This is a genomic window from Amphritea sp. (assembly GCF_048266285.1).
In the GTDB taxonomy this organism is placed as follows: Bacteria; Pseudomonadota; Gammaproteobacteria; order Pseudomonadales; family Balneatricaceae; genus Amphritea.
Window position 1 is genome coordinate 549,896 of record NZ_JBLWZV010000001.1, and the last position, 57,671, is coordinate 607,566.

General features: G+C 48.8%; 54 protein-coding genes and 1 pseudogene (2 of these 55 running past the window's edge). 40 read left to right on the forward strand and 15 right to left on the reverse strand.

The genetic code is table 11. The features are described from left to right. Positions 1-192: the 5' end (the start) of a phosphoribosylaminoimidazolesuccinocarboxamide synthase gene (locus tag ACN0T0_RS02620; protein WP_417222931.1), read on the reverse strand. The gene continues 912 nt to the left of window position 1, outside the view; only the first 192 of its 1,104 coding nucleotides appear in the window; the start codon lies at positions 190-192; its stop codon lies off the left edge, out of view. A gap of 632 nt (positions 193-824) precedes the next feature. Between ACN0T0_RS02620 and ACN0T0_RS02625 the strand changes: the two genes are divergently transcribed. Next, a complete protein-coding gene (locus tag ACN0T0_RS02625) occupies positions 825-2,255 on the forward strand; it encodes an MFS transporter (RefSeq protein ID WP_417222933.1) in 1,431 nt (476 codons plus the stop codon). Positions 2,256-2,307: 52 nt separating this feature from the next. Here ACN0T0_RS02625 and ACN0T0_RS02630 read toward each other — a convergent pair whose 3' ends face one another. Further along, positions 2,308-3,126, reverse strand: coding sequence for a pyruvate, water dikinase regulatory protein (locus ACN0T0_RS02630; protein WP_417222936.1), 819 nt, complete (start codon positions 3,124-3,126; stop codon positions 2,308-2,310). Positions 3,127-3,303: 177 nt separating this feature from the next. On the opposite strand from ACN0T0_RS02630, the gene ppsA reads away from it, so the two are divergent. Together ppsA and ACN0T0_RS02640 are read left to right on the forward strand one after the other, a co-directional pair. After that, complete coding sequence (gene ppsA / locus ACN0T0_RS02635; protein ID WP_417222939.1) at positions 3,304-5,679, forward strand: phosphoenolpyruvate synthase; 2,376 nt, start codon at positions 3,304-3,306, stop codon at positions 5,677-5,679. A 67-nt stretch (positions 5,680-5,746) separates the two neighbouring features. Next, positions 5,747-6,436 carry a pseudouridine synthase gene (locus ACN0T0_RS02640; protein ID WP_417222941.1) on the forward strand — a complete coding sequence of 230 codons (690 nt, stop codon included), beginning with the start codon at positions 5,747-5,749 and terminating at the stop codon, positions 6,434-6,436. 79 nt (positions 6,437-6,515) lie between these two features. Here the strand turns inward: ACN0T0_RS02640 and rrtA are convergent, their stop codons facing one another. The 3 genes from rrtA to ACN0T0_RS02655 form a co-directional block, all read right to left on the reverse strand. Beyond that, entirely contained in the window at positions 6,516-7,154 is a 639-nt protein-coding gene (rrtA, locus tag ACN0T0_RS02645) for a rhombosortase (protein WP_417222943.1), read from the reverse strand. A 7-nt stretch (positions 7,155-7,161) separates the two neighbouring features. Further along, complete coding sequence (locus ACN0T0_RS02650; RefSeq protein WP_417222946.1) at positions 7,162-9,303, reverse strand: VIT and vWA domain-containing protein; 2,142 nt, start codon at positions 9,301-9,303, stop codon at positions 7,162-7,164. Between the two features lie 172 nt (positions 9,304-9,475). Then, on the reverse strand, positions 9,476-10,210 hold the full coding sequence (locus ACN0T0_RS02655) for an XRE family transcriptional regulator (protein WP_417222949.1): 735 nt from the start codon (positions 10,208-10,210) through the stop codon (positions 9,476-9,478). Positions 10,211-10,420: 210 nt separating this feature from the next. Here ACN0T0_RS02655 and ACN0T0_RS02660 point away from each other — a divergent pair, with 210 nt between their 5' ends. Beyond that, complete coding sequence (locus tag ACN0T0_RS02660; protein WP_417222951.1) at positions 10,421-10,975, forward strand: GNAT family N-acetyltransferase; 555 nt, start codon at positions 10,421-10,423, stop codon at positions 10,973-10,975. On the opposite strand, the gene ACN0T0_RS02665 is transcribed toward ACN0T0_RS02660, so the two are convergent. Continuing rightward, positions 10,928-11,812: a DMT family transporter gene (locus ACN0T0_RS02665; RefSeq protein WP_417222954.1), complete on the reverse strand. Its 885-nt coding sequence runs from the start codon at positions 11,810-11,812 to the stop codon at positions 10,928-10,930. The two genes, ACN0T0_RS02660 and ACN0T0_RS02665, sit on opposite strands and share 48 nt — an antisense overlap. 221 nt (positions 11,813-12,033) lie before the next feature. Here ACN0T0_RS02665 and ACN0T0_RS02670 point away from each other — a divergent pair, with 221 nt between their 5' ends. From ACN0T0_RS02670 to ACN0T0_RS02690, 5 genes are all read left to right on the forward strand, one after another. Beyond that, positions 12,034-12,492 (forward strand): DUF1499 domain-containing protein, encoded by a 459-nt coding sequence (locus ACN0T0_RS02670; RefSeq protein ID WP_417222956.1) that lies wholly within the window; start codon positions 12,034-12,036, stop codon positions 12,490-12,492. After that, entirely contained in the window at positions 12,489-13,001 is a 513-nt protein-coding gene (locus tag ACN0T0_RS02675; protein WP_417222958.1) for a M48 family metallopeptidase, read from the forward strand. The genes ACN0T0_RS02670 and ACN0T0_RS02675 overlap by 4 nt, the downstream gene beginning before the upstream one ends. Positions 13,002-13,043: 42 nt before the next feature. Further along, on the forward strand, positions 13,044-13,829 hold the full coding sequence (locus tag ACN0T0_RS02680) for a TSUP family transporter (RefSeq protein WP_417222960.1): 786 nt from the start codon (positions 13,044-13,046) through the stop codon (positions 13,827-13,829). A gap of 106 nt (positions 13,830-13,935) precedes the next feature. Next, entirely contained in the window at positions 13,936-14,355 is a 420-nt protein-coding gene (locus tag ACN0T0_RS02685) for a hotdog fold thioesterase (protein WP_417222962.1), read from the forward strand. Positions 14,356-14,516: 161 nt separating this feature from the next. Further along, positions 14,517-17,033: an MFS transporter gene (locus tag ACN0T0_RS02690; RefSeq protein WP_417222965.1), complete on the forward strand. Its 2,517-nt coding sequence runs from the start codon at positions 14,517-14,519 to the stop codon at positions 17,031-17,033. 154 nt (positions 17,034-17,187) lie between these two features. On the opposite strand, the gene ACN0T0_RS02695 is transcribed toward ACN0T0_RS02690, so the two are convergent. Continuing rightward, the gene (locus tag ACN0T0_RS02695; protein ID WP_417222968.1) at positions 17,188-18,345 is read right to left on the reverse strand and encodes a PLP-dependent aminotransferase family protein; all 1,158 of its coding nucleotides are present in this window, start codon (positions 18,343-18,345) and stop codon (positions 17,188-17,190) included. Between the two features lie 553 nt (positions 18,346-18,898). Between ACN0T0_RS02695 and ACN0T0_RS02700 the strand changes: the two genes are divergently transcribed. From ACN0T0_RS02700 to ACN0T0_RS02730, 7 genes are all read left to right on the forward strand, one after another. Beyond that, positions 18,899-19,840 carry a DnaJ C-terminal domain-containing protein gene (locus tag ACN0T0_RS02700; protein WP_417222971.1) on the forward strand — a complete coding sequence of 314 codons (942 nt, stop codon included), beginning with the start codon at positions 18,899-18,901 and terminating at the stop codon, positions 19,838-19,840. Next, on the forward strand, positions 19,833-20,144 hold the full coding sequence (locus tag ACN0T0_RS02705; RefSeq protein ID WP_417222974.1) for a chaperone modulator CbpM: 312 nt from the start codon (positions 19,833-19,835) through the stop codon (positions 20,142-20,144). Before ACN0T0_RS02700 ends, ACN0T0_RS02705 begins: the two co-directional genes overlap by 8 nt. 257 nt (positions 20,145-20,401) lie before the next feature. Continuing rightward, positions 20,402-21,271, forward strand: coding sequence for an AraC family transcriptional regulator (locus tag ACN0T0_RS02710; RefSeq protein WP_417222976.1), 870 nt, complete (start codon positions 20,402-20,404; stop codon positions 21,269-21,271). A gap of 22 nt (positions 21,272-21,293) precedes the next feature. Further along, the gene (locus tag ACN0T0_RS02715) at positions 21,294-21,701 is read left to right on the forward strand and encodes a GNAT family N-acetyltransferase (RefSeq protein WP_417222978.1); all 408 of its coding nucleotides are present in this window, start codon (positions 21,294-21,296) and stop codon (positions 21,699-21,701) included. A gap of 84 nt (positions 21,702-21,785) precedes the next feature. After that, on the forward strand, positions 21,786-22,682 hold the full coding sequence (locus ACN0T0_RS02720) for a DMT family transporter (protein ID WP_417222980.1): 897 nt from the start codon (positions 21,786-21,788) through the stop codon (positions 22,680-22,682). Positions 22,683-22,781: 99 nt separating this feature from the next. Next, entirely contained in the window at positions 22,782-24,596 is a 1,815-nt protein-coding gene (locus tag ACN0T0_RS02725) for an SLC13 family permease (RefSeq protein WP_417222983.1), read from the forward strand. 69 nt (positions 24,597-24,665) lie between these two features. Continuing rightward, entirely contained in the window at positions 24,666-25,226 is a 561-nt protein-coding gene (locus ACN0T0_RS02730) for an acyl-CoA thioesterase (RefSeq protein ID WP_417222986.1), read from the forward strand. 25 nt (positions 25,227-25,251) lie between these two features. Here the strand turns inward: ACN0T0_RS02730 and ACN0T0_RS02735 are convergent, their stop codons facing one another. Continuing rightward, positions 25,252-26,202 (reverse strand): LysR family transcriptional regulator, encoded by a 951-nt coding sequence (locus ACN0T0_RS02735; RefSeq protein ID WP_417222988.1) that lies wholly within the window; start codon positions 26,200-26,202, stop codon positions 25,252-25,254. A 105-nt stretch (positions 26,203-26,307) separates the two neighbouring features. On the opposite strand from ACN0T0_RS02735, the gene ACN0T0_RS02740 reads away from it, so the two are divergent. Next, positions 26,308-29,367 carry an FAD-binding and (Fe-S)-binding domain-containing protein gene (locus tag ACN0T0_RS02740; protein ID WP_417222990.1) on the forward strand — a complete coding sequence of 1,020 codons (3,060 nt, stop codon included), beginning with the start codon at positions 26,308-26,310 and terminating at the stop codon, positions 29,365-29,367. A gap of 42 nt (positions 29,368-29,409) precedes the next feature. Here the strand turns inward: ACN0T0_RS02740 and ACN0T0_RS02745 are convergent, their stop codons facing one another. After that, entirely contained in the window at positions 29,410-29,643 is a 234-nt protein-coding gene (locus tag ACN0T0_RS02745) for a hypothetical protein (RefSeq protein WP_417222993.1), read from the reverse strand. Positions 29,644-29,775: 132 nt separating this feature from the next. On the opposite strand from ACN0T0_RS02745, the gene ACN0T0_RS02750 reads away from it, so the two are divergent. From ACN0T0_RS02750 to ACN0T0_RS02765, 4 genes are all read left to right on the forward strand, one after another. Next, a complete protein-coding gene (locus ACN0T0_RS02750; protein ID WP_417222995.1) occupies positions 29,776-30,354 on the forward strand; it encodes a methyltransferase domain-containing protein in 579 nt (192 codons plus the stop codon). An 89-nt stretch (positions 30,355-30,443) separates the two neighbouring features. Further along, positions 30,444-30,941: a ribonuclease E activity regulator RraA gene (gene rraA / locus ACN0T0_RS02755; protein ID WP_417222998.1), complete on the forward strand. Its 498-nt coding sequence runs from the start codon at positions 30,444-30,446 to the stop codon at positions 30,939-30,941. Between the two features lie 318 nt (positions 30,942-31,259). After that, positions 31,260-32,330, forward strand: coding sequence for a TRAP transporter substrate-binding protein DctP (gene dctP, locus ACN0T0_RS02760; RefSeq protein ID WP_417223001.1), 1,071 nt, complete (start codon positions 31,260-31,262; stop codon positions 32,328-32,330). A gap of 38 nt (positions 32,331-32,368) precedes the next feature. After that, on the forward strand, positions 32,369-34,639 hold the full coding sequence (locus tag ACN0T0_RS02765) for a putative bifunctional diguanylate cyclase/phosphodiesterase (RefSeq protein WP_417223003.1): 2,271 nt from the start codon (positions 32,369-32,371) through the stop codon (positions 34,637-34,639). Positions 34,640-34,671: 32 nt separating this feature from the next. Here ACN0T0_RS02765 and paaI read toward each other — a convergent pair whose 3' ends face one another. The 4 genes from paaI to paaF all read right to left on the reverse strand — a co-directional run bounded on the left by paaI (position 34,672) and on the right by paaF (position 38,306). Continuing rightward, on the reverse strand, positions 34,672-35,115 hold the full coding sequence (gene paaI, locus ACN0T0_RS02770) for a hydroxyphenylacetyl-CoA thioesterase PaaI (RefSeq protein ID WP_417223006.1): 444 nt from the start codon (positions 35,113-35,115) through the stop codon (positions 34,672-34,674). After that, positions 35,115-36,629, reverse strand: a complete 1,515-nt coding sequence (gene paaH, locus ACN0T0_RS02775; protein ID WP_417223008.1) for a 3-hydroxyacyl-CoA dehydrogenase PaaH — start codon at positions 36,627-36,629, stop codon at positions 35,115-35,117. Before paaH ends, paaI begins: the two co-directional genes overlap by 1 nt. Positions 36,630-36,730: 101 nt before the next feature. Beyond that, positions 36,731-37,522 (reverse strand): 2-(1,2-epoxy-1,2-dihydrophenyl)acetyl-CoA isomerase PaaG, encoded by a 792-nt coding sequence (paaG, locus tag ACN0T0_RS02780; protein WP_417223011.1) that lies wholly within the window; start codon positions 37,520-37,522, stop codon positions 36,731-36,733. 4 nt (positions 37,523-37,526) lie between these two features. Further along, the gene (paaF, locus tag ACN0T0_RS02785) at positions 37,527-38,306 is read right to left on the reverse strand and encodes a 2,3-dehydroadipyl-CoA hydratase PaaF (RefSeq protein WP_417223014.1); all 780 of its coding nucleotides are present in this window, start codon (positions 38,304-38,306) and stop codon (positions 37,527-37,529) included. A 568-nt stretch (positions 38,307-38,874) separates the two neighbouring features. Here paaF and paaN point away from each other — a divergent pair. The 11 genes from paaN (at position 38,875) to ACN0T0_RS02840 (ending at position 50,055) form a co-directional block, all read left to right on the forward strand. Further along, positions 38,875-40,554, forward strand: a complete 1,680-nt coding sequence (paaN, locus tag ACN0T0_RS02790) for a phenylacetic acid degradation protein PaaN (protein WP_417223016.1) — start codon at positions 38,875-38,877, stop codon at positions 40,552-40,554. Positions 40,555-40,671: 117 nt separating this feature from the next. Continuing rightward, a complete protein-coding gene (locus tag ACN0T0_RS02795) occupies positions 40,672-41,457 on the forward strand; it encodes an enoyl-CoA hydratase-related protein (protein ID WP_417223019.1) in 786 nt (261 codons plus the stop codon). Between the two features lie 119 nt (positions 41,458-41,576). After that, positions 41,577-42,320: an SDR family oxidoreductase gene (locus ACN0T0_RS02800; RefSeq protein WP_417223022.1), complete on the forward strand. Its 744-nt coding sequence runs from the start codon at positions 41,577-41,579 to the stop codon at positions 42,318-42,320. A 141-nt stretch (positions 42,321-42,461) separates the two neighbouring features. After that, a complete protein-coding gene (locus ACN0T0_RS02805; RefSeq protein WP_417223025.1) occupies positions 42,462-43,124 on the forward strand; it encodes an HAD-IIIA family hydrolase in 663 nt (220 codons plus the stop codon). A gap of 40 nt (positions 43,125-43,164) precedes the next feature. Continuing rightward, positions 43,165-44,211, forward strand: coding sequence for a signal peptide peptidase SppA (gene sppA / locus ACN0T0_RS02810; protein ID WP_417223027.1), 1,047 nt, complete (start codon positions 43,165-43,167; stop codon positions 44,209-44,211). A 498-nt stretch (positions 44,212-44,709) separates the two neighbouring features. Further along, on the forward strand, positions 44,710-45,543 hold the full coding sequence (locus ACN0T0_RS02815) for a hypothetical protein (protein WP_417223030.1): 834 nt from the start codon (positions 44,710-44,712) through the stop codon (positions 45,541-45,543). A 103-nt stretch (positions 45,544-45,646) separates the two neighbouring features. Beyond that, positions 45,647-46,735 (forward strand): hypothetical protein, encoded by a 1,089-nt coding sequence (locus ACN0T0_RS02820; protein ID WP_417223032.1) that lies wholly within the window; start codon positions 45,647-45,649, stop codon positions 46,733-46,735. An 84-nt stretch (positions 46,736-46,819) separates the two neighbouring features. Next, entirely contained in the window at positions 46,820-47,188 is a 369-nt protein-coding gene (locus ACN0T0_RS02825) for a DUF3703 domain-containing protein (protein WP_417223035.1), read from the forward strand. 88 nt (positions 47,189-47,276) lie between these two features. Beyond that, positions 47,277-47,963: a hypothetical protein gene (locus ACN0T0_RS02830; RefSeq protein ID WP_417223036.1), complete on the forward strand. Its 687-nt coding sequence runs from the start codon at positions 47,277-47,279 to the stop codon at positions 47,961-47,963. A gap of 482 nt (positions 47,964-48,445) precedes the next feature. Continuing rightward, a complete protein-coding gene (locus ACN0T0_RS02835; RefSeq protein WP_417223039.1) occupies positions 48,446-48,781 on the forward strand; it encodes a helix-turn-helix domain-containing protein in 336 nt (111 codons plus the stop codon). Next, positions 48,778-50,055 carry a type II toxin-antitoxin system HipA family toxin gene (locus ACN0T0_RS02840; protein WP_417223041.1) on the forward strand — a complete coding sequence of 426 codons (1,278 nt, stop codon included), beginning with the start codon at positions 48,778-48,780 and terminating at the stop codon, positions 50,053-50,055. Before ACN0T0_RS02835 ends, ACN0T0_RS02840 begins: the two co-directional genes overlap by 4 nt. A gap of 162 nt (positions 50,056-50,217) precedes the next feature. Here the strand turns inward: ACN0T0_RS02840 and ACN0T0_RS02845 are convergent. Then, positions 50,218-51,205 (reverse strand): annotated as a pseudogene (locus ACN0T0_RS02845) (IS5 family transposase). Positions 51,206-51,319: 114 nt separating this feature from the next. Then, the gene (locus ACN0T0_RS02850; protein WP_417223044.1) at positions 51,320-52,063 is read right to left on the reverse strand and encodes an SDR family oxidoreductase; all 744 of its coding nucleotides are present in this window, start codon (positions 52,061-52,063) and stop codon (positions 51,320-51,322) included. 103 nt (positions 52,064-52,166) lie between these two features. Between ACN0T0_RS02850 and ACN0T0_RS02855 the strand changes: the two genes are divergently transcribed. From ACN0T0_RS02855 to ACN0T0_RS02890, 8 genes are all read left to right on the forward strand, one after another. After that, a complete protein-coding gene (locus ACN0T0_RS02855; RefSeq protein WP_417223047.1) occupies positions 52,167-53,072 on the forward strand; it encodes a LysR family transcriptional regulator in 906 nt (301 codons plus the stop codon). Positions 53,073-53,339: 267 nt separating this feature from the next. Further along, on the forward strand, positions 53,340-53,891 hold the full coding sequence (locus ACN0T0_RS02860; protein ID WP_417223049.1) for a carboxymuconolactone decarboxylase family protein: 552 nt from the start codon (positions 53,340-53,342) through the stop codon (positions 53,889-53,891). A gap of 164 nt (positions 53,892-54,055) precedes the next feature. Next, positions 54,056-54,187, forward strand: a complete 132-nt coding sequence (locus tag ACN0T0_RS02865; RefSeq protein WP_417223051.1) for a hypothetical protein — start codon at positions 54,056-54,058, stop codon at positions 54,185-54,187. A 6-nt stretch (positions 54,188-54,193) separates the two neighbouring features. Next, positions 54,194-54,514: a hypothetical protein gene (locus tag ACN0T0_RS02870; RefSeq protein WP_417223054.1), complete on the forward strand. Its 321-nt coding sequence runs from the start codon at positions 54,194-54,196 to the stop codon at positions 54,512-54,514. A gap of 104 nt (positions 54,515-54,618) precedes the next feature. Next, positions 54,619-55,293, forward strand: coding sequence for a haloacid dehalogenase type II (locus tag ACN0T0_RS02875; protein ID WP_417223056.1), 675 nt, complete (start codon positions 54,619-54,621; stop codon positions 55,291-55,293). A 353-nt stretch (positions 55,294-55,646) separates the two neighbouring features. Further along, positions 55,647-56,327 carry a glutathione S-transferase family protein gene (locus ACN0T0_RS02880; protein WP_417223058.1) on the forward strand — a complete coding sequence of 227 codons (681 nt, stop codon included), beginning with the start codon at positions 55,647-55,649 and terminating at the stop codon, positions 56,325-56,327. Positions 56,328-56,347: 20 nt separating this feature from the next. Beyond that, entirely contained in the window at positions 56,348-57,208 is an 861-nt protein-coding gene (gene yghU / locus ACN0T0_RS02885) for a glutathione-dependent disulfide-bond oxidoreductase (RefSeq protein WP_417223061.1), read from the forward strand. A 149-nt stretch (positions 57,209-57,357) separates the two neighbouring features. After that, a protein-coding gene (locus ACN0T0_RS02890) for a DsbA family oxidoreductase (RefSeq protein WP_417223064.1) crosses the window boundary here: on the forward strand, positions 57,358-57,671 show its start. 331 nt of this gene lie beyond the right edge of the window; the window shows 314 of its 645 coding nt (coding positions 1-314); it begins with the start codon at positions 57,358-57,360; its stop codon lies off the right edge, out of view.

Here is a 57,671-nt window from a genome sequence, read left to right on the forward strand (position 1 = left end):
GATACGATCGCTGATAACCATAATGGCCAACGGCGCATCGGCGGCCACATCATAGCCTTTCTCTTGAATCAGACGGCGACTATCGGCTTCGGTCAACCAGTAAACGGAACGTACTTTTCCACTGTGTACCGGTAGGTCGGTACGAATCGGCAGATCATTGTTTACTGCCAAAACCTTATCAGCAAGACTCATTGCACTTTGTCCTGTATCTCAAAAATAGATTAATAATAACGTTCCAGAACCACAGCATTGACCTGAAAGGGTGGCAGTGCAGAGCTGGCATCATAACAGCGCTGAACGCTTATTTTTTCTGCCAGATTCTGGAACAGGGATATTACACAGATTTGTAATAACCCGCTACATTTTGACCTCTGGATTTGCCTATCGTCGCGGGTCGGTGGCTTTATTAGGGTGCTGCAGTGAAGCAGCGTTTCTGGTTATTAGCTTAGTACGCATGGGTATACTCCTTTGATCGCCTAAAACTCATAGGCGGTTGTCATTGGATAGTTAAACACGGTGCTTTCATCACGGTAACCGGATGCCGCGGTTGCTTAAACTCCTTGAGCATAATAGGCATCAGCAAGCTGAGGTGTACGGGTTATTGGCGGGGATGGATCATGATGCTAGGCGAAAACCAGTATGGGACGATAAGACTGGCCCTTTGATGCCGAAATTAACTGCGTCGAGGTCAAATAACCCTAACCTTTGTCGTTATTGATGCATGAGCGAATGTGATTATCCGGGTAAGTGGCACGCGACTAAAGTAGTGAATGTATGAAGTTTCTCCTGCTATACTCGTTCGCCTTAATTGAAAAGGTATCGCCGTGACTGACTCTTCTACATCTGCCGCTCTTGCCTCCACGGAAGCGACATTCTATCAAGTGAACCCACGGGCACGCTGGTTTGTGCTGGTGAGTATCTGTATCACGTTATTCATTGTACCGATGTCAATGTCCGGCGTGAACATGGCCTTGCCCGCCATTGCCGATGCGCTGCAGGCGGATGCGGTATGGCTGAGTTGGATTCCAACCGCGACCCTCTGGGGCAGTATCGTGCTATTACTGCCGGCGGGCCGGGTGGCGGATACTGTTGGTCGTAAGCCGATCTTCCTATTAGGGGTTATAGGGTTCTCGCTGGCTTCTTTGCTGGTGTTTGTGGTGCAATCGGTTGAAGTATTGCTGTTAGTGCGGGTGTTACAGGGACTGTTCAGTAGTCTGGTGTTTGCCACCGCAATGGCGATTATCGCCACGGTGTTTAGCGATAGTAATCGTGGTTCGGCATTGGGCTTTACCGCGACCTCGGTCTACCTTGGGCTGACCTGTGGGCCTCTGATCGGTGGTTGGTTAACTGAGCACTTGGGTTGGCAAAGCGTGTTTTGGGGGCCAGTGCTGTTAGCGTTGATTGCCATTGTGTTGGCGGTTATCTATATCCGTAATGATGGTCAGTCAGGTCAACCGGCTCAGCCCCTCGATTGGATCGGTTCGTTGATCTTTGTGGCTATCGCGACGCTGCTGCTGTTTGGTCTTTCAGGCTTACCTAATCTTTATAATATCTTGATGCTGTTGGCAGGCATCGCGCTGGTATTTGTGTTTGTCCGTTACCAGAACCGCTGTGCCTATCCTTTAGTGCGCTTTAGTTTGCTGGCGTCTAACCGGGTCATGAGTCGCTCATTGATGGCCAGCTTCTTGATGTATGCGGCCCATTATCCGGTGCTGTTCCTGCTGAGCCTCTATCTGCAATATTTACAGGGCTTGTCGCCGAGTGAGGCAGGGCAGATGATTTTGTTGCAGGCTTTTATTATGGCGATTCTTGCGCCGATTGCTGGTCGTCTCTCTGATCGCTATGAACCGCGCTTGATCGCCACCATTGGCTGTCTATTTTTCAGCTCGGGATTTGCCGTGTTGGTGTTCTTGGAATCCGATAGCCCACTGAATCTTGTGATTATCGCGCTGTCGCTACTCGGGGTTGGCTTTGGCTTATTCTCTACGCCAAACAACAATGCGGCACTTGGCTCCGTGCCTAAAGACCGCTTGAGTATTGCCTCGGCTCTGCTCAATCTCTCACGCACGAGCGGCAATATGTTTAGCATGGCGGTGATTATGTTGCTGATGAGCCAGTTGTTACACAGCGAACAGATTCGCCCGGAACGTTATCCCGATCTGTTGTTAGTGGTGAAACTAGGCTTTGCCAGCGCCTGTGCGTATAGCTTCGTCGCGGCATGGTTCTCATATAGTCGGGGTAAGGTGACCCGTTAAGGGCTGTAGTTAGGGCTATCGGGGATCATTCGGCTTTGCTATCGAGGCCGGTTTATTTGATCCGCCGTTGCAGGCCTTTTTGAGCAATGATACGAGTGGCAATCTCTTCGATGGAAAAGTGGGTAGTGTTGATGAAGGGCAGTTGCTGTTGGCGGAACATTCGCTCGACCGATTGAACTTCATCTTCACACTGATCCAGTGAGGCATAACGACTGTTAGCGCGACGTTCATGGCGGATAGAGGCTAACTGAAACGGGTCGATGGTTAGGCCAAACAGTTTATCCCGATAGGCTTCCAGTGCGTCCGGCAGATGGGTGCGATTAAGATCATCATCGGTGAGCGGATAGTTTGCGGCACGAATACCAAACTGCAGTGCCATATAGAGGCAGGTAGGGGTTTTACCGCACCGGGATACGCCGGTCAGAATAATATCGGCTTTATCGTAATGCTGCGTTTTTCCACCATCATCATTTGCAATGGCAAAGTTGACCGATTCAATACGATCCATATAGGTGTTTACTTCATTGATCGAGTGGGATTTGCCGACGCTATACGATGAATGACTGCCCAGCTCTAATTCCAGCGGTTTGAGAAATGCCGAGAAAACATCGATTTTATAAGCGCTACTGGTGCTGATGACTTCACGAATGGCTTCATCCACCACGGTGTCGAATACGATAGGGCGATAACCGTCTTCTTTGCCGGCTTGATCAATGGTGTCGACCGCCTCTACGGCTTTCTCAATGGTGTCGATATAGGGCAGCGTGATTTTATTGAATTGAATCGAACCGAACTGTGCCAACAAGCTATTACCCAGTGCTTCAGCGGTAATGCCGGTGCCATCGGATATAAAAAAAGCTGTTCGTTTCATAAGATTAGGCTGTCCTGCGTCATCGAAGTGTATTAGAAGGTGGTTATTATTACGATATTGGGGCGTACTGTATAGGAAACTATCGTATAAAATAGGAAGTTGGTTAAGCCACTGAACTTACGTGCAGAATTGCAGTATGATTAGCGCCATCACACATTATTTAAGGAGTGTACGGTTTTGCAGGAATATATCGTTCGTCTGGATCAGGTGGGTATGGATGACATTGAGCAAGTGGGCGGCAAAAACGCTTCACTCGGCGAGATGATCACAGAGCTGTCGGATGCAGGTGTTAAGGTGCCCGGCGGATTTGCCACCACCGCCACTGCATTCCGAGACTTCTTAAAACATAATCAACTGGATCAAAAGATCAGCGATATTCTGGCTCAGCTTGATCCTGAAGATGTTAATGCGTTGACGGCTACGGGAACTCAAGTACGTCAGTGGATCCTCGATACGCCTTTTCCTGAAGCGCTCGATACTGCTATTGAGCAGGCGTTTGCTGATATGGGCGGCGATGAAGAGCAGGCGGTTGCGATTCGCTCCTCTGCCACCGCTGAGGATCTTCCGGATGCATCCTTTGCCGGTCAGCAAGAAACCTTTTTGAATATTCGTGGTTTGGCTAATATTAAGGCTGCTATCCATAAAGTGTTTGCGTCACTCTATAACGACCGGGCGATCTCTTACCTGGTACATCACGGCTTTGAACACCATGAGGTTGCACTGTCTGCGGGTATTCAACGCATGGTGCGCAGTGAAACCGGTGCCAGTGGTGTGATGTTTACCCTCGATACGGAATCTGGTTTTAAGCATGTGGTGTTTATTACCGCCGCGTATGGCTTGGGCGAAACGGTGGTGCAGGGTGCCGTTAACCCCGATGAATTCTATGTGTATAAACCCACCTTGCGTCAGGGCGCACCGGCGATTCTACGCCGTAGTTTAGGCACTAAAGCGATCAAGATGGTCTATGGCGTCGATGGCACCACTGCGGGTGCTGTTGAAACCGTTAAGGTGCCGCTGGAGCAGCGGTTACAGTTCTCGATCAATGACGATGATGTGCAGAAGTTGGCAGAGATCGCTATGACGATTGAGCAACACTACGGTCGGCCTATGGATATAGAGTGGGCTAAAGATGGTGATGATGGCGAACTGTATATCGTTCAGGCCCGTCCTGAAACGGTCAAAAGCCGGGATAAGACGGCGGTTATTGAACGCTATCTACTGACTGAAACCGGTAAGGTGTTATTGGAAGGGCGTTCGATTGGCCACCGTATTGGCAGTGGCCCGGTGCGTATTGTTGATAGCCTCAGTGATATGGATAAGATTCAGCCGGGTGACGTGTTGGTGACGGATATGACCGACCCCGACTGGGAGCCGGTGATGAAACGTTCTTCGGCGATTATTACCAACCGCGGTGGCCGGACCTGCCACGCGGCGATTATTGCCCGTGAGTTGGGTATTCCCGCGATTGTTGGCTGTGGTGATGCGACCGAGCGGTTACATGATGGTCAGGAAGTCACTGTTTCCTGTGCAGAAGGAGATACCGGGCGAGCCTATGAGGGCCACCTGGACTTCGAACATCAAACGAATAAAGTCGATTCGATGCCACCGCTGCCGCTCGATATTATGATGAACGTGGGTAACCCCGACCGAGCCTTTGATTTTCAAGCGCTGCCGAATGCCGGTGTCGGTCTGGCGCGGCTCGAATTTATTATTAACCGTATGATCGGTATTCACCCGAAAGCGTTGATTGAGTTCGATCAGCAAGACGGCGCTATTCAAAACACCATCGCGCGACGTATCGCTGGCTATGATAGCCCCATTGAGTTTTATGTGGCTAAGCTGGTGGAAGGTATCTCAACGCTAGCCGCCGCTTTCTATCCCAAGAAGGTGATTGTGCGGATGTCGGATTTCAAATCCAACGAGTATGGCCATCTCATTGGCGGTGATGCCTATGAAGCTCATGAAGAAAACCCGATGTTGGGTTTCCGTGGAGCGAGTCGTTATATATCTGAATCCTTTCGTCAGTGCTTTGATTTAGAGTGCCGGGCGCTGAAATATGTGCGCGATGTGATGAAACTCACCAATATTGAAGTGATGATTCCCTTTGTACGCACCGTCGGTGAGGCTCGGCAGGTCGTTGAGTTACTGGCTGAAAATGGCTTAGTGCGCGGCGAGAATGGTTTGCGGGTGATTATGATGTGTGAGATCCCGTCCAATGCATTGTTGGCTGATCAATTCCTCGAGTACTTTGATGGTTTCTCTATTGGCTCAAACGACCTAACCCAACTGACCTTGGGGCTAGATCGAGATTCCGGCGTTATCGCCCATCTGTTTGATGAGCGTAATGAAGCGGTACGCAAGTTACTGGAGATGGCCATTCAAGCGTGCCGGGCGCAGGGCAAATATGTTGGTATCTGTGGCCAGGGGCCTTCGGATCACCCAGACTTCGCCAATTGGCTGATGGAGCAGGGTATTAACTCGGTTTCGCTAAACCCCGATACGGTGTTGGAAACCTGGTTCTTCCTCGCTAACGAAGATAATAAATCACTTTGATTTTATACCGTTATCTATGTGGCAGCCTTCTGTTTTATGATCGCACGGCTGAGTGCACTGTTCGCTAATGCAACTGGATCGATTTATTCAGCTCAACACCCCCTATAGTCGGAGCCGGGTTAAGCGGCTGCTGGCTGAAGGGCGGGTGAGGGTGGCCGGTGACACGGTCACCGATGGCCGCTTATCGGTGGATCGCTTTGTGCGGATTGAATTAGATGATCAGTTGCTACAAGAGTGCCAAGGTTACTATCTGATGTTGCACAAGCCCGCAGGGGTCGTGAGTGCGACAACTCATCCTGAACATCAAACCGTTATCGATCTGTTACCGCCGGCGTTACGTCCAGGGTTGCACCTTGCCGGTCGGTTGGATTTGAAAACAACCGGGCTAATGTTGCTAACCAATGATGGCAACTGGTCGCGCCGTATCACTCAGCCGACCTCGAAGATTACCAAAGTTTATCGGGTGACGACTCAGGACGCAGTGGCGGCTAATACCGCCGAGGTGTTTCGTCAGGGGATCTACTTTGGTTATGAAGACATTACCACTCAGCCAGCCGAATTCGAACGCCTCGATAGCCATCACTCCCGCTTGACGCTTTATGAAGGGCGCTATCATCAGGTCAAACGAATGTTTGGTTATTTCGATAATGAGGTGACTGAGCTTCACCGGGAAAAAGTGGGTGATCTTAACCTCGACCCTAGCTTGCTTCCGGGTGAGTTTCGAGCGTTAACGGCAGCTGAGATTGCGCTGTTTTGAATTATCGTTAACCTTACACATCACCCTAATGGCACTGACCTCAATGGCTGCACTTAACAGTTACCTTGAACGGCGCCTATCAAAACCGGTCTTGGTGATCTCCTCTTTGGGCGGGATAAAGTAAAACCGCTATCAACACCATAAGCCCCGCCAGTGCGCCTAATAGATGGGCAATCGGATAGGCTGGCCAAGCGCTTTGGCTTAACAGGGCTTGCTGACTAAATTGTTCCCAGATCAACTTACCCAAACAGATTAACAACGGTAACCAGCCGTTAATTGCCGACTGTTTACGGGCAAAAATCACCAAGCTGATCAGCAGTGGGGCAAACAATAGCCCTGACAGACCGGCATACTGACTGATGCCTGCCGCTGGTGAGAGCAGGTGAGTGTCTAGCATGATTAAACCGGTTAATAGCGTGGCTAGCAGTAACCGACGTGAGTGCAATTCCAAATAACCTGCAGCGATCGCAAAGGCGAGCAGATCCCATTGGAGGTGGCTGAGGGAGGTATGGCTGAGATGGCCGGTAAGTAAGCGCCACAGCTGCCCCTGTTGAATCAATTGTTGATCAAAATAGCCCAGCTCAAAAAATGAAGGCACTAAGCTAAGGGGGAGGCTCAGTAGGATGATGATTAAAGTAATCCAGGGCCCGTTAAATGCACCTCCCGCGTTAACGGGAGGCTCTTGTGGCTTCAGTATCTGTGTTAATCGCTGAATCATAACGACCTCAGGCAGATTGACGTTTACGTTGGTTGCCAACATGTACCAGCAGTAACGCACCGATTAATAGCAACACCCAGTGACCGATGGCGCCTGACCCACTACCTAACGATGCTCTGTTTTGTGACGGGTTAAACATTGGCTTCTGCTTGTCTGCACGATGGCTGTTGGCCCGGGGGGGTGCTGCTGTTTGCGCTGAGGGCTGCAGACGTTGTTGTCTCGCCTGTTGCTCGGTTGCGATCCGTTGCTGGTTATTACGCTCAATATTCAATTGCTTAAACACTTCGTCTCTAACAACCAGCATCGAGGTGTATTCGGTGACAAGGTCATACTGAATTGCGAGATCGGTAATCGCTTGAATACTATCGGCATTGGCCGCTTCGCTTTCGCCAAGATAATCCATCGCTGCCTGTATGTTTTCGATACGGGCGAAAGCCCAGATCCGTTCCAGTTCGGGATGTAACAGGCTTTGTTGTGGCAGGGTTATTTCGGTGTTGTAGTGACGGCTTTGCCCGCCGACTTTAGCGGTGAGGGTCAGTTTCACCGGCTCAGGGGTGCGGTAGTGGCCTAAAACAGTTAGCTGCTCGCCGCGATAGAGTGAGCCGATCTGATCCGGGGTGAGGTCGGTGACGTTTCCTCCGTCTATCTTCAGTTGCACATCGCGCAGTGCTTGGTGGGTCATCTTGCTGGTGGCCAGCATTAATTGGCCAACAATATCATCGGCATTAGAGACACTGATGGCAAAACCATTGGATGCTTCGGTCATGCTGTTCAGTAGGGGGCGGTTGGCGCTGTTACCCATAACAAAGGTAAATAAGCGGATATCGGCGGCTTCCATGAGATCAAGAAAGCGTTTCTTCTCGGTGACACCGACATTGGCGACGCCGTCGGTTACTAAAATCATGGCGGTACTGCGATCTGCATCGATATTCTTTAACCCCAGTGACAGACCCGAATACAGGTCGGTGCCGCTACTCGGTTGATATTGCTGTAATTGGTTGAGCAGCGGGTTGATTACCTCCGGTGTCGCGGGTTGAAAGCCCTGAGAAAAATCGCTGGCGCGGTTATTAAAGAGGACGATCTTAAAGCGGTCTTCGGGGCTGAGTTTAGCTAACCCCTGACGTACACCCTCGATCAAGGTGCTGTATTTCCCCTGCATTGAGCCGGACACATCGAGCACAAAGACCCAATCGCGGCCGCCCTGCAAAATGCCTAAATCATCCCCCGGGGTGAGTGTCATCATAAAGGTGCCGGGGGCGTTATCGGCGGCTTTATAACTTAACAAATCGACACTGCCGGGTAGGTTTTCACTGTGGCGCCAGTAGACCACAATATCTTTATCCAGATGAGCCGCGGGAAGACCGGTATTAGGCTGGTGCTGCGGGTTGGATTGTTGCTCATCCGGCAGGTCACTGTTTGGCTTTAGGGCGAGACTATCAGTTGGATGCGCTGCTTGATTGCCTAGGCTAACGCGCCATTGCTGAGGGTTAAGTTGTTGGATCGCTGCTTCAGGGTGCTGTGGCAGCCGGATAGAGTCGACCGGGTAGCCCGTAGTGAGCCTCATGTTAAAACTAAACTGCTTATCAACCTGTTCAGTTCGGCTCCAAAAGGCATTTTTTTGATCATCCACACCGCCATCTTCTAATGGATAGACATAGCGACCGACACCCGAGTCCACATGGGCAGGCTGGATATAAACCAGTTTAATACGGACATCACTGTTAGGTTGCACTGGAGTAATATTGATATCGAAGCTTTTGTACTGGTCTTGCTCGACTAATGCGGCCTCACGACCTGCTTGTTTTTCCTGTTCGTAGATCTGGTGCGCCTGCTGCTTTTTAATCACTTCACCAGTGACCGGTTTGCCATCAATCCAATAGGTGAACTCGCCGACCGCCGCATGATCCGGCAGCGGGAAACTGTAAATCGCTTCCAGTGCTTGCGCGTTAGGGTTGTGAAATACCTGCTCAATACTGGTGACCGCATAGCTGTGTTCGAGTATGACATTAACATGGTGTTCTTTAATGGTTAGGTCGGGCAGGTTGGACTGAATGGGCTTGAGTAGTCCGGCGGCATCGACGGATGGGGTGACACCGAAGGTGAGTGCTGCACTCAAGGCTAGGGCGCTGGAAAATAGTTTGCTGTTCATATCGATCCTCTTAATCCTGTTGACTGAATCTAAACGGCGGATGTCAGTGCGTTGAAGTCAGAGCGATCATGGCGTGTGCGGTGCTTGGGGAATAGCAAAGCGCTTGAGGTATCACATAATGATACCTCAGGTTGAGTTAACCGAGATAAATAGGCCAGAAATACGGTGAGGTTTATTCTTTGCGGTAGTGCTTAAACAAGCTGTATTGCCACTGTCGTATCGCGAGCACCATTGTATTACCATGCTTTTGATCCATGGGTAGGGGGTAGTCATCTCGAATCAGACTATTAAACTCTTCGGCGATCCGTTCCATTTTTTTCTGCATGGCTAGGTTGGCCTCTGGGGTGAGAACGCCGTTGAGCACGATCAACTTTTCATGTTTTTTATCAAACCGAGACTGAAAGAAGTCTTGTTCGACCTTTTGCTGGAAAAACTGTTGAATCGGGCCATTGGGTAGCCAGGTGAAATTAGGGTCGATTAACAGTTTAATACGGTTGTTGGGCTGTAGCTCGATAAACCGTAGGCGATCCAGTTGTGCGAGTTTGCGGATACAGTCGTGTTCACTGATGGCGTAATGGTCAACAATATCCTTAAAGCCAAATCCATTGATCACACTGACGGCAATCAGCAGCAGCTCAAGGTCGGAGGCGATCTCTTGCTCCTGTTCTCGGGTGAGCTGTGTCAGTCGCTGCTGTTCCTGTGCCATCAACTTAAATAAGCCGGTCAATTCTAACCCGGCAAGGTCGGCAATAATCTCGAGTCGTTGCAGGGTAAAGTTCTGTTCCGAAAACAGCCGTTTCACTGAGGCCTCACTGAGTTGCAAGGCCTCGGCAACATCGATATATGTCTTTCCCTGAGCCTTTAGCTGTTTCTTCAGGGTTTGAACCAGTGCTGCTGCCTGCGCCATAAGATTTTTTGCATCCACTCAATGATGATATTCAAAACCTGTTTTTAGCATAAACCCCGGTGGATATCTGCCCGCAATTTAATAAAGAGGAATTCCTTCATATTTATACCGTTATCTATGTGGTCTGTCTTTTCCTTGCAAAATGGTTTAATTTTATCAATGTTAAACAGCGAAAGGGCTGTTATCGCCTAAGAATAATAAGGAACAGATGTGACCTATAAAATCCCCGCATCCTTGAGCACTGAACGCTTAGTGCTGGAAAAAACCACTATCGATGATTGGTCTGCATTGCACCAGTTTTACAAAGATGAAGAATCGACCCGCTATACCACCGGTCGCCCTTTAAGCGAGGGGGAGAGCTGGCGTATCGTGGCCGCATTGATTGGCCATTGGGAAATACACGGCTATGGCCCTTATACGGTAAAGCTTAAAGACAGCGGAACAATTATTGGGCTGGTGGGTCTGTGGTATCCCGGTGACTGGCCTGAGCCGGAAATTATGTGGTCGTTAATTCCCGGCTATAGTGGTCAGGGGTATGCTGCAGAAGCGGCCTTAGCCGTGCGCGCTTTGGCGGCGACTTATCTACCCGAACTGCATCTGATCAGCCTGATCTTTGAGCAAAACCAAGCGTCACGTAAACTGGCATTAGCGGTGGGCGCAACCCTCGAACGTAAGTTTATCTTTCGCGACAAAGAGGCGTTGATCTATCGACATCCTTCACCGCTGAATACGGGTCAACACGATACCGGTCAAAATGCCGATTAAGGCAAATAGGCTACTCGGTGGTACGTCATCACCGAGAATCAGAGTGCCGGCGAAATAGGCCACCACGGGGATCAAGAAATTACAGTTGGATAAAAAGCTTGGGCCTGCGCGGTTAACCACGATGAAGTAGACGATCGAGGCAACACCGGCAGGCATTAAGCCGAGCCACATCACCGAAAAGACCGCGCTGGGAGTCGCCAGCAATGAAATCTCATGAATAATATTTTGGCCATTGAAGATCACAAAGGGCAGCACCAGTACCGATGCACAGATCATCATCCCCGCACCGCCGATTAACGGATTAAAGGTAGGCAGTAATCTGATCAGTACGGTATTGATGGCATAACTACTAGCAGCGGAAAGAATCGCCAGCGCGCCTAATAAGTCGATACTGCCAGCGCCAAAGGGGTTGAGCAGCACCGTCACGCAGCTAAAGGCGACCGCAAAGCCTAAGAGTTTATAGCGGTTTAATTGTTCACCGGTGACGAAGTAGTGAGCGATCAGCATGGTGACGAAGGGCATCACCGACATCAACACTCCGGTGCTAGCCGAGGTAACTGAACGCTGTCCCCAAGTAATCAGGATAAAGGGCAGGGCGCTGCCAAATAAGCCAAGCAGCATAAAGCTACCCCAACTCTTTACATCCCGCGGCAGTCGTAGGCCTCGAGAATAGGCAAATAGAACGATGACGATTGCGCCTAGACCGATCCGCGAGATGGTGATGGTCAGTGCGGACAGCCCACCTTGTAGAGCGATGGAGGTCACCATAAAGGAGGAGCCCCAGGTGATGACGAGGAAGCCAAGTAGAAGCCAGTTGATCAGTTGTGGAGTAAGCACGATGTCGGTCTGCAGTTAATAACGGGAAAGCGCGCTAGTTTATACTAGTCTTAGGGCTAAAGCTGTAATCTAGCCAACCGGTTAGCGATGATTTCTAGCCTGATTGGTCCTATGTTTGAGGCGTAAAAAATAGGATTTTGTTCGCTCGGTACGGGTTAACTTTGTTAAGCTCAAGCACGTGTCGCTTTTTATCGGTTAAGCGCTAAGGCGTAAGGATATTTATGAAGCAGTATATGATGATCGGCGGCGTAATTGTGCTGTTAGCGATGGCCATTGTAGCGGGATACTTTGCCCTGCAAGGGATGAAATCTCGTGGGCAAACGCCACCGGGCTTGGTGAATGGTGTACTAACGGCTTGCCCGATGAAGCCCAATGCGGTGTGTAGTGCAGCACAAACGGATAAGGCGCATTATATTGCGCCGCTTAACGCGGCGGATTTAGCGTCTATCGCAACCATTATTGAGCACCTAGGCGGGCGGATTATTAGCCAAGATAGCGATTATCTGGCGGCAGAATTTAGCTCGTCACTGTTTGGTTTTGTCGATGATCTCGAACTGTTGTTAGATCGCCCCGCAGCGGTGATTCATGTGCGTGCAGCCTCTCGGGTTGGCTACTCCGATATGGGTGTGAATCGGCAGCGGGTTGAAGTAATACGGCAACGCTTGGAGCAGCAGGAATGAGCCGTAGCAACAAAACTGATTACCTCACGGGCTATTCACCTGAGCTGCAACAGCAAGCGGGGCAATTGATCGATACCGGTAAGTTGCCGGACTATCTACGTAAGCGTTATCAGGGCAAGCATTCGGTGGCATCCTCTAAAGCGTTGTATCAATATACGCTTGCGTTAAAAAACACCCATCTAAAAAAATCAGCCCCTATCAGTAAAGTAGAGTATGACGACCGTATTGATGTGATTCACAATGCACTCGGGCTGCATACCCATATCTCACGGGTTCAGGGTAATAAGCTGCGGGCTAAAAAAGAGATACGTATCGCCTCGTTATTTAAGCAGACCCCCGAGCCTTTTTTACGCATGATCGTGGTGCACGAGTTGGCGCATATTCGGGAGAAGGAACATAACCGTGCTTTTTATAACCTCTGTCAGTATATGGAGCCGGATTATCATCAACTGGAGTTAGATCTGCGACTCTACCTAACCTGTCTCGAGCTGTTTGGGCCGCTCGACTGAAGCAACGTGCAAAATATTCATTATCGTTTTCTAAGGTGACCGATGGCTGATCTCCAGCTCTACCAATATATTCTGATTGGCTTGCTGTTTATTTGGAGCGGCTTTATTCGTTCTGGACTGGGCTTTGGTGGGGCGGTTTTGACCCTGCCGTTTTTGCTCCTGATTATTGATGACCCGTTGGTTTTTTTGCCCATTATTGGTGTGCATCTGATGGTGTTTTCACTGCTGATCACTTGGCAAAGTCGCCAACGGGTGCAGCAGGCTGCCATTAAGGACCAAGCGGCAGAATCGACCATCGATTGGCGTTATCTACGTTACGCGCTGTTGATTATGATTGTACCGAAAATGATCGGCATCTTCGGGCTGCTAACCCTGTCGGGTTCGCTGATGAGCGCCATTATCTATGTCATTGTGATCGCCTATGCTATTAGCTATGTGCTTAACCGGCCTTTCAAAAGCAATCATCGTGGCTTGGATATCTTCTTTTTGGTACTCGGTGGCTATGTCAGCGGCACCTCGTTAATTGGCGCGCCTTTGATAGCGGCGGTATTTGCAGCCCACGTGAGCCGTGAAAAATTACGCGATACGCTGTTTGTGCTTTGGTTTATTTTGGTGGTGATCAAACTGAGCTCCTTTGTTGTCGCCGGCGTTGATCTGCAACTGATGCATCATCTTTGGTTGTTGCCCTGTGCCTATATTGGCCATCTGTTTGGTCAGCAGGTGCATAGCAAACTGATGAGTGCGGACACGCAAGTATTTTATCGGGTGCTGGGCACGGTGCTGATCTTGGTGAGTAGTTTGGGGCTTATGAAAACCCTGATGACATAAATCTCGGCGGGTGATGGGCTGGGCGTTGTTGTCATTAAATTGCGGGGATATGTTATTTTCTCCAGTAGGGTAAGTGGTTAGAGTAATTGATTTATAGGGGAAAATGATGTCGATTTGGAAAACAGAGATGAGCGTTGAGGCGTTACAGACCTTTAGCAAAAACACCTTGGTTGAGCATCTTGGCATTCAAATCACCGAAGTGGGGGATGACTACATCTGTGCCTCTATGCCGGTCGATAGCCGTACCCATCAGCCGATGGGTTTATTACACGGTGGGGCTTCGGTTGTGTTAGCTGAAACGCTGGGTAGTGTGGCGGCTCAGTTAGCCGCCGAACCGGGGCATCGCTGCGTCGGGCTTGAAATCAATGCCAATCATTTGTCGGGCATTCGTACCGGCCATGTGTATGGTAAAGCCACGCCTGTGCATATCGGTCGTTCGACCCAAGTGTGGGATATTCGCATCGTGGATGAGAACGATAAAGGTATCTGTGCATCCCGCATAACCATGGCGGTTTTAGAAAAATAGAGTAATTATTTTTTTCATCTAAAATTGGCTTCAAAAGGGTATATATGGCCGATTTTGGGTGTTAGACTGACAGCTTAACAAGCCGGCCAATTTGCCGGCTTTTTTTATTTTTCTAACCTGAGTTTCAACTGTCAAATAATACAGTTGAAGAGAGATGCTTCGTGCGTAAAACCCTGTTGTCATTAATCGCTCTACTGAGCAGCTGTATTATCCTTTATCTGGGTATCGGCCTGATGAATATTCTGGTGCCATCGCGGATGGGACTGGAAGGTATGTCCACGGACACCATCGGTTTGGTGTTGTCCATGTATTTTGTGGGTATGTTCGCCGGTGCGATTTACAGTAAACAGTTGGTTAAACGGGTTGGCCATATACGGGTATTTGCCGGTAGTTTGGCGATTGAAGCGATCTGTATTTTGGCGTTTACCTTAGATGCGAACGCACTGCTTTGGGGTGTGTTAAGGGTTTTGCTTGGTTTTAGCCATGCCAGTCTGTTGACGGCGATGGAAAGCTGGCTCAGTGACACGGCAACCGAAGAGACCCGTGGCAAAATGTTGGCTGTGTATAACGCCTGTATTATGACCGGCTTGTTTTGTGGCCAATTCTTGATGGGCATTGCCGATCCATCCGATAACACGTTGTTTGTGTTGGTGGGGATTCTTTTCTGTCTAGCTACACTGCCGGTGTTGTTTAGCAGTGAGAAGGGGCCGATTATTGAAACTGTGGCGCCGATGTCGATCATCTCATTATTCAGGGTATCGCCGCTGGGTGTCGTTACCTGTCTAACGGCGGGTGCGGTGTATTCGGCATTATTTAACCTGTTGCCGGTGTTTGCCGCCGAATACCATATCAGTGGTTTTCAGCTATCCCTGTTTATGGGGTGCGCGATCCTTGGGGCATTCCTATTGCAGTTTCCGGTGGGTATGTTGTCCGACCGGTTTGACCGACGAACCGTATTGCTAGGGTTGTTGTTGGTATCATCGGTGCTGGCAATTGCGATTGTGCCATTAGCGGCGATGGAGATGATCGTGGCACTGTTTGTGTTGTGTGGTATCACCTCGGGGATTGTTGCCTGTTACTACCCGTTAAGTGTGGCGGAAGCATTCGATAAGCTGAAAAAAACCGAAATGGTATCGGCGATGGGCAGCATGCTGTTGGCCTTTGGTCTCGGCGGGGCGATTGGTCCCTATACCGCATCCTTACTGATGGCGGCGTATGGCAGTGCTAGCTTGTTCTACTGCATTGCGGCGGCGCAAATGTGTTTGGCACTGTTTACCATCTACCGGATGACGGTCAGAAAGGCCTTGCCGGTGGCGGATCAGGAAGGCTTCGTTATGCAGAGTGAAGCATTATCGACCTCAGTACACCTTGATCCACGGATGGAATATAGCGAACCGGAAGCACAACTGAGTTCTGAAGCTGAGTTGGCTATCAGTATTGCTGAGTCGGATCCTGCGGCAGCGGTTAGATTAGCCCGTGCCTTGACCCTTAAAAATCCAGAGAAGGGTACTGAAGTCGCCGCGGCCGTAGCGAAAGTGCCCGGTATTGATGTGATGCGTCTGTATGAAGTGATGAAGGAAGCGGCCCCCTATCAGATCCTGGAAATTACCCAAGCGATTGTAAAGGCTAAGCCTGAGCTGGCAGCAGATCTGGTGTCGCGTTTGGCCGAGTGGTATCCCCAGCAGGTGGTTCCTGTGGCGATTGAAGTGGGCCGGGTGTTCCCTGATATGCGTATTGAGATGGCTCGGATTGCGGTTGACTCTGCGCCGGAATCGGCGACTCAGGTAGCGGAATATTATGCCCGCCTGATTGCCGAAGAGCGTGAAGCTATACGTCCGGCGGATAGGGAAGATGATACCAGTGAGTCGGATGCTCTGAATATGGCGACGGAACTGTGGGAAGCTAACCCTGATCAGGCATTGGATATCGCGGTGACGATGGCCGAATCTGTTCCTGAAACTGCGGTTGCGATGACCGAAGAATATATGGCCGGGTATGACGCGGAGTCAGCTACGGATACGGCGGTAACCTCAGCTCAATCATCAAGTAGTGATGCAAATGATGATGAGGGTGACTATCAAGATGCGATCGAATGGGTGTCCAGAATCTCAGAAGCCGCGCCCGAGCAGGCGATGGATGTTGCTGCCACCGTTGTTGAAGCGGTGCCCGAGGCGATGTTTGAGGTCACCGAAGAGTATCTGTCTGCGGTCGAGGAGTCTGACGTTGAGGCCGAACCGGAGACTAATGGCGAGCCTGTGGATGAGGCTGTTGCGTCAGTCGATACTGACGAAGATGAGCATCAGAAAGCGATTGAGTGGTTGACACGAATGTCAGAGCTATCGCCGGAAATGTCCTTGAATCTCGCGGTGAAGATTGTTGAAGCGGTGCCGGAGAGTGCGCAGTATGTGGCCGCCGAAGTGGCACGACAGTTACACGAAAGTTATCAGACAGAAGATAATAGTGTTAGCGATGATTCAAATACCGAGGTCGATGATGCGGTCGAGTTAGTCAACCGCTTGAGTGAAGTGGCCCCTGAAAATGCTGAAGATGTTGCCGTAGCGGTGGTTGAAACCATCCCTGAGGCAGCATCAGAAGTGGTTGATGCCATCAGTTCGGGTGATGAATCCCGTGAAGGAGAGTGGGTTAACTCAATTGATAAAAACAGCGATAAACCCTAACGGTTAATGGGTGTTTAGTTAGCGCATAGTCAATGGGTTGAGTTAAGGAGTGAGTTAATCTAGCCCCGTTAATATGAATTTAGCGTTGAAATTAAAAGAGGATCAATTCTGCGGAGTGCGCCGCAGAATTGATCCTCTTTTTTTGTCGTGCCGGTTAGGCCGTTAACGCCATAGGCTGAAGTGCTTGAGCTAGGCGGTTGACCGCTTCCGGGAATAGCGCCGGCTCGGTGTTGCTGAAATTCAGTCTTAGCGCGCTGTTTTCAAGCGCCATATCGGCGGGATAAAACGCTGCTCCCGGTACTACCGCCAGTTTATGCTGTAACGCGCGGGCGGCTACGTCACTGCTGTTGCCCTGTGTCAGTGTTAACCAAACAAACATGCCACCCTCTACGGTATCAAACTGTACCAAATCCCCCAATTGTTGCTGTAATGCATCGCTAAGGTGCTGATAACGGCTTTGATATCCTTGCCGCAGTCGCGTTAGATGCTCGCTAAATTCAGGGTGGTTTAACAGCGCCTCAATCATCGCCTGTTGAGGTATGCCGGTGTGTAGATCGGTTGCTTGTTTAATCCGTTCAGCTACAGCGATAAAGTCTGCTGGACCACTCATGGCGCCGACTCTAAGACCCGGAAAGCCAATTTTGGAAAATGACTTCAAGCTGATGCTGAGTTCTGGGCAGTGTTCACTGACAGTGTCGAGTTGTTCACCGGCAAACCTTAATTCACGGTAGGGGGCGTCTTCAACTAAGGTGACGCCATAATGACGACAGAGTTTAGCGACCGCTATACGGGTCTCGGTCGACCATACCCGTCCGGTGGGATTATGAAAATCCGGTACGCTATAAAATAGCTTAATGTTGCCGCCTTTAAGATAGCTTTCCAACTGATCCAAGTCTGGTCCGCTAGTACTGCTCATTAACGGACAAACCTTAATGCCCGATAACTGGAATACCTGCAGGGCACCCAAGTAAGCCGGCATTTCGGCGATCACCTGATCGCCGGGTTCGAGTAACGCCCGGGCAATAAGATCGAGCGCTTGCTGGCTACCATTGCAGATAAGCCAAGGATTCTGTGTCTTTGAGCTGCGCTGTAAGGTATCTAACAGCGGGCCAAAACCTTGGCTATTGCCATACTGAAATAGGTGGCTATTGTCCGCCAAGGATTCACATGTTGCCCTGACCAGTTCAACCGGTAGTAAAGAGGAGGCGGGTAACCCTCCGGCCATTGATATCATCTCGGGTTGATTGGCGGCGCTGAGAATCTCTCTGATATAGGAAGCATCTAGCGACTGGGCGTTACGTGCAAACTTCATGATCCGTTCCTGGTGCGGTAGTGGTATGGGAAAAGGTTGAGTGGTCGTCGTGAGCGTTAATTCGATCTGATGGGCTGAGCCATTATCGAGATTGTGCTGTAGGGCGTTATCAGAGTGTATGCCTGAGGTTATCGCAATAGTTATCTATTTATGATCTGCTTATTGTCCATTTATGCTTATTTTTAATCTGCTTTTGGCTTCGATGGTGAATCGTTGTGGCGCGAAATAAGGGCTAGACCGGAACTCTACAGAGCTAAGTCGTTAAATTGTTAAGCGCTCTTTTTTGCGGCATGTCATCCAGGCTGTCATTAACCTAACTGAGGGCTATGCAACGGCAGGTTGATGGTCTTAGAATAATAAACATACAAAGTCGATGGCCATTGTGTCGGATGAAATGACCACCACAGTCGTTTGTTAAGTGCACTAAAAAGAGGTTTATATAGCGTCTTTGCTATGAGCGCCGACTTAAAGATGCAAACTAGGGTTATAGTGGTGTTAACAATGCGGCTAGACATGGGTTTTGTCTCAGCCAATGGCATACATGGAAGGTGTTATGGAATTTAAAGATTATTACGCATTGCTTGGTGTCGAGCCGGATGCCGATGCGAAAACCATTAAAACGGCTTATCGTAAGTTGGCCCGTCAATATCACCCCGATGTGAACCCAGAGCCGGGAGCCGAAGATAAATTTAAAGAAGTTGCCGAGGCCTATGAGGTATTGAAAAATGCTGAACGCCGAGCTGAGTATGATGAATTACGACGTTATGGTGGCCAGCGGGAACAAGGCTATGAGCCGCCAAGAGGGCAGCGGGGACCATCATCCAGTGATTTTGAAGGCGATTTTGCGGACTTTTTCAGTTCAGCCTTTGGTAATCGTGGCGGTGGTTTTCAGGGTTATAGTGACTTTCAACAAACGGCAGCACGGGGTCAGGATGTTGAAGTTGAAATGCCGGTATTTTTGGAAGACATCATTGCCGATGTGAAGAAGCCAATTGAATATCGCATGCCAGCCTTTGTTGATGGCCGAGTCACTGAAGTTAAAAAATCACTTAAAGTGAAAATCCCGAAAGGAGTTGCCGATGGTGCACGGATTCGCTTAAAAGGACAGGGTGCCCCCGGACAGGGTGATGCGCCAAGCGGTGATCTTTATATACATATTCGTATAGTCCCTCATCCTATCTTCGATGTTGAAGGACATAACTTATTGATCACGGTGCCGATTGCCCCTTGGGAGGCGGCGTTAGGTGCAAAAGTCAATTTACCCACGCTAACCGGTAAGATCAGTTTAACGGTGCCGCCGAATAGCCAAGCGGGTAAAAAAATGCGTATTAAAGGGAAGGGCCTGCCAATGAAAAATGGCGTTGGCGATCTCTATGTGATTTTCAAGATTGTGATACCTGAGCATACCAACGAAGAATCAAAAGCATTGTGGCAAAAATTGTCCGGCCTATCAGCTTTTGATCCCAGAGCCGAGTGGGAGAAAAACAATGTCTGATATCGTCTTAAGAGTTTCATTGCAAGAACTATGCGTCCAGGAAGGTATCACTGAAACCATGGTTATCGAGGTGGTTGAACATGGTATTGCCGCGCCCTCGGCGGGACAGGACACCAATGACTGGATGTTTGAGTTAAACAGCGTGCATTGGATGAAAAAAGCGATTCGCCTGTACCATGACCTTGATATTGATTGGGTATCCATTGCTATTGTGATTGATTTGTTGAAGCAAAAAGATGCCTTGCTTCGTGAGAATCAATGTTTGAAAATGCAGCTTGATCGCTTTGTGAACGATGTAACCTAACGGCGTTAATGTGATACTGATTCAGTCGTCTATCGGTAAAGAATAGGGCGGCGCGGTGTTGGCTCATCATAGATACTCGAGCCGTTAACCTAAATATCGCCCTGTTAAATAACCATCCTCGGCCCCATTGATGCTAGCGTGCTGTCATCAATGGGGCATTTTGTTTTCAGCGTCGCTGAATACGCCGTGACTCAATGCTTAATATCAATACTCAGTATCCAGCCTTAAACTCTAAGCCTTTGAATAGATAATTGCCCATGCCCAGTGTCCAACAGAAAGCTCGTATTAATGATGTGTTGCACCAAATTCATCGTGACCTGAGTGCGCCGTTGACGGGTGCCGGATTAGCTCAGGTCGCAGCCTATTCCGAGCAGCACTTTCACCGTTTATTTAAGGCAGTTACTGGCGAATCACTGCATCGTTATGTTCGCCGCGTTCGGCTTGAACATGCGGCAAATCTATTGATGTTTGAACCACTCACATCGGTGCGCGATATCGCGTTGAAGTGCGGCTATAACTCATTAGCCTCATTTACTCGGGTGTTCAGTGAGCAGTTTGGTGTGACGCCGGGACGCTGGCGCAAACAAGAGCGCCTGCGCCGCGAGCCCTACTTGAGTGACCCGGAGATCGCAGCCGGCGCACAAAAAGTGGCGTTGTTACCGCTGCCGCAACCGGATCTGATCGAGCTTGAGGATCAACCGGTCGCCTATGTTCGGCATCTGGGCTATGACCGCTCGATTCGCACGGCTTGGCAGGTGTTGCAGGCGTGGGCAGCGGCGGAGCAGCGTCCCTTTACTCATCAAATTGGCCTGCATCATTCGAACCCTGCTTGGACCCCTTTAGACCGGTGTCGCTATGTGGCTTGTTTAGGGGTTGATAGCCCGATTCCTCGACGGGGCATGATTAACGCCATGGTGATTCCGGGTGGATTACATGCCCGGTTTAAATTTACCGGCCAATATGGCGAGCTGTTACCCTGGATCAATCGTCTGCAGGATGAATGGTTAGCGAGTTCAGGTCTCAAGACCGGCGCCTCACCCGCCTTTACAGAATATCAGCGAAATCAGTTTATTGATCCCCAAGAACGATTCGAATTGTATTATTATCAGCCGGTATCTTTTTATTAATCAGACCGCTTAAGGGGGCATTGTGAATATAGCCATAAGCTCGACGGATAGACCCGAACAAGAAGAGGTGCTGCGGTTGTACCGAGCTAATGGTTGGTCTGCCGCCGATAAGCCGGTGCAACTGATGGCTGCATTAGCCGCGTCCCATACCTTGGTGACCGCCAGAGTCGATGGACAGTTGGTTGGTTTGGGCAATGCGCTCTCAGATGGTCATTTGGTGGTTTATTATCCGCACCTGTTAGTGATGCCGGAATATCAGCGCCAAGGGGTTGCTAAACAAATGATGCAGGTGTTACAACAGCCTTATCAGGGCTTTCATCAGCAGATGCTGGTTGCCGATAGTGCTGCTGTCGGTTTCTATGCCGCGCTGGGTTTTAGTCGTGCCGGTGAAACTGAACCGATGTGGATCTACAGTGGAACGGATCATTAGGTCCTAATTATCACCCCGAGATGCGGTAAGGTTTTACCGGCCGGTAGCGTCTGGGGTTTCTTACCGTTTCGGTTAAACTGACAGGTGAATTGTTTGAGCTATCCCCGACTGACACGCTTAGTGCCTTTGTTGTTTGTTTTACTCTGGAGTACGGGGTTTATAGGCGCGAAGTATGCGTTGCCCTATATCGAACCCTTTTATCTGCTCTTTGTCCGTATGCTGATGACCTTAGTGGTGTTTCTTGCGTTGGCATTTGTCTACCGCTCTCGCTGGCCGAGCCTAAAGCAGGGAGGGCATCAGGCGGTGACCGGTTTGCTCGTGCATGGTTGTTATCTGGGGGGAGTATTTGCTGCGATTAAACTGGATATGCCTGCGGGTATTGCTGCCATTATCGTTGGACTACAGCCGCTGTTAACATCCCTGATTGGCTGGCAATGGCTCGGTGAGCGATTACGTGTGGTGCAGTGGAGCGGGCTCTTTCTGGGGCTGGCGGGGGTCACACTGATTCTGTTGAGTGGTCAGCAGAGTGAGGCGATGGTGATACGGCCCGAGGCGGCCTTGGCCGTTATTGTTGCCCTTGTGGCGATCTCGGTAGGCACACTGTATCAGAAAAAATTTGGCGGCCAGGTCGACCTACTAACCGGCGCGATCTGGCAGTACCTGTCGACAGCGCTGCTGATGGGAATTCTGGCGTTTGTATTTGAGGAACGTCATGTTGAATGGAATCTCACGCTGATGCTGTCTCTTGGCTGGTTGGTGTTTGGCTTGTCGATCTCGGCGATTTTACTGTTGATGTTTATGATTCGCGAAGGCGAATCAGCCCGCGTCGCTAGTTATTTTTACCTAGTACCGCCTGTTACCTCGGTTGAAGCCTGGCTGCTGTTCGGTGAAGCGCTAAACTGGTTACAAATAGGGGCGATCTTTGTCACAGTATTTGGCGTCTATCTGGTGTTGAAACCCTCAACCCGGCAGTTGGATTAGGTCAGGCGAATCAACCGTTTGCCGGCATCTAAACCCAGATCGTTAAGTCATCGTTAAAATCGAATCTGAATAACACGTTTGTAGGCGTGTGGATGTGCCGTGAATATTGAAATGATCTTTGTGTTTGCTCTGCTGCTGATCACGATCGGCCTGTTTATCTGGGATCGTATCCGTATGGATATGGTGGCTATGATGGTTGTGGTGGTCTTGGCCTTGTCCGGTATTATCACCCCCGCCGAAACCGTATCTGGATTTGGTCAGTCTCTGGTGGTGATGATTGCGGGTTTATTTATCGTTGGCGAAGGATTATTTCGTACCGGGGTGGCCGCCGCCGTAGGTGCTTGGATTATGCGCATGGGAGGCCAGAGCGAAAAGCGTTTGCTGCTGGTGTTGATTCCGGTGGTGGCCGGCATGTCGGCCGTGATGAGCTCAACCGGCGCCGTCGCACTGTTTATCCCCGTGGTTCTGAGTATCTGCCGCTCGGCTAAGTTACAGCCTTCACATCTGTTAATGCCGCTCTCATTTGCTTCGTTGATCGGGGGGATGATGACGCTGATCGGTACGCCACCCAATATGGTCGCCAGCACCCAATTACAAACGGCGGGGCTGGCTCCCTTTGGTTTCTTCGATTTCACCCCCATCGGGGCTGTGATTCTTGTTTTTGGTACGCTTTATTTAGTGTTTATTGCACCTAAGTTATTGCCTGAAGCGGGCGTGAGGGAAGCAACTCATCCACACTTAAAAGAGTTTGCCGAACGTTACGGTATTGAAAATAATCTCTATCGTTTACGGGTGAGGCAGGATTCTGAGCTGGTTGGCAATACGGTCTCGGATATGTTGTTAAGAACCCGCTTTGAGGTCACCGTATTTGCTATTCGCCGAGACGGTAAGCTGGTGTCCTCGCTGATGCCGGTTCTCAGTGAAACCGTGATTGCCGGCGGTGATGTCTTGTTAGCTTATGGCGAGGCGGAGGGGGTTGAAGCCCTATGTATCCAAACCGGCTGTCTGTTTTTCGGCTTTCCCGATGATGAACGCAGCCGTATGGACAAAGAGTTTGGGGTGGCCGAAGTGATGCTGCATAATCGCTCACCGATGATCGGCAAAACCATTAAAGATGGCCGTTTTCGTGAGCAGTATAACCTTAGTGTTATCGGCGTGTTACGGGATGGCAAACCGTTGAGTACCCGTTTTAATGGTGAACCACTGCAGTTCGGCGACACACTGCTGTTAGCCGGCGGTTGGCGCTATATCGAGGCCCTAGAAGAGCGGCATAATTTTGTAGTTTTGGAAACTCCGGCCGAGATGACCGAAACCTCAGCCCGTTGGGGCCATGCTCCGGTAGCGTTGCTGATTATGCTGGCGATGTTGGCGTTAATGATCAGCGGGGTGGTATCGAGCTTAGCGGCGATCTTACTCGCAGCGATGGCAATGATCATGAGTGGTTGTATCACCATGAATGAAGCCTATAAATCGTTAAACGGCAGCAGCTTGGTGCTGATTGCCGGGATGCTGCCACTGGCATTGGCGATGCAAAAAAGTGGTGGGCTAGAGTTTATTGTGGCGGCATTGCTGTCACTACTTGGGGCAAGTACTCCGATACTGATCTGTGGGGCATTATTTGTGCTGACCTCGGTGTTGAGTCAGTTTATCTCCAATACTGCTACGACCGTGCTAATTGCGCCTATCTCGATTGCCATTGCTCAGGGGCTAGGGATGAATCCAGAGCCGTTTATGATGACGGTAGCGATAGCCGCTTCAACCGCTTTTTCAACGCCGATCGCCTCACCGGTGAATACCTTGGTGTTGGTGCCCGGTAACTATCGGTTTATCGATTTTGTCCGGGTGGGTTTGCCTCTGCAGGTGATGTCGATGGTGATTACATTGCTGATGACGCCTCTGATTTTTCCCTTTTAGCGCTGCATTTTTATCTCAGAAATGTATTATCAGCATGCAAAACATAACAATATGATAGGTTAAACCATAATGAGTGATCGTGAGTATCGAACGGTAAAAGCATCGCAAACGGTGTTGAAAGAGTTGATGGTGCCTTCATATGCCAATTTTGGCGGCAAAGTGCATGGTGGTGTGATTCTTTCGCTGATGGATAAGATCGCTTATACCTGCGCCGCATCCCATGTGAAGGGCTATTGCGTCACGGCGTCAGTAGATTCGGTTAACTTTCTTAACCCGGTGGAAGTGGGTGAACTGTTAACGCTATCGGCGTCGGTGAATTATGTCGGTAATTCATCCCTCGAAATCGGTATTAAAGTGATTTCAGAAGACTTTCGCTTAGGCATCGTCAAGCATACCAATACCTCTTACTTTACGATGGTGGCGATGGATGAAGAGACCCGTGCACCCATTGCGGTACCGGGCTTAATACTTGAAGATGAGCAAGAGATTAAACGCTTTATCGAGGGTAAGATCCGTAAACAGCTTAAATCGGAACATCGGGCTGAAATGAAGAAGATTCGTAGTAATCTCGATCTGATTACCGAAATTAAATCCCTCGATGGTGAACATTGCCGTCTATATAAGCCCTGAGTGCACCTACCGGCGTATTCAACGGTTAGTCCTGCACTGACTCGATACTTTCTAAGTAGGGCGGTAGCGCCATGCTGAGGAAGTGTTGTCGGGCGAAGTTTAACAGGGTCGAGGCGGCGGGGCTGAGGGAGCGGCCTTTACGACTAACTAAGCAGACCTCTCGCCGCATTGGTGGTGCTATCAACGGAATAAAGCGCAGTTCTTTGAACGATTCGGTACTGGCCGCCAGTGCGGGTAATACCGAGATACCAATGCCCTGACGGATTAGGGCGGCGATGCCGGCGGGGTTAGACACTTCTAAAATGGCTTTTTGATCTGACAGTTGCAACTGGCCCGCTTCGCGAAACTGGTTGAGCTGCGCTCGAATGCCGGTATCGGCAGACAGAAACAACAATTCTTCTTCAATCAACTGTGGCCAATCAATACTGGCGAGGTCACTAAATCGGTGCCGGGTAGGCACAACTACCCCATAACGATCTGACAGTACCGGCTGATAGTTGAGTTCGGGATGGGCCGAGTGATTGGCGCCAATACCAAAATCTACATCATTATCCAGTACGCGCTGCTCTATCTGTCCGGCACTATCATCCCGCAATGAGATCGCGATATCGGGATATTGTTGTCGATAATCGTCGATCACCGGTGGTAATAAACGGCTAATGGTCGAAGGCGAGGCGGCAATGGCCACCTGTCCTTGTTGCTGTCCGGCAATGGCTTGCAGGTCACCGATCGCGGTATCGAAATCAGAAATCAGCTTCTCGGCTACGGGGCGAAACTGCTCTCCTTGCAGCGTTAACAATACCCGGCGTGTGGTGCGATCAAACAGGGTTAAACCGACCGATTGCTCCAGCTGTTTAATGGTGGCTGTGAGGCTCGATTGGGTCAGATGTAGCCGGCTGGCGGCTTGGGTAAAGCTGCCACAATAAGCCACTTCGGCGAAGGCGCGTAGGTGTCGAATCGATAGGTTTGTATTCATTTATCGTTTTAAACTATTAATTAATCATATTTTATCGTTTGAATGATAAATGATATTTCTGCATTATGACCACCTATTTATATGCCAGACGTAACAGGTTGATCGATGATTCCACGTATAGCCGAAGTACACATTACTGAACAGCTCTATCTTGATTTTATAGAAGTATTAAAAATCAATGGCTTTAAAGGTGAAATTAATCCTGATTATGCAAGTAGAGTGGTGCTGTCGACGGATAATAGTATCTATCAGGTGTTACCGCAGGGCGTTGTTTTTCCGCGCACCGTCGATGATTTAGTGGTGTTGGCCCGTCTCGCCGAGACGCCAAGGTTCAAAGAAGTTGTCTTGAGTGCTCGCGGCGGCGGTACGGGTACTAACGGTCAATCGTTAACCGATGGCCTGATTGTCGATATCTCACGGCATATGAATCAGATTCTTGAAATCAACGCCGAAGAGCGTTGGGTGAGAGTGCAAGGGGGCGTGGTAAAAGACCAGCTGAACGCGGCACTCAAACCTTATGGATTGTTCTTCGCGCCGGAACTGTCCACCAGTAACCGGGCAACCATTGGCGGCATGATTAATACCGATGCCAGTGGTCAGGGTTCCTGTATGTACGGTAAAACCCGAGATCATGTGCTGGAACTCAGTTCGGTGTTTCTCGATGGTACTCTGTGGCATTCGGCGCCGTTGGATGACGTAACCCTTGAACAGATTAAGCAGCGTGATGATCGCGTCGGTGAGGTACATCGGGTGGTTGATCAGGTTTTCACGGAACATCGTGAGCTGATCGATGCTAAGTTTCCGAAACTAAACCGCTGTCTGACCGGCTATGATCTGGCGCATATTCGTGATGAACAAGGGCGTTTTAATTTGAATTCGGTGCTTTGTGGTGCCGAAGGCTCATTGGCCTTTATCGCGGAAGCGAAGCTCAATGTCTTACCCATTCCTAAATATTCGGCTTTGGTAAATCTCAAATATGCCGGTTTTCAGGACTCTCTCGAAGACGCCGCCAAACTAATGGCTTGGGGACCCACCTCTATTGAGACTGTTGACTCTAAGGTACTCAATCTGGCGATGAACGATATCGTTTGGGATAGCGTGAAAGCGTATTTCCCCCAAGCGGAAGGCGAGCCGACGATTCAGGGGATCAACCTTGTCGAGTATACCGGTGATGATGAGGATGAACTGCAGCAGAAGATCGCCAAGCTGACCAGCTATCTGGACAGTGTTTCAGGCGAGCCTGGTCAATCGTTCGGTTATTCCGTGGTGATGGGCGCCGCTGAAGTCAACAAAATCTGGGGTATGCGGAAGAAGTCCGTTGGCCTGCTGGGTAATGGTAAAGGCGAACAACGGCCGATTCCGTTTGTTGAAGATACCGCCGTGCCGCCAGAAAACTTAGCGGCTTATATCAAAGAGTTTCGCGAACTGTTGGATAGCCACAATTTGGCCTATGGTATGTTTGGTCATGTGGATGCTGGGGTGTTGCATGTACGCCCGGCGATCGATATGAAAGATGAGGTGGAAGAAAAACTGATTCGGGTGATCTCCGATGGCGTGGTTGCCCTGACGCAGAAATATCATGGTTTGATCTGGGGCGAACACGGCAAAGGGGTACGTTCTGAGTATGCGCCAGCCTTCTTCGGTGAACTCTACCCTCAGTTACAGGTGATTAAAGGTGCCTTTGACCCGGCGAACCAGTTAAACCCTGGTAAGATCTGTACACCATTGATTGATGGCGCTGAGCTGTTGAAAATCGATGCGGTGCCGACTCGCGGCCAGCATGATCGGCAGATCCCGGCGGTAGCCCGTGAAGAGTATAAGCAGGCGATGTTCTGTAACGGTAACGGCGCTTGTTATAACTACGACCCCAAGGATGCGATGTGTCCTTCCTGGAAAGCCACTCGGGAACGTAAACATTCCCCTAAAGGCCGCTCATCTCTGATTCGTGAATGGTTACGGCTGATGTCCCTGCAGGGCGTCGATATTGTAGCGGAAGGGCGTAAAGCGCGTTATGGCTCCTTTATGAGCAGTTTGCCGGGGCGGATCAAGAATAGCTGGAAAAAGAAACAGGGAGAATACGACTTCAACAATGAAGTCCATGAAGCGATGATGGGTTGTCTGGCCTGTAAATCCTGTGTTGCCCAGTGCCCGATCAAAGTGAATGTGCCGGATTTCCGTTCCCGTTTTCTCGAGGCTTATTACAGTCGTTATCTCCGGCCGATGAAGGATTATATGGTCGGTGGGCTGGAGTTTATGATCCCTTATTTGGCCCGTTTTCCCGCGCCATATAACTGGATGATGAATAACACGCTGATGAAAGCGGTCTTTCGTCGCTGGGTCGGCATGATGGATAGCCCACCAATCTGCACTAATAGTCTCAAGCAGGGCATGGATAAGCGGGGCGTGTTATTTGCAACACCGGATAATCTATCTGCGATTACGCCGGATCTGCGTGAACGGTCGGTGATTATTGTTCAGGATGCCTTTACGAGCTATTTTGAAACCCAGCTCGTGCTGGATGTGATCGACCTGCTTAACCGTACCGGCTTCAATGTACTGGTGGCGCCCTTTAAACCGAATGGTAAGCCTTTGCATGTGCATGGTTTTAAAGCGGCGTTTAATAAAGCCGCCGATGCGAATACCCATATGTTGCAGACGCTGGCCACCAGTGGCATTCCGATGGTGGGGGTCGATCCTTCGATGACACTGACCTATCGCCAAGAATACGTCGATGATGGTACGCGCCAGCAAGTTAAGGTTGAGTTGATTCAGGAGTGGCTGGTTAAGCATCGTGATCTGCTGGCAGAAACGGGGGCTCGCTTATCCCCACATGAGTTTAAACTGCTAGCGCACTGTTCTGAGAAAACCTCTGCGGCGGCCTCGATGGCGGATTGGAAACAGATCTTTCAGGCATTGGGGCAATCACTGGAACTGCAGGCGACCGGTTGTTGCGGTATGGCGGGTACTTACGGCCATGAGAGTGAACACTATGATACATCGCGTAAAATTTACGAGCTGAGCTGGAGTGAGGTGGTTAACGACCCCGCCAATGCGGGCAAGTTGGTAGCCACCGGTTATTCCTGCCGTAGTCAGGTGAAACGCTTGGATAATCAGCAACTGCGTCACCCAGCCCAAGTGTTGTTGGCATTGGTTAAGCAGGGCTAAAAAAGCGAAGTGGCTCTGCGGTACGCTGAATATAAAGCCAGATCACTTTTCAGTCGTCTGGCTTTTTTCTGCTTGGGCTTGGTGATAGTGTCGGTCCATCTCGCCATATTGGCGTTCATAGGCTTGTGGGTCTGAGCGCCATAGGCGATAGAGCTTACGGTCATGACTGGCCATTGGTGGCGGGTTGAGTTTACGCCGTTGAATCGCTTGCCAAGTGACCGGTGTAAATACCAGTGCAACAAACAGCAGTACAATGATGTATTGGTAATGTTCCATTATGTTTAGATCCACTGTTTGATGGCAGCCCTTGATCGAGCATGCTGATGTTATTAACCCTGAAAGGCGAGCGTGATAGCGATTCGACCTGTTGATGAATCACTCGCGTATTAGTTTGAGGATTGTACACCAATGAGCAGAGCCGATCTCTGGAACCATCGTTATCTCAGTAAAGATATCAGTCTGCCAGCCCTGCCTGCCGAGCTGCAAGCTTCTTTGGATCAGTTACCACCGGGGCGCACCCTTGACCTAGCTTGTGGCGATGGTGCGGCTAGCTTGTATTTAGCTGCGAAGGGGCATCGGATTTTGGCGGTTGATTTTGCCGTCAACGGCTTACAACGATTACAACGGTTTGCCGCGCAACAACAGTTTTCGATAGCGACTCAGGCGCTAGATTTGAGCGTCCCCGGCGCATTGGATCAGTTAGCTATAGAACCGGGCCATGATGCGCGCTTTGATAATGTGGTGATACTACGCTACTTACCAGAGGTTTCGCTGTTGCAGCAATTACCCTTACAGATGGCACCTGCCGGGCGATTATTGATTCAGACCTTTAATCTTGAACATCATCGGCAAAACGGTTTTCCTGAACGGTTTTGTTTATCATCGGCGGCGTTGGTTGATAAACTACCCGCATTGACACTGTTGGATTATGACGATGGCCGGTTAAAAGGGGCTTGTTTCGACCGCTATCTGTTTGGCGCGCCATGATCTTTTTTCCGCCTATAGTGCAAGTGCAAAATAATATCAGATAAGCGATCATACAAACCGGTTAACGGTTTAATTTAAGGAGCATGTCCGTGGATGATTTATTACCCGAACTCTGTGATCAGTTCCCGGAACTGGTGCAGGTTGTAGAACCGATGTTCGGCAATTTTGGTGGCCGTGAGCGTTTTGGTGGCCAGATAGTTACACTCAAAGCGTTTGAAGATAATTCGCTGGTGCGAGAGCAGGTTGCCTTGCCCGGTGAAGGGCGGGTATTGGTCGTCGATAGTGGTGGCTCTATGCGCCGGGCGATGCTGGGTGATATGTTGGCAGAAAAAGCCTCCCTTAATGGTTGGGCGGGGATTATCATCTACGGCTGTATCCGTGATGTGAATGCTATCGGTGATCTCGATCTCGGGGTACAGGCCTTGGGTACGCATCCGATGAAAACGGACAAAAACGGCCTAGGTGACTTGAATGTCGAGCTGACCTTTGGCGGCGTGACCTTTAAACCCGGCCACTATGTCTATGCGGACAATAATGGTGTGTTGGTGTCGCCCGAGAAACTCGAATTGGCGAATGCGGACAGCTAAGCCACGTTTGACATCGGTTGTCATGATGAAAAGCCGCTGCAGATGATCTCTGCAGCGGCTTTTTTTATTTCACTGACTTATATAAAGCGACAATTATATAGCGTATTACATGCTCTTATTTTTCTCTGGTGGTCTATTCTGTAAAGGCTTATGAATATCGAAAGCTTATTAGCCTACTGACTGATTGCAAGGCCTATAGGCATCTGTTTATATGAACAAGCTGAACGGTATCAACTGTTTTTGATATCCCGTCTTGCGGCGGTAAAATCGGAATAGCTAGGCTAAAGTTCTTAAAATAATGCCAAGGCGGAGTACTTCATGGTGGTAAAACCATCCTTATTATTGACCTGTTTTTTCACCTCGTTGGTGCTGCTGAACCTGAGTGGCTGCGCTGAAGAACAAAAAGCGCAGCATTTTCACTGGCAGCTTCAATCTCAAGCCACTGAAGACAGCATCGACTACGCTGAATTGAAAATCTTTACCGACAATCTTGCCTTGATGAGTGGTGGTCGCTTGATCATTACGCCGCACTCTGCTGGCGCGTTGGCGAGTGGCCCCGATATTTATAATGCTGTTAAAGAACGCCGGATCGATATGGGCAGCGGCTGGCCTAACTGGTGGTCTGCGATTAATCCGGCGTGGGCGTTGATGAATGCCGGGCCCTTTGATTTTATGAATTTAGATAGCTCGATGATGTTTTTCCTCGCGGGTGAGGGTAGCACACTGGCTAATGAACTATCGCAGCCGGATGGTATTCTGTGGCGACCCGCGTGGTGGCCGGGTATGGAGTTCGGCCTGTTGTCTAAAACCGAGATTAAAGGGCTGGACGATCTTGACTCGAAGAAAGTACGTATTGGTCCCGGATTGCCGAGTGAAGTGTTAGCGGCAGCGGCTGGTGCGTATACCTTACCGACGGTGCCAGAAGAGATCCGGCCGGCGCTTGAAAAAGGGGATATTGATGCGGTGGAATGGACCACGGCGGGCGGTGCTTGGAACTTAGGCCTAAGTGATATTAGCCGTTATGCCATCGTGCCTGCGGTATGGCAGCCATCGGTGTTGGCGGATTTTTTGATCAATCAGCAAGCCTACGATGAACTGCCGCCCGATCTTCAAATGATGCTTGAAACCTCGATTAAAGCGTACACCTTATCGACCACCATGAAGGCTAAAGTGGCTGATTTTGAAGCTTTTCGTTTGTTTATTGAAAATGGTGTAAAAATCAATAAATGGAGCCCGGCAGATCTACAGCGTTGGGAGGTTGTGTCAGATCGAGTGCTGGCAGAATATGGCGCACGGGATCCTATCAGTAAACATATTATCGACAAAAAAAGGGCTTTTAAAAAGGTCTATACGGAATACTACCAGTGGTTTGGGCCTTATGATCATTAAGCTATTATCAATCAATAGAGGAGTGCAGGCGGTTATTAATGATTAGTCGATTGACGGCCCGACTGCTTCTGATCCTCAGTCTTATTACTATTTTGGTGATGACCGCCTTTGTGGTAATTCGCTTCGATGCGGCAGCCAGCTTAATGCAGCGCTCTTTAGATGAGCGCAGTCATGCGGTTGCAGAACGTGTGGCGAACTCAGTACGACCGACCATTTGGAATGTTTATAAGAAAGCCTATGAGCGTTCTTATACGGTTGAGTTGGCGTCAGCCATTTTAGATTCCGAAATGAAGTCTTCATTTGTCCAAGGGATCAAAGTCTTTGGTAATTTTGGTCACCTCTATATGGGGCGAATTAAAATCGATGGTCAAATCGTCAATTATGACCGATCCCTACATTCCCAACTCTGGTTAGGCGGGCACAATCGACTTAGGTTACCCATTAAAGCTGGCGAAGTGACCATCGGTAATGTTGAGATTATTTATAGTGATAAGGATTTTGCGGAAAACTTATATCAAAACCTGATCGTTGAAATTACCCAGGTGGCGATTGTCAGTCTGATGTTCGTAGGCTCCCTCTATCTTTTGTTACGCTTCTCGTTGGTTGCCCCGGTGCAATCCTTGGAGGTCGCCGAGCAAGCCTTGGGTGCCATTAATGAGGCTGTGTTTATTATTGATATCGCAGGCCGTATTACCGATACCAATCCGGCGTACAGTAAAATTACGCAATACTCTAAGAGCGAACTGTGCGGTTTTGTGCCCATCATTCACGCCTGTGATGATCCTACGATTGATTTCAAGACGCTTATCTCCGATGAGTATATGACCGATGGGCACTGGTCGGGTGAGGTGGTTGGGCAGAAAAAAGAGGGTACAACGTTTCCTGGTTGGCTCGGTCTTAATCGCGTTAAACGTAAGGATAGTGTCGTTACCTATGTCGGAGTGCTTACCGATATTACTGAGAAAAAAGAGGCGCAAGATAAGCTACATAAACTGGCCTATTTTGATGCGCTGACCAATATCCCGAATCGCCACTACTTTCTGGCCCGTATTGATGAGCAGCTTGAATTAGCGAAACGTGAGCAATATAAACTGGGTTTGCTCTATCTCGATCTGGATAATTTCAAGTGGGCGAACGACCAATACGGACATGAGTTAGGGGATCAACTCCTGATTAGCGTGGCCGAGCAGTTGAAGCAGAGGCTGCGAGAGTCCGATGTGCTGTACCGTATAGGTGGTGATGAATTTACCGTGATTATTCCGAATTATCACAAAGAGAGTAATTTGGTACGGCTGGCAACGGCGTTGATTGAACAAGCCAGCAACGAGTATGTCATTGAAGGTAAGTCGATTAACTTAGGCGCCAGTGTCGGTATCTCTACCTATCCGAAAGATTCTGATAACTCGAAAGACCTAATCATCCAAGCGGATACCGCCATGTATCAGGCCAAAGAAGCCGGCCGGGGGCAGGTGCACTTCTTTTCGTCAGAGTTGGATATGCAACGCCAGGAACATCAACGTATCGAAGCTAGGCTGCGGGATGCCATTGGTCAAAATAGCTTACAGCTGTATTACCAACCCAAGGTCACTTTTAGCAACGGCCAGATGAGTTGTAACAGTGCCGAAGCGTTGATGCGATGGATCGAGAATGATCGCGTCGTCTTTATGCCGGATCAATTTATCCCCATTGCCGAGCAGACAGATTTGATCTGTGATTTAGGTTATTGGGTCATTAATACCGCCTGTGAGCAGATGGCTTTTTGGGCGAAAGCGGGGCGGGGTCACCTAAAGGTTGCGATCAATCTGTCGCCTCGGCAGTTACGGGATGAAAAGCTTTATGATTTTCTGTTGGCGAAAATAACTTTGTTCAATATCGACCCACAGATGTTAGAGCTTGAGATTACCGAATATGCGGTTATTGAAAATATTGAACAATCGATTCGCACCCTCGATAAGCTTAAAACCTTAGGGGTTTCAATTGCGATGGATGATTTCGGTACCGGTTATTCATCCCTCAGTTATCTTAAGCAGCTGCCTATCGATGTGTTAAAAATTGATCGCTCGTTTATTCAAAAATTGCCCGGAGATCTTGATGATGTCGCTATAGTGACGGCAATTTTCTCGATGGCGAAAGCGCTCAATTTAGCCGTGGTGGCTGAGGGTGTTGAGAATCAGGAACAGCTTGATTTTCTTATGCTGCAGCGCTGTGATATTGCGCAAGGCTACTTTTTCTCGCCGCCTTTGAATCACGCAGGTTTTACCGATTGGCTGGGTAATGTGGAGAGTTGGAATAATAACGTCGAGCAGTAAAAAAGGCCGCCGAAGCGGCCTTAGCTAAAGGCTTACTCTTCAGGTACGAGTGTGCCTCTGATTTGATAGGCTTTACCGCGGAAGAAGGCCAGTTCAACGCCTTTTTGATTGCACAGGGTAATATCGTAGACACCGGTACGGCCGCTGCGAGAGCGTTCTTGGGCGATAGCGGTCAGCACATCACCTTCAAAGCCAGGAGCGATGAAATCGATATTGCAGCCACTGGCAACCGTTGAGCGGTTGTAGGAGTTGCACGAATGAGCAAAGGCGGTATCACAGAGCGCGAACATCATGCCGCCATGGCAGGTTGAGTGCCCATTGAGCATGTCTTTGCGCACCACCATGGAGAGTTTGGCATAGCCGGGAGCGATCTCATCAATGCTGATGCCCATCCCTTGAGCCGCATGATCATTCAGGTGTAGCGCAGCACTGGCGGCTTCAGCCAGTTGTTGTGGGGTCATGTCATTCGGGCTCATTAGGCACCTCCAGCGACTTTGCGTAATAACAGCGGTGATGCACGATAGCGGTCTTCGCCATAGGCATCCATCAGATTATCGAGTACATCCAGCGCATAGCTGAGCTCTAAGTTGTTAACCCATTCGATTGGGCCGCAGGGGTAGTTCACGCCACCTTTCATGGCGATATCAACAGCCGCTTCATCACAAACCTGCTGGTTGACCGCATCAAAGCCTTCGTTTGCCAACATACATACGGTACGCATGACGACCATGCCGGGAATATCATCGATCACACTGACGGACTTGCCAATCGCTTGGAACAACCCAATGGCCGCCTGCAGGGCTTCATCGGAGGCTTGATCGGCGGGGGCAAGAGCGATCCGTGTAGCGCGAGTGTAATCCAGCGCAAGATCGAAATTAATCAGATTCGGACGCATGGTTTCACCGGCTCGCATGGTGGTGAACTGGCCATTAGATAGCATCAGGGTGGCATCACCGATGGTGATCATCCCTTCAACTTCATCATTGTCGGTGCGCTCAACATGAATGCCCGCTTGTTCAAATAGATCCAGCAACGGTTCAGCCACGCCAAGCTCACCTTCCACCATGATCGACTTAGGAGCCGGGTAGGCAGGCGCTGTTTGTGCTTCAGGTTTGACTGCGCCTTCACTGTAATCATAGAAGCCTCGACCGGTTTTACGGCCAAGGTGTCCCGCATCAACCAATTCTTTTTGAATCAGGGACGGGGTAAAACGTGGGTCATTATAAAATGCATCAAAGACCGAGCAGGTAACGGCATAGTTAACATCATGGCCAATAAGGTCCATCAGCTCGAAAGGTCCCATGCGGAAGCCACCACATTCACGCATCAGTGCATCGATGGTAGCAATATCGGCTCCGCCTTCTTGGGTAATGCGCAGGCCTTCAGCATAAAGTGGGCGGGCAACACGGTTAACAATAAAGCCCGGTGTTGATTTAGCCAGCACCGGCTGTTTGCCCCAACTCGCTGACAGCGCATAGATATCTTTGGCGATCTGCGGGTCAGTATCCAGTCCATTGATGACTTCAACCAGCTTCATGACAGGCGCTGGATTGAAAAAGTGCATACCGACCAGATTCTGCGGTCGTTTGAGGCTCGCACCGATAGCGGTCACCGAGATAGATGATGTGTTGGTGGCGATAACCGCATCATCGGCACAGATATCTTCGAGCTGGCCAAAGACCTGCTGTTTAACATCCAATCGCTCAACGATGGCTTCGATGATCAGCGCCGCTGGCGCCAGTTCTGTGAGTTGGCTGACTGGTGTAATACGGGCAATCAGTGCATCAGCATCTGCCTGAGCCATCTTGCCACGGCTTACCTGTCGTGAGAGTCCCTTGGCGGTATTATCGATACCGCGCTGTGACGCGCCGGCGGCGCTATCGAACAGCAGCACCGTATGACCAGCGCTGGCGGCAACTTGGGCGATACCTGCGCCCATAGTACCGGCACCGATAACGGCGATTATTGAATCAGTATTAAAACGACTCATTTGAACATCTCCAAAATTCGTTTTGTATGTCTTGTTTTAGTCGGCGTCAAACGAACCTCGCGCAGGGCGTAGAGTTCGTCGATCTCACGGGATTGCTGTGCTTATTTGCCTTTAAACGTTGGTGCCCGTTTGGCCATAAAGGCGCTCACGCCTTCGCGGTAGTCTTCAGTCTGTCCGGCCAATGTTTGCAGATCGCGTTCAAGATCCAACTGCTCATCAAAGCTGTTGTTAGCTGAGGCGTGCAGCGAGCGTTTGATCAATGCTAAGCCTTTGGTTGGCTGGGTGGCCAGTTGTTTGGCCATGGCCAGTGCAGCGTCTTTTAATTCATCCGCTTCATAGGTTTTCCAGATCATGCCCCATTGCTCGGCTTGCTCGGCGGAGATTTTATCGCCTAATAATGACAATGCCATCGCGCGGGGTAAGCCGACTGCACGAGGGAGTGTCCAAGTGCCACCGGAATCAGGAATCAGACCAATTTTGCAGAACGCCTGAATAAAGCTGGCGCTCTTGGCGGCCAATACAATGTCGCAGGCCAGCGCAATATTCGCACCGGCACCGGCGGCGACACCGTTGACGGCACAGATGACAGGCATTTCCAATGAGGTCAAGGTGCGGATCATTGGATTGTAGTTCTTTTCGATGGATTCACCCAGATTTGGCACCGCCGCATCGGGATCGACCGCCCGGTCGCTGAGGTCTTGTCCTGCACAAAAGCCACGACCGTTACCGGTAATCAGCAGGCAGCGGACAGCGGCATTGGTTTTGGTTTGTTTCAAGGCATCACGGACTTCCGTGTGCATCTGGCCGTTGAAGCTGTTGAGGCTGTCCGGACGGTTAAGTGTTAGCACGGCAACGCCGTCGGTAATTTCAAATTCGATATGTTGGTAAGTCATTGGATTATTTCCCCTTAAATTCTGGTCGGCGTTTTTCCATGAAAGCAGCGATGCCTTCATTACGGTCTTCGGTAGCGGCAAGCAGGGTGAATGCTTTTCGCTCAAGATTAAGGCCGGTTTCGAGTGTGGTTTCGTAGGCTTTGAGTAGCGATTCTTTGGCTAAACGGACCGCTAATGGCGGTTTGCGGGCAATGCTTTTCGCTAAGGTTAAGGCGCGTTTGTAACTCATTTCAGGAATGGTCACTTCGCTGACTAAGCCAAAGTCACGGGCTTGTGCCGCCGAGATAAACTCACCGGACAGCACCAGTTGCATAGCCATCGATTTACCGACGGTGCGCAGCAGTCGCTGGGTGCCACCGGCGCCGGGAATAATGCCGAGATTAATTTCGGGCTGGCCAAATTGGGCATTGTCGCCGGCAATCACGATATCGCAGTGCATCATCAGTTCGCAGCCACCGCCGAGGGCGAAGCCGTTAACCGCGCCAATAATGGGTTTAGGATACTGGGCGATACGGCGCCAGTAGGTCGGGCGAATATCATTCATCACGCCAACGGCATCTAGCTCGGCCATCTCTTTAATATCGGCGCCGGCGGCGAAGACTTTCTCTCCACCGGTAATAACCACGGCTTTAATGCGCTCATCGGTGATCGAGGCATCTAGGGTATCGGCAAGTTCTCTTAACAGGTTGTTACACAGCGCATTACGGGCGGCGGGCCGGTTGAGGGTGATGGTGATGACACCGGCTTCCGGTTCGCTGACCAGAATATCTTGATAATCGGACATGGTTGATCTCAGCATAAGGGTATCGAAATTGGGTAGCAGAGCCTTAGGGCTCGCGACCGTTTATTATTATTCGGGCTTTGTTAGCCTTATCATCGTACGTATCGCTGTGCTTACCTTAGCGTGCTTTGGCAGTACGTCTAGTCAATAACAGCATTAAGTTGTGACAGAAGCGTTCGGTATTCACGCGTACAGCTGTCGATATAGGCATCGTTTACTCTGTTCGTCACGGGCGATTTATCCATCTTAGGTGAGGGTACACCGTTGATGACGGCGCCACTGCGCCAAATCAGCCTTGCCAAAGGTTACCGTAAAACGGCAAAGGGATACAAATATATTATCAATAAATTATCTTTTCGTATCACTTTCTTTAGTGTATCTTTTAACTTACTTCGATTTTCATCCGACAGTTTAGATTAGCCTGAGCAAACAATGCTTAAATAAAGACTCTCTTCTAAACTGTTTGATAAACAGTATGCAGGCAGTATGGCGCTGATTTAAGCGAACGCTTAAAGATGTCGTGCTGCAAAGATATAGAGCCTGCGGGCTGAATAAAATAAAGAGACCTTGTATGAGCCAATCCCTGTTTGAATTGCACAAAGCGAAACTTGATGCCGCGCTGAACGCTATCCGTACCCGTGATTACTATAGTGCATACCCGGAAAGCCCAAGCCCGCGTAAGTATGGTGAAACCGCCGATAAAGATGGTCAGAGTGCCTTTAAAGCGCACCTGAATAGCTCATTTACACTGGATATGCCGGGTATTACCGGTGAAGCCGGAAATGAAGTGTCACCCTATGGTTTTGATCTCGGTATTAAATATCCGACCGTTGATATCGATGTATTACTGCCGGCCATGAATGCCGCGCGTAAAGCATGGCGTGATATTGGCGTTGATGCGCGCACCGGCATCTGTCTAGAGATTCTTAAACGCATCAATCAGCGTAGCTTTGAGATCGGTTATTCAGTGATGCATACCTCGGGGCAGGGCTTCATGATGGCCTTTCAGGCCGGCGGCCCTCATGCTCAAGACCGGGGTTTGGAAGCGATTGCCTATGGTTATGATGCGATGACCCATACGCCGGGTGCGGCTACTTGGACTAAGCCACAGGGTAAACATGACCCACTGGTGATGGATAAGACCTTTACCGTTGCCGGACGTGGCGTGGCGCTGGTTATCGGTTGTTCGACTTTCCCTACGTGGAATACCTATCCGGGCCTGTTCGCTTCATTAGTAACGGGTAATCCGGTTATTGTTAAGCCTCATCCCGCTGGTATTTTACCTGCCGCATTGACCATTAAAATTGCTCAGGAAGTGTTGAGTGAGCAGGGCTTACCTCCGTATATTGCGTCGATGGTGATTGATGCTGATCCCGCACAGCCCTGCACCAAAGCGCTGGCCCTGCGCGAAGAGATTCGCGTTATCGACTTCACTGGTAATACGCCGTTTGGTGATTGGCTGGAACAAAACTGTCATCAAGCCGAGGTATATACCGAAAAAGCCGGTGTGAATACCATCATTATCGATTCAACCGATAACTTTAAAGGCATGATTCAGAACCTGTCATTTACCCTGAGCCTGTATTCTGGACAGATGTGCACCACGCCGCAGGATATCTTCATCCCTGCCGATGGTATTGAGACTGATCAGGGCCATAAAAGTTTTGATGAGGTGGCTGAAGCACTGAGTACCGGTATTACCCGTTTCCTTTCTGATCCTGAACGTGCGGCGATGGTCTTGGGTTGTATTCAAGCTGAAGTGACCGACAAGCGTATCGATAGCGCCCGAGAACTGGGTGAAAAGATTGGTACCGTCGTACGTGAATCTGATCGTCCTGAAAACCCTTGGTTTAAAGAGGGGCGGATGCGTAGCCCGCTGCTGATTGCCGTGGATGCGGATCAGGAAGACGCGTATATGGAAGAGTTGTTTGGCCCGATTAGCTTCCTCGTGCGGACCAACAGCAACGACCATTCGATTGAGTTAGCACATAAAGCGGTAAAAAATCATGGTGCAATTACCATGGGCTGTTACTCAACTAGCGAAGCGGTGCTGGATCAAATTGAAGAAGCCGCGCTGGATGCCGGGGTGGCGCTGTCTATCAACCTGACTGGCGGTGTCTATGTTAACCAGAGTGCAGCCTTCAGTGACTTCCATGCCACCGGTAGCAACCCTGCGGCTAATGCGACCCTGTCGGATCTTGCCTATGTGGCCAACCGCTTCCGTATGATTCAGAGCCGTAAACACGCCTGATGCTTGATGCGCTCCGGCCTGATCACAGGCCGGTTTGCTGAGAGTGATACGCAGGCCGATTGGTCGCGTATCGCTTGAGACAGAATCTGATTAACTGACGACTGACAAGAGTGCCTTATGAGCTACCAATGTATTCTGACAGAGGTAAAACAGGGGGTTGGTATTATTACCCTTAACCGCCCTGAAGCGATGAATGCCCTCAATGCGACTTTATGTCGTGAAGTGGGTGAGGCGGTCGACCGCTTCGAAGCCGATGATGCTATCGGTTGTACCATCATTACCGGTGGTGAGCAGGTGTTCGCTGCTGGTGCCGATATTAAAGAGATGAAAGATCAATCTTTTGCTGATCTGCATAATCGAAATTTTCCGTTCATCCAACGGGACTGCTGGCGAGCCATTGATGATGCGCGTAAGCCTGTGATCGCTGCGGTCGCTGGGTTTGCCCTCGGCGGTGGATGTGAGATGGTGATGGCCTGTGATTTTATTATTGCGGCTGACAGTGCCAAGTTTGGCCAACCGGAAGTGAGTATCGGCACGATGCCGGGCGCCGGGGGGACTCAGCGTCTGACGAAGTCGGTGGGTAAGGCTAAGGCGATGGAGATGTGCCTGACCGGTCGTATGATGGGCGCCGAAGAGGCGGAACGTGCTGGACTAGTGGCACGGATTGTTGCTGCGGATGAATTGGCTGAACAAGCCTTGAAAACTGCGACCAAGATTGCCGCTATGTCACGACCTGCGGTGATGCTGATTAAAGAAAGCGTGAATATGGGCGTCAGTGCATCCATCGACGATGGCATGCGGTTTGAACGTCGAGCATTCGAAGCGACCTTTGCCTTTGACGATTGTTCTGAAGGCATGAACGCCTTTGCCGAAAAACGTAAACCGGTGTTTAAAAACCGCTAAGTTTTGCTAGTCTGTCACACTGTTTGAATAAAGCCGCCAGCTTCAATCATGGCGGCTTTTGTGTTTTTATCGATCCTCGAATTAAATAAAGTAAATGATAAGTAGCTAGAGCTAATATTATGAAATTAATTGGAAAAACGGCTTGGATTACCGGTGCAAGTTCGGGTATTGGTCAGGCAACAGCTCGGCTGTTAGCCGCTGAAGGCGCTGACTTAGTGATTAGTGCCCGACGGGAAGAGCGTCTGCAACAATTAGCGCAGGAGCTTCGGGCGTTGGGGCGTCAAGTCTGTATTGCACCGGCGGATGTGGCCAACCGTCAGGCGATGCAACAGGTGGGTGAATTGATCGCGGCGCAAGGCGGAGTTGATATCTTGATCAACAATGCGGGCACCATGCCCATCAGCCCGATTATCAATGGCCGGGTCGATGAGTGGGAGCAGATGATCGATACCAATATTAAGGGTGTATTGTATGCGATCAACGCCGTTTATCCCGGTATGGCCGAGCGTAAACAGGGCCATATCGTCAATATTAGTTCGATCGCGGCACGCCAGACCTATCCTAGCGCCGGAGTGTATGCGGGCACTAAGCATGCGGTTCGAGCGATCTCTGAAACCTTGCGCAAAGAGGCGATCCGCTATGGGGTGCGGGTAACAGATGTACAACCTGGTGCGGTGGCGACTGAACTGCCCGATAGTATCGTGCATGACAAGATACGGGCGGCGGTGAAAGAGAATATGTATGCGGCCGAGATGCCTAACCTGCAAGCCGAAGATATTGCCAATGGGATACTGTATGCGGTAACCCAACCGGCCCATGTTGATGTGAGTGAACTGCTGATCCGGCCGATGATGCAGGAGTAATTGCCGCACCGATGTTGTGTGCAATGCAGTTGAACGTTAAATAGTCATATAAAACCATTTTAAATCCGTGGTTATCATTACTGCGCGGTTAACGTAAGATCGGCCTTTGAATTTTACGATTAACTGCGCTGGGTAAATATTGTGTATAAGCTACTTATTTTTGACTGGGATGGCACCATTATCGATTCTGCTGCGCGGATCATTTCCAGTATGCAAAAGGCGGCCCGAGATCTAGATCAGCCGGAACTATCTGATGAAGCGGTACGTAATATTATCGGACTAGGGCTGCCCGAAGCGATTCGAGTGCTGATCCCCGGTGTTGACGATAGCCTGATTGCACCGTTGCGCGATCGTTACGGTCATTATTACCTCAACGCCGATGATACCCCGACCGAGCTGTTTGACGGGGTGGAACAAACCCTGATCAACTTAAAAGAGAAGGGTTATCGCTTGGCGGTGGCTACCGGGAAGAGTCGGCGTGGGTTGGCGCGGGTGTTCGAACAAACCGGTCTTGAATATCTATTTGAAAGCTCCCGCTGCGCCGATGAAACCACCTCGAAACCCCATCCGCATATGCTCGAAGAGATTCTTGCTGAAACTGGCTTGAGTCCTGCCGATGCCGTTATGATCGGTGATACGGAATTTGATCTGGAAATGGGTGTCAGAGCAGGGATGGATACGATTGCGGTGAGCTATGGCGCCCATCATGTCGATCGGTTGACCCCCTATAAGCCGGTATTGTTGATGCATCAATTTACTGAGCTAGAAAGCTGGTTGACTCAGGCCTCATCAACGCAAGCGTAATAGTGACATAATTTAAGCCAGATAATGTAAGGAGAACCAAGTGGGCTCAAATCCCTGGGAAGCAGAAGACAGCAAGGATACTGATAGCGTCAACTCGTCGGAACATGACACACAATCATCGGCGCAAAAAGCCAAACCGCAGGAGCATAAAACCAAAGAGTGGCGGTTAATCGAACGCACCATGATGGGGCTGCAAAAAGAGCAACGCAGCGCCCGTCGCTGGGGGATCTTTTTTAAACTACTCACCTTTGGTTATCTGTTTGTCATTCTCGGAATCTATCTGTTTGCTGATGTCTTCACGCCGGAGATGGATGAAAGCGAGACGCATACCGCCGTGGTTCAGGTGAAAGGGGTGATTGCCGATGGTGAAGATGCCAGCGCTGATAAAATCATCTACTCACTGAGGAAGGCATTCGCTGAAGACAGTGCCAAAGCGGTTATTCTGCGAATCAACAGCCCCGGCGGTAGCCCGGTGCAATCCGGTTATGTGTATGACGAAGTGAAGCGTTTACGCGCCTTGCATCCCGAGAAAAAAGTCTATGCCGTCATTCTCGATATCGGTGCTTCCGGGGCCTATTATATTGCCGCCGCCGCCGATGAGATCTATGCCGATAAAGCCAGTCTTGTGGGTTCTATTGGGGTGGTGTCATCTGGATTTGGTTTTGTTGATCTGATGGAAAAAGTGGGTGTTGAACGACGCAACCTGATTGCCGGTGAGAATAAAACCTTCCTTGATCCGTTTTCGCCGCTGGAAGACAAAGACCGTGCGTTCTGGCAGACCGTGCTGAATACCACCCACGCACAGTTTATCGATCAAGTGCGTAAAGGGCGGGGTGATCGTTTGAAAGAAAACGATCAGTTATTCAGCGGCTTAGTATGGACCGGTGAGCAGGCCTTAGAACTTGGCTTGATTGACGGCCTAGGTAGCAGTAGTTCCGTTGCGCGGGATATTGTCGGCACTGAAAAACTGGTCGACTACTCGCCGAAGGGCACACCGTTGGAGCAGTTAATTGACCGCTTAGGCGTCAGCTTTGGTAAAACCATCGCCACCCAATTAGGGCTGAATAATTCAGTACAGCTGCGTTAAACCGCCTATTGTTATAGCAAGGCCGCGACAGAGATGTCGCGGCCTTTTTTATTTAGTATAGGAGCCCCATTTAGGGACGATAAGCTGCAGTCAGGAATGAACCGCATCGATACAATCAAACATTTATCGCCGCCAGAGGCAGCTCCTACGAGGCATTTAAAGCGCCGATGTGGGAGCCCCTTTTAGGGGCGATAAGCTTGATCGGGGCAGATCCAGTGAACATAGGTTTGTTCTGTACACTAACGGCCATTGCGAGCACGAATATGGTGTAAACTTTTTACTGTTTTTATATACAGTATGATTTGAACTTTTCAAGGAAAGGGGACACACTTTGTTTTCGTGCTTGCCTGTTTATTTGGTTGGTGATATTTTGAATATTAATAAAATCAATAGGTTATTGATTTGGTTTGCACGTTTATAGGCCACTCGTTACTGAAATAGTGTGCACGCACGCTTTTCTGGAAGGGAATAGTCACACTATGGAAGGGAGGATCGTACTTGAATAATTGGCTTATAAGGTTTTCTATGGGACTACCTTGTCGTCCTCAAGATAGAAAAGAAATACAAGAGACTCTTCCCGAGTTATTCTACAGGGATGAAAGAGAAAGATTTAATCGACCTACAGTCGCATTCCCGATATTTTGGGGTGAACTTGATACAGAAGTTCTAAGTGAATGGGGGCGCTCCTGCGAAGTAATCGGTTCTGAAATAAAGCCAACTAAAAATGGTGATGTGTGTCCAGTATGTACTAAACGAAAGACATCTATCGATGAAAATGACTGCTTCAATCTAGAGATTGCCGGAGGAATCAATCGAAAAAGTTCTGTGCCAGCATTTATGCAACTTGTGACTAGGAATAGAAAAACAAAGGTTAAAACTCCAATAAAAGATGTGTATTTTACTGACCGGTTTTTACTTGCTGACGCTGGTGAAGCCGGTGCAGGTGGTGCTGGTGGTGGCTATGATCATATAATTAAATATTTAGAGAGTTTAGCTGTTGAGAAAGAAGCAAAATTTACAGTTCATATTCCAAGTTGGCCTTCAAAATCTGCAATACAGAAAGAAAGGGAAGATTGTCTTTCGAGTGCGCAAAAGATCCTAAAGAACTTAATTGAGAAGAATTATACTAACGTGCAATTTTCTCAACTACCTCAGAAGCCAGTATTCCATGACCGCTTATATTTAGTTCGAGGTTCTGATAGCCAAATTAATGGCGTTTTTGGTCCATCACTTAACGGTCTTGATTCGCAGGACATTGCTTTAATGGGAGAAATTGAAAATAAAGAATTACTCGATAACATAGATCGACTTTTGTCCGGAAGAAATGGCTAACAAGTCATTTAAACGGAACAAAACAGTTGGCCATCGCTTCGCGATTATAGCCAACTATTTTTATCCGCTTTATTAGGCGTTAGGTTTTTATAGGAGTTTCTGAATGATCGATGTTTTTGAATGCCCCGAGAACCAAAGGTACTGGGTTGTAAGAGCCCAAGGCGGAGATTACATCGACCATTTTCGGCAAGCAGGCACGGTTGCAATTGGTCACCTAGACGAGCTAGACCTTCCGCATTCCAATCATCAGCCTTTTTTTCCTGCAATGAGTCCACTGTTGGCACAAATTGACAGCTTGGAACGAAGAAAGGGGGAGGAAGGCTGGAAAGCCAGATCGCAAAGGCGGTACGGGCAAGTCAAAACGTTCATCGCTGAAATGTCTGTGGGGGATCTCGTAGTAAGCATTGATTCGGGCTTCTTGATGGTTGGACGAATCGTCGGACACCCTCGGATAGACAATATCCCCGTCAAGGTAATTCGAGAAGAAACTGGCGATTACACGGAAATGCCATTCTCGCTGCGAAGGCCTGTGAGGTGGGGGCCAAGAATCAGAAGAAATTATCTGCCGACTGCAATGAAGAGAAGCATATCCGCTCGACAAACAGTATTTAATATTGATCCGTATTGGGCCACGCTTTACCACATGCTATACCCAATATTTACTTCGGAAGGAAAGCTTTTCTTTTCTACAAGAATAAATCAGAGCGATGCTATAAGTAACTATAGTGTGGCCCAGCTGTTTTCGATTCTCACTGATCTTGAGGTTCTAACAAGATCGATAGAGGTTACGGAAAATCCAGGAGAAATAAGCTTTCAAAGATTGTTCGACCAGCTTCTCAGAGAGGATGGCTTTAAGCTGGCGACTACCGCGGAGTTTATGTCGCCGGGCTCAGTATGGAGTTATCTTGGCGTCGATGATGATACTGGACGAAAGATTATTTTAGGATCTTTATTGTTTGGTGCTCTTTTCGGCGTGAAAATTGGCCCACTAGAAGTTGATGGGATAGTTCACAAGGAACTCAGGGAAAAAATAGTAGAGGAATTTACAGAAAGACTTGAATACCACAATGCTCAGTCGGTTAAAGAAAAGCTTGAGCTTTCACTTCCCGAATTCAATACTGAGCCCCTTGAGAACGATGAATATGATGAAGTGGAGGATTTCCGGCAGTTGGCACTACTTCAAGAAACCTAACCAAGCCATTCACCGGATGCCAAACTCTCCGCTTCGCTTCGGCTTTGTCACCGGTGATGACGGGTTACACGTTTAGGAGGTTTCATGCCTAATCAATATCGAAGAAAAATAGAGCCCTATGTGTCGGAAGAGATAAGCCTGTCGCGTGCGGCTCGCAAGTCTGGAAAACCGGAAATCGAGTTTCAGCATCTAGAGAATGCACATGTACTAGGTCAGGCATCAACGCTGCTACATACCAAGGTGCATATATTGATGTTTGCTTGGGCAATAAGAAATTGGAAAATTCGGGAGCTACTGGGTCAAGCGCTGCGTATTGTAGGGGCATTTACTAAGACTGCATTCGGATTAGTACCTGAGGGCAACACTGGGGGAAGCAACATCGGCCCATTCACAAAGCTTCCTATTAATTCAAGTTACGCAAAAATAATAGATCGTGCTAAATCCAACGTGTAACAAGGCGCTGTTACGGATTGCCTGACTGCAAAGTGCGGCGTTTTGCTGCAATATAATTTTTAAATGATTTATCGTTGAAGGATAAAAAATGGAAGTGGCACAAATTTTAACTATTGTTTTCATTTTTACTATGATGGTGCTCATATTATTTATGCGGGGTTCATTAAGTAAAAAAGATAAAGAGCGAACCTTGGATTTTATCAAAATTGCTAATGATCTACAGATGTCTACCTCCGATAAGGTTGATAGATCGTTTAGAAATCGGCTTAAGCCCCTCCAGCGTTTCAAAAGAGGCCGGCATGAAAAATTCACAAATATATTGCATGAAAATAGAAACAATATGGAAATGGTATTTTTTGAGTGCTTTCGAGGGCGTAGTGGAGGAAACACTGAGAATATGCCGCGTCAAGTTAGGGAGGGGATTTTTCACTTTACATCCTCAGATTTAAACTTGCCCCGTTTCTCCCTGCACGAAGCAGAAGAGCTTCAACAAATATTTGTCAGTGCCTTGGGGTATAAAGATATTAATTTTGATAGTCATCCCGATTTCTCAAAAAAATACTTGCTCAATGGTGATGACGAATTAGCCGTGAATAGATTATTCAGTGAGAAATTGATCTGTTTTATTGAAAGATTGGATGGAATTAATATAGAAGGAGCGGGCAATCAGTTGATTGTTTACCGCCCATACACACAAATAGAAACGAGAAAATTTAAACAGTACAAACAGGAAGCGACCCAGATATTCGAGCAATTTCGTGGACAAATATTATAAAAGCATATCTACAGCTTGTACTTTCCAATCAATGGCTGCAATGCATAATCGGGTAAGGACTGGTATCTAGCCAGCCCTCTCCACGACACCCTGCATGCGGGTTCGCACAGGGCGTTTCACTCAGAATGGTTAAGCTTAATCCTACCATCACGAAGCTCGAACAACCCTTTGGATTTTAAATAAGCATTCGATACTGCTTGGTTTATCCCCGGAGTTTTCGAGCTACGCCACGTCTGCCTGCCCCCGAGATTCTTGGCTGAGGGCTTTTAGGGCTTTGAGGTTTGGCTCGGCCTCTCTCTCCTCAAAAAACAAGCACAATAAGCGAACAGCAGCCCATAGAAGCACCTCGATAAAAGCAACATATATGTTTCTTTTCACAACTAAAATGCTTCAATACCATAAAAGCAACTTATATGTTGCTAAGGCCAATAAAAGAAACTAATATGTTGCTTAATGGTAAATAGCAATATATACGTTTCATTATGAATTCACTACTCGAACAGATCAAAAAACGCCGTATCGCATTGAAACTCAAGCAGCACGATATGATGCTGCGCGTTGGTATATCGCGCCAGCAATATCAGCGTTTGGAATCCAAGGGCAACCCTCGGCTTGATACTCTTGAGCTTGTCGCTAAGGGGCTTAAAAGTGAGTTGCTGTTAATACCACAAGAAAAATTGAATGCGGTGCTGGCGGTACTGGCCGACGATAACCCGCCATCCACTGGGGCACCAACCATGCTAAGCCAGACGGGAAAAGAACAAAGCAACCCACTGGCCGATGATCCATGGCAGGGCTTGCTGGGAGAGAATGAATGAGCGCAGACAGCCATGATGAAGTAAATGTTCTAAAGCTCTCAATTCATGGCGTGCTGATCGGTTATCTCGCTGGGTTTAAAAATGGCCGCAATGTATTGAGCATTGCCGACTCATTTAAAAACGATCCTGATCGCCCGACATTCAGTCTGATTACTCATCCCGCGTTTCCGCATGCAGCCAAGCTCATGGCTGCGCCATGGGTACGGAATCAACGGCTGCATCCAGTGCTTTCAAACTTGTTGCCAGAGGGATCATTACGTGAGCTGATCGCACAAGGCCTGAAAGTGCACATGGATAATGAATTCCACATTCTCTCGTATCTTGGCGAAGATTTGCCGGGGGCAATCGAAGCTACGCCAATGGAGCCTGAAGATGTCCCCGTCCTTTTATTAGAGCGTGTCCTGAGCACGCACGGAAAGGCTAAGGCGGTTAAGTTCGATAAAGTGAGCCAAGAAAATAAGTTTTCCTTGGCGGGCATACAAATGAAGTTTTCCATGAAGGAGAAGGATGGGCGCTATAACGTATCCAAGGGTGACGTGCTGGGTGACTGGATCATCAAAACGCCTTCAACCAAGCACAAGTTTGTGCCACTGAACGAATATACCTCCATGTCGCTGGCAGGGCTCGTTGGTGTTGACATCCCTGAGATCAAATTGGTTGAGCTGGATAAGCTCGACAATCTGCCACAAATTAACTTGCCCGATGAAAACCAAGCCTTTGCCATTAAGCGATTTGATCGTGACGATGATTTACGCATTCACATGGAAGACTTCGCGCAAATGCTAGTGAAGTACCCGCACGAAAAGTACACATCAGCCAATTACGAGAATATTGGCAAAGTCATTTATAACTTTTCTGGCGACGGATTGGCCGACGCTCAACAGTTCGCAAGACGCTTGCTGGTGAATATTCTCTTGGCGAATGGGGATGCGCATCTCAAGAACTGGAGCTTTTTATATCCCGATAAGGTCACGCCACGGCTATCTCCTGCCTACGATATTGTGACAACCAACGTCTATATCGAAAACGAAAGCCAATATGCGCTCAACCTCGGTAAAACCAAAGAATGGTATACCGTCAGTATGGCGCATTTTCAGGCGTGGGCAGATAAATCGGGTATTCCGTGGAGGGCAATAAAGCCACACCTAGACGATACAATGAGCAAGGCTAGAGAGTTATGGCCTGAGGCTCTTAAAACTCTACCGATGGACGAATCTCACAAAGAAGGCCTTAGATCGCACTGGGCTAAGCTGCAAGACGACTTCAAGATCTGACCCCGAGATTACCCGCGAGCACGAATGTGGTGACGCAACCGATCGATGAAAGGGGAGTGCATGGTGCACACTCTTGTACTGTCTTTATACCGTATGATGTTGGGGAAGATGCGATTAAGAAGTCGCAAAACACTCAACCTCTCTCTTTCGATTTTAAACGGATTAACCCCTTGCCGCCCGTATCATCTGGTCAACCCTAAACACATTGGCTAAGGCAAACAGCATCGCCAACTTGTTATCGTTTTTAGCCAGTCCTCGATAGATGGCTTTCCTAAAACCAAACTGACGCTTTATGATCCGAAACGGGTGCTCTACTTTTGCTCGGATACTGGCTTTGAGGTATTCCGTTCGGATGGGTTGCTTATTTATTCTAGGGTGTTTCTTGAGAAGACGTACTTTACTTGGCCCTTTCTTTTTATAAACAGTGCAATCAGCCAGTCCGCCTCGATATCTTTTAGTTCTTTTCGCTTTTGTGCGCCTCGATAACCTGAATCCGCCGAGATAAAGGTCTCCTCGCCATGAAGCAGATTTCCTGTTTCTGTAATGTCGTGTACGTTGGCAGCTGTTGTGCTTAGGCTATGCGTCAGGCCGGTTCTCGCGTCCACGCCAATATGAGCTTTTAGACCAAAAACCATTGCTTTCCTTTTTGGGTTTGGTGCATCTCGGGATCGCGAGCTTTCGCTTTATTCTTCGTTGAACTGGCGGCTTCAATGATGGTGGCGTCGACAATCGTGCCTTCTTTTAAGCAAATCCCTGCGCTGGACAACCATTTATAGACCTCTTTAAACAGCTGACGGGAGAGCTTATGTTTTTCCAGCAATTGCCTAAAATTCATAATAGTAGTGTGGTCAGGGATAGCGATGTCCAGCGACAACCCAGCAAAAAGGCGCATCGACGTGATTTCATAAAGCGCATCCGCCATGGCAGGGTCGCTCATGTTGTACCAATGTTGCATGCAATGAATGCGAAACATGGTGGCCAATGGATACGGTCTTCTTCCTTTTCCGGCTTTTGGATAGAAAGGTTCAATCACCGCTTCAAGCTGATCCCACGGCATCAGTTCGTCCATTCGAGTCAAGAAAATTTCTTTGCGTGTTTTACGACGCTTATTGTTGAATTCACTGTCGGCAAAAGTAAGTTGATGTGACATGGTCAAGCTCGAAGATTAAAAATTAATTGTCTCATGAGAAGGACTTATTCGCATCTTCCCTCACCAAAAAGTTAGAATATTAAAACGCATATACAGGACCCATATGGCGGAAAATCACACTATCCCACCATTTGCGCGCAATACCTGACCGTTGATCCACCCTCCGTCGTTACTAACGAGAAAGGATACGGTTTGTGCAATATCGGTAGGATCGCCTAACCGCTCTAATGGGGGCATTTGGGATAGTTTTTCAATTATGTGAGGTGGCTTTCCTTCGAAGAAAAGTTCGGTCGCTGTCGGCCCTGGGGCGACAGCATTTACTGTGATTTTTCGACCTCGTAGCTCTTTCGATAAGATAGCAGTAAGAGACTCCACAGCCGATTTTGTCGCCGCATAAACGCCATAAGATTCTAGCTTTAGGCCCACGACACTGGTAGATAGGTTAACAATTCGTCCTCCTTCACGCAGCCGATTCGCTGCTAGCCTCAGTGTATTGAAAGTTCCTTTCAGGTTGACGGCAATTTGACTGTCGAAACTAGAATCATCAGTGTCCGCGATAGATGATAAATGCATGATGCCAGCATTGTTTACTAGTATGTCAACACCGCCAAAGATGGTCGCGGCCTGATCAAATAGCGCCGAGGCCTCCGCAGATACGGATACATTTGCTCGAATAGCGACTGCCTTACCACCGTCGTGTTTTATCTCATCGACCACTTTTTTTGCTTCGGTTTCATTGCTCACATAGTTGACAACAATGCTGTGCCCAGCGCATGCCAATGATTTTGCGGTGGCTGCACCAATGCCTCTAGAGGCTCCTGTAACTATGGCTACTTTACCCGTTAGTTGAATACTCATATATAAACCTCAGTATTGCTTCATTGTTGAGGATACAAACTATTGCATGACGTAATGCTATACGGTAGTGGCATAAATAAAATAACTCATATACAATTTTCGTATGAGTGTTTTCGATAACCTTTATCAGTTACGCACGTTTGTCATTATTGTTGAATGTGGCAGTCTTTCAGCCGCTGCTCGGAGGCTAAACACTACACAGCCAACGGTTAGTCGCCATCTAAGTGCACTAGAGAGAGAGGTTGGGACTACATTACTTCAACGAGACACCCACCGAATGAGCTTGACTCTGACTGGCCATCAAGTACTTGCCAATGCTAAGTCGATTATTGAGCTAGTTGAAGAGTCAGAAAATAGATTACGCGCTGAACAGAAACAACTAGAAGGCCATATACGCCTCTTTTCGACGATTGACTTTGGACAGTCAGTTGTAAGCCGAATGATCGCGAGCTTTATTGAAGCGCATCCCGGTATCACGATAGACCTGTCCTATTCGAACCGGCCGATTCATATGATTGAGGAAGGCCACGATGTTGGCATCATCGCGGGAAATATTACTGACGACAGTATCATTGCAAAGCGCATCGGGAGCATACAACGGCTAATCGTATGCTCCCCTGGCTTCTTACAAGGTAAGCAGGTTGATTCGCCTACTGACATAGAATCATGGCCGTGGGTAACCTTAAAAGGAAGTCAGTTCAATAGTACCAATAATATGACTTTCTACACCAAAGACGGTCAAAAACAGTCCATTTCGGTATCATCGGTTCTTGCAACCGAAGGTGTCACCGGTATACGCGAAGCAATACGAATGGGGCTTGGTATTGCCTTATTGCCAACTTGGTTAATACAGCAAGACCTTGTTTCTGAGCGGCTTATATCTATTCTTCCCGGTTGGATGCCTCAAAGTATCCCCGCACATGTTATTTACCCATCACAGCGCATGCTGCCAAGTCGTTTACGTCGTTTAATCAGTTACTGCTCGGAGTATATGGCGCCGATATTGTGATCAGATTGTTAACAGCTAAGTTATTTTGGCTTAGTATTCAAATAATCATTTTGAAAATCATAATCGGGTAAGGGCTGGTATCTAGCCATCCCTCCCCACAACCCCCTACAGGCAGGTCCGTACAGGGCTTCTAATTTATTTTGAACAATCGTTCATAAATTGATTGATCGATCGTTCAAGTATGGCTATAGTTCTCTCACTGAAGCAATTTTTTCAAACCTATTTCATCACTATTGGTGCTATTCAATGGCATCTGGAGAGACAAGCATGACCACCTTAACGATTCACGATCTTGATACCGCCCCACAAGAGAGCCAAGATTTTCTCGCCAAGTCACTTAAGGCTAACGGTCGTATTCCAGGGCTGCATGGGGTGTTGGCCAGCGCACCGGGGTTGCTCGAAGGCTATCAAAAACTGCATGAGCTGTTTGTTAATTCATCCTTTGATAAAGAAGAGTTAACCGTTGTTTGGCAGACGATTAACGTTGAGCATGAATGTCACTATTGTGTACCAGCCCATACGGGTATCGCGCATATGATGCAGGTTGATGCTGCATTGACTGAAGCGCTGAGAAACGAAACCGCCATGCCAACCGCTAAGCTACAAGCGCTGCATGACACGACACTGGCGATGGTACGCAATCGCGGTAATCTGACCGATGAAGAGGTGCAAGCGTTCTATGCGGTGGGTTATGGTGAGCGTCAATTGCTGGAGATCGTGCTCGGCTTATCCCAGAAGGTTATTAGTAACTATGTGAATCATATTGCGGAAACGCCGGTTGATACTGTCTTTGAAAAGTTTGCTTGGCAGAAAGCATAACCGTTGGGTTTAAGCGAGATTGATGATACATAGGCCGTGATTGATCGCGGCCTTATCGCTTATTAACAATGCATAGCAATCGATATTATTAAGAGAACCTTATGTCAGTGATCAGCACCCACACCTCGAATCCTTCGTTAACGCCACTGTCGCGTGATTTGCGTATGCCACTTCTCGTGATGGCGGCGATGCTTGGCGTTGTGGCGGGCGTTGTCTTCATTCTTATTCAGCCAATGTTTGGCATGGAGACGCTGACGAGCCGTCATGCGGGCTCTTATCAGACCCTGGGAGATTGAGGTCGTGTGACTGCCATCATCATCGCATGGGTGGCGCATTTAGCCGTCTCGGTGTTTTATGGTCTGTTATGTGGGGTGCTGCTGTTAAGCACGATGCGGTTAACCCGTATTGCCTTGTTTACGCTGATATTCACATGGATCACAACGGTGATAGCGCCGCCCGCCAACGCTATGATTGTGCAGTTGGTATCCTTTCAGCATCTACAGCTAGAAAAATTACCGGGCTTGAATGTTAGCTTGGATGTTAAGTTTTGGTTGCACTTACTGTTTTTCGCCGCGATTACGGCTGTTTTGTATACTTATCGCAAAACAGTAAATAAGGGCTAATATTTACAGCGTGTCTGTTTGGCAAGCACCTTTCCATAGATCTGAGTACTATGAATGCTGAGCAATAGTGGCAAGCACTAAAGGGATAAAACGAGGCGTTTTTTATGAAGCAAACAACGATTTTATTTGACATAAATGAGACGGTTTTAAATCTCACCGTTTTAAGGCCAAAATTTAAAGCCATTTTCGGTGATGAGCATTATACCGACACCTGGTTTTCGATGTTATTGCATGCCTCAACGGTATCGATGATTACCGGCGTTAACACCAACTTTGCTACGCTTTCTAAAATCATGCTTGAAACCCTTGCCGCCAAAAAGGGCATTCAACTGACGACTGACGTGATTGATGATGTATTGGGTGGCTTTTCTAGTTTACCCGCCCATGACGATATCAAAACGGCGTTGACCGCATTAAGGGCCGCGGGCTTTCGGGTGGTGGCTTTCTCTAACTCATCGCTTAGCTTAATCGAAAATCAGATTAACAATGCCGGGTTAGGGCCCTATTTTGATGAAGTTATTTCCGTTGAGGAGGCCGGTACCTTTAAGCCAAGCCCGACTGCATATCAATTTGCGGCCACGAAGCTCGGGCAGTCGAAGGATCAGTTAAGGCTGGTCGCAACCCATGATTGGGATATTCATGGTGCCATGAGTGTAGGTTTGCAGGGGGCTTATATCGACCGATCCGGTGCGCCCTATAATCCACTCTATATCAAACCTGACATCTATGCTTTAACGATGGATGCTATTGCAGCTCAGATTATTGCCACTGATCAATAATAGGGTGTGGTAGGGTGTGGTGACAATTGATGGCAGGTTTTTGCTATTTTTAAGTAGGGCATTAATGTGATGGCGGTGGTTATCCTTAGCTCGCATCATCTCATCTTATGGTTTTAAATCGTTGCCAACAGTTAATATTGGCGGTTCTTTTGTGTTTGTCTTTTAGGTTTTCGCCTTAGGTTAATAACCCTCATTAATGTGCTTGTATTGCCTGAATTCCACCTTAGTTAAGGTGGCTAATTTGGGTTGTAAATATACTTGAACGATCGTTCATTTATGTTTATAGTGGTTCCAGAATTAAGTCATAACCGTTTCGGTCCAATAAAAATTAATGACGCAAATAGGATAATACGATGTTCAAGTTTTACTTCCACCAAACGCCAAACCCCATGAAAGTTGCGCTGTTCTTAGAAGAGAGCGGTCTGCCTTATGAGTTGATCCCTGTCGATACGATGAAGGGTGAACAGCACACCGCTGAATACCGTGCCATCAATCCGAATGGTAAGACTCCCGCGCTGGAAGATGCCGGTAAGCGGGTGTTTGATTCTAATGCTATCTTGATGTATCTATCTGAAAAAACAGGTCAGTTTGCCGGTAAAGCCGAAGATCGTGGTGAGATGCTCTCTTGGCTGATGTTTATCGCAACCGGTTTAGGTCCTTTTTCTGGTCAGTCGGTTCACTTTAGACATAAAGCACCAGAACAAGTACCTTATGCGATTAATCGTTATCTGCGTGAAGCTGAACGTCACTATGAAGTGCTAGAAGCGCATATGGAAGGTCGTGAATTTATCGTTGGTGATGAATATTCTATTGCGGATATCTCAGCATGGGGTTGGATCGATAAGGCGATGCCTGTGTTAGGCGGCGACGGCTTAGAGAGCTATCCTAACCTGAAACGTTGGTTCAACAGCATCAATGCGCGTCCTGCAGTAGAGCGGGCCCGCAACATTGATAACGATATTCAGTTTAAATCAGAGTTTGATGAAGAGGCCGCTCGGGCACTCTTCCCGCAAAACTTTGCTAAAAACGCTTAATTACGCAAGGAGTGAAAAGCGTGGGAAACCAATACGTACCCCCTAAAATTTGGGTCAATGAGACCGATGTTGCCAATAAGTGGGCGAATATCAATAGCCCTGAAGCTGGGGCGCGCTATGAGCAAGCTTTGCCGGTTGGTGAGCATGCTTTACAGCTTTATTCTCTTGGTACGCCGAACGGCCAAAAAGTCACCATTATGCTCGAAGAGCTATTGGCTCTAGGGATTAAAGCCGCGGAATATGATGCTTTTCTGATTAACATTGGCGAAGCTCAGCAGTTTTCGTCAGGTTTTGTTGGCGTTAATCCAAACTCGAAAATCCCTGCGTTGCTCGATCAGTCGGGTGATGAAGCGGTTAACGTTTTTGAATCAGCATCGATTCTTGTGCATCTCGCTGAGAAGTTTGGGCAGTTTCTGCCGAAAGCCGGGGCAGCACGCACGCAGGTGTTTAATTGGTTGTTTTGGGCGCAAGGTTCGGCCCCATTTTTAGGCGGTGGGTTTGGTCATTTTTATGCTTACGCAGATGAAAAACAAGAATACCCGATCAACCGTTTTGCCATGGAAACTAAGCGTCAATTAGACGTATTGAATCAGCAACTGGCAAACAATAGCTATGTATCTGGCGAAACATATAGTATTGCCGATATGGCTATCTGGCCGTGGTACGGTAATTTGGTCCTAGGCAACTTGTATGATGCAGCAGAGTTTCTGCAAGTTGACAGTTATCCTCATGTGGTGCGTTGGGCCAATATGCTGGCACTGCGTGAAGGGGTACAACGAGGTCGTATCGTCAACCGTTCTTGGGGTGAAGCCTGGGAACAGCTACCCGAACGTCATTCGGCTGCCGATATCGATAAGGTGTTAGCGCTAGAGCCACGCTAATATGAATGCATTGCCAATGCAGTGGCTAGGGTATTGCCGTTATGCTGCATTGGTTGTCTGCGGTAAAGTCTGATAAACCTCATCACGGCTTTTGTCGGTTGTTGCCGCTGAAAGCCGTTGTCTGTCAAGGGTATAACCCGGAGCCTTGTGTGAACGATAAGATTAAGCTCGATATTATCTCTGATGTAGTCTGTCCTTGGTGCATCGTGGGTTATAAGCGATTAGAAGCCGCCATTAATGAACTAGGCCTGCAAGATAGGGTCGAGATCGAATGGCAGCCCTTTGAGCTAAACCCCGATATGCCCAGGGAAGGTGAAGAACTACGTGCACATGTATTGCGTAAGTACGGTGCTCAGCGCGAAGACAGTGATAAGGCTCGGGAAAATATTACAGCGCTCGGGGCTGAATATGGCTTCACCTTTGACTACTTCGAGGGTATGGACATCGTTAATACCCGAGAGGC

Coding starts and splice junctions, on each gene's coding strand:
- ACN0T0_RS02630 (WP_417222936.1), bottom strand. CDS start 3,126: ATGAAACGAACAGCTTTTTTTATATCCGATGGCACCGGCATTACCGCT.
- ACN0T0_RS02640 (WP_417222941.1), top strand. CDS start 5,747: ATGCAACTGGATCGATTTATTCAGCTCAACACCCCCTATAGTCGGAGC.
- rrtA (WP_417222943.1), bottom strand. CDS start 7,154: ATGATTCAGCGATTAACACAGATACTGAAGCCACAAGAGCCTCCCGTT.
- ACN0T0_RS02650 (WP_417222946.1), bottom strand. CDS start 9,303: ATGAACAGCAAACTATTTTCCAGCGCCCTAGCCTTGAGTGCAGCACTC.
- ACN0T0_RS02655 (WP_417222949.1), bottom strand. CDS start 10,210: ATGGCGCAGGCAGCAGCACTGGTTCAAACCCTGAAGAAACAGCTAAAG.
- ACN0T0_RS02670 (WP_417222956.1), top strand. CDS start 12,034: ATGAAGCAGTATATGATGATCGGCGGCGTAATTGTGCTGTTAGCGATG.
- ACN0T0_RS02675 (WP_417222958.1), top strand. CDS start 12,489: ATGAGCCGTAGCAACAAAACTGATTACCTCACGGGCTATTCACCTGAG.
- ACN0T0_RS02680 (WP_417222960.1), top strand. CDS start 13,044: ATGGCTGATCTCCAGCTCTACCAATATATTCTGATTGGCTTGCTGTTT.
- ACN0T0_RS02685 (WP_417222962.1), top strand. CDS start 13,936: ATGTCGATTTGGAAAACAGAGATGAGCGTTGAGGCGTTACAGACCTTT.
- ACN0T0_RS02695 (WP_417222968.1), bottom strand. CDS start 18,345: ATGAAGTTTGCACGTAACGCCCAGTCGCTAGATGCTTCCTATATCAGA.
- ACN0T0_RS02700 (WP_417222971.1), top strand. CDS start 18,899: ATGGAATTTAAAGATTATTACGCATTGCTTGGTGTCGAGCCGGATGCC.
- ACN0T0_RS02705 (WP_417222974.1), top strand. CDS start 19,833: ATGTCTGATATCGTCTTAAGAGTTTCATTGCAAGAACTATGCGTCCAG.
- ACN0T0_RS02710 (WP_417222976.1), top strand. CDS start 20,402: ATGCCCAGTGTCCAACAGAAAGCTCGTATTAATGATGTGTTGCACCAA.
- ACN0T0_RS02730 (WP_417222986.1), top strand. CDS start 24,666: ATGAGTGATCGTGAGTATCGAACGGTAAAAGCATCGCAAACGGTGTTG.
- ACN0T0_RS02735 (WP_417222988.1), bottom strand. CDS start 26,202: ATGAATACAAACCTATCGATTCGACACCTACGCGCCTTCGCCGAAGTG.
- ACN0T0_RS02740 (WP_417222990.1), top strand. CDS start 26,308: ATGATTCCACGTATAGCCGAAGTACACATTACTGAACAGCTCTATCTT.
- ACN0T0_RS02745 (WP_417222993.1), bottom strand. CDS start 29,643: ATGGAACATTACCAATACATCATTGTACTGCTGTTTGTTGCACTGGTA.
- ACN0T0_RS02750 (WP_417222995.1), top strand. CDS start 29,776: ATGAGCAGAGCCGATCTCTGGAACCATCGTTATCTCAGTAAAGATATC.
- dctP (WP_417223001.1), top strand. CDS start 31,260: ATGGTGGTAAAACCATCCTTATTATTGACCTGTTTTTTCACCTCGTTG.
- ACN0T0_RS02765 (WP_417223003.1), top strand. CDS start 32,369: ATGATTAGTCGATTGACGGCCCGACTGCTTCTGATCCTCAGTCTTATT.
- paaI (WP_417223006.1), bottom strand. CDS start 35,115: ATGAGCCCGAATGACATGACCCCACAACAACTGGCTGAAGCCGCCAGT.
- paaH (WP_417223008.1), bottom strand. CDS start 36,629: ATGAGTCGTTTTAATACTGATTCAATAATCGCCGTTATCGGTGCCGGT.
- paaG (WP_417223011.1), bottom strand. CDS start 37,522: ATGACTTACCAACATATCGAATTTGAAATTACCGACGGCGTTGCCGTG.
- paaF (WP_417223014.1), bottom strand. CDS start 38,306: ATGTCCGATTATCAAGATATTCTGGTCAGCGAACCGGAAGCCGGTGTC.
- paaN (WP_417223016.1), top strand. CDS start 38,875: ATGAGCCAATCCCTGTTTGAATTGCACAAAGCGAAACTTGATGCCGCG.
- ACN0T0_RS02795 (WP_417223019.1), top strand. CDS start 40,672: ATGAGCTACCAATGTATTCTGACAGAGGTAAAACAGGGGGTTGGTATT.
- ACN0T0_RS02800 (WP_417223022.1), top strand. CDS start 41,577: ATGAAATTAATTGGAAAAACGGCTTGGATTACCGGTGCAAGTTCGGGT.
- ACN0T0_RS02820 (WP_417223032.1), top strand. CDS start 45,647: ATGATCGATGTTTTTGAATGCCCCGAGAACCAAAGGTACTGGGTTGTA.
- ACN0T0_RS02825 (WP_417223035.1), top strand. CDS start 46,820: ATGCCTAATCAATATCGAAGAAAAATAGAGCCCTATGTGTCGGAAGAG.
- ACN0T0_RS02830 (WP_417223036.1), top strand. CDS start 47,277: ATGGAAGTGGCACAAATTTTAACTATTGTTTTCATTTTTACTATGATG.
- ACN0T0_RS02835 (WP_417223039.1), top strand. CDS start 48,446: ATGAATTCACTACTCGAACAGATCAAAAAACGCCGTATCGCATTGAAA.
- ACN0T0_RS02840 (WP_417223041.1), top strand. CDS start 48,778: ATGAGCGCAGACAGCCATGATGAAGTAAATGTTCTAAAGCTCTCAATT.
- ACN0T0_RS02850 (WP_417223044.1), bottom strand. CDS start 52,063: ATGAGTATTCAACTAACGGGTAAAGTAGCCATAGTTACAGGAGCCTCT.
- ACN0T0_RS02855 (WP_417223047.1), top strand. CDS start 52,167: ATGAGTGTTTTCGATAACCTTTATCAGTTACGCACGTTTGTCATTATT.
- ACN0T0_RS02860 (WP_417223049.1), top strand. CDS start 53,340: ATGACCACCTTAACGATTCACGATCTTGATACCGCCCCACAAGAGAGC.
- ACN0T0_RS02865 (WP_417223051.1), top strand. CDS start 54,056: ATGCCACTTCTCGTGATGGCGGCGATGCTTGGCGTTGTGGCGGGCGTT.
- ACN0T0_RS02875 (WP_417223056.1), top strand. CDS start 54,619: ATGAAGCAAACAACGATTTTATTTGACATAAATGAGACGGTTTTAAAT.
- ACN0T0_RS02880 (WP_417223058.1), top strand. CDS start 55,647: ATGTTCAAGTTTTACTTCCACCAAACGCCAAACCCCATGAAAGTTGCG.